We start from the raw sequence: 55796 nt of genomic DNA, 5'->3' as shown, positions 1-55796 counted from the left end.
GAAAGCAGACTGGAAATGTTCATGTTGTGGAGGACACATAAAAAACAAGGCAATATACACAATTAAAAACAATTTTTTATATTGTAAGGGATGCGCAGATGGTGTATCGTACCCAGAGAAAATAATATATCATTTATTGAAACAATTAAAAATAGACTTTAACCATGATAAACCTTTGAAGTGGTCTCAAAATAAAAGATATGATTTTTATTTGCCGAAATATAAGTTAATAATTGAAGCACATGGCTTACAACACTATCAAAGAGGTTTTAAAGATTTAGGTGGTAGAACATTAGAAGAAGAGATTGAGAATGACTTATTTAAATATGAACTAGCAATAAGTAATGGAGTTTATCATTATCTTAGATTAGACGCTAGAGTCTCTGATTTTGAGTATATTAAAAACAGTGTTGAAGAAAGTGATTTGTTTAGCATACTCGAAATAAAAAGTGTTGATTGGGAGGAGTTAAAAACAAAAGCAGAAAGAAACCTAATGAAGACTGTATGTGAAATTTGGAATGAAGGGAATACGATTACGAAAAGAATAGCTAATGAGACCAGTCTATCGCTCACTACTGTCATAAAATACTTGAAAAGGGGTAATGAAATAGGTTTATGTAAATATGATAAAACAATGACTGTAGCTAATGGAGCAAAGACAATGAGGAAAAAGGTGGTAAAGCTAACGATGGACTATGGCTTTATCTGTGTATATGAGAGTCTTGCAGAAGCATCTAAAATTGAAGGCTTATCTGATTCAACGATTTCTAGATATGTTAATGGGAAAAGAAAAACGACAGGTGGCTTCAAATGGATGTACAAAGAGGACTATGATAAATTAAAGGAGGCGAACTAATTGTCATATTTTTCTACACACAATCATTCATCTTACAGTAACGCAAAAGTTGGACTCGACTCGATAAATCGTATAGATGAAATGATTAAGTATGCTAATGAGATAAAGTTGTCAGGTCTGTGCCTGAGTGATCACGAAATCCTTAGTGGGCACGTTTCTTTCATTCAAGAATACAAAAAACTTAGAGATGCAGGAAAGCTGAATGAAGGCTTCAAGGTAGGTTTAGCCAATGAAATTTATCTCGTTTTTGAAGACTCTTTAGATGAACTAAAAGAAAATCAGTTGAACCGCAATGAGGATTCTCAATTTTTTCATTTTTTGCTTGTCTCTTTAAATCCGAATGGATACTTGCAATTAAAAAAGCTGAGCTCTCTTGCATGGGAAAACAGTTGGAAAGCAGGTCTAGTTGAACGAACTCCTACATTCAAGAAAAATCTTAAGGATATTATTGAAAAAGGAGATGTTGTAGCATCTACAGCATGTTTGGGCGGAGAAGCCAGTCAAATGCTATTGAGAATTAAACGATATACAGAAGAAGGTAACATAGAACGTGTCGAACAATATAAGAAGAGATTGGAGGATTTCATTGACTTCTGTATAGATGTATTTGGCAAAGAGCACTTCTATTTAGAAATTCAGCCATCAAGTAATGAAGAACAAGTATACGTAAATAAAGAACTAATCAAGCTAAGTAAAGAAACAGGGCTAAAATACACCATAGCCACTGATGGACACTATCTAAAGAAGGAAGACAGAGGAATCCATAAAACATACCTACAGTCTCAGAATATGGAACGAGAAGTCGATGCCTTCTATGATGCCACTTATATTATGTCTGAAGATGAAGTTAAAGAGTATTTAATTGAGTATTTAACAGAAGAAGAAATTCAAGCTGGTTTTGATGCAACTATGGAAATCTACAATAAAGTTGAAATGTATGATTTAGCTCAAGATACTGTTGTGCCTGTACCACCAATCCCTGAATTTGATTTTCAACACATTTTAGAACAAGGCTACGATACCTACGAGTATATTAAAAAGTTTGCTATGAGTGAGGATAAAATTGATAGATACTTTCTTCATTTAATCCAAGAGGGATTAGTAGAGAAAATTGTTCGTAAACGTAAAGCAGATAAAGAATATTTTCATATATGTCTAGATAGAATTAATACGGAACTAAAAGAGATTTGGCTAATTTCGGAAAAGTTGCATCAGCGCTTGTCAGCCTATTACGTTTTAGTTAGGGACGTTGTAGTCAATGTAATGTGGGAATCAGGAGATTCAATAGTAGGGGTTTCTAGGGGGTCAGGAGCTGGATTTTTTGTGAATTTTCTAATCGATATCACCCAATTGAATAGCCTTGATTACAATTTACCGCATTTCCGCCACCTAACAGCCGAGCGTCCCGAACTCCCAGATATTGACATTGATACTGAACAGTCCAAACGTGGTCAAATTTTAGAAGCCATGAAGGATAGATATGGCAAAACGCACGTACTAAATATTGCAACTTTTAGTACGGAGGGCAGTCGTTCGGCATTGCTGTCGGCAGCTAGAGGAATGGGGATAGATATAGATGAAGTTAACTATCTCACTACTTTAATCCCTGTAGAGAGAGGTTTTAACTGGAGCCTTAACAAGGTTTTTTTTGGAGGAGACGGAGAAAAACCTGTAAAAGAAATTCTGAATGCCGTTTCCAAATATCCAGGACTGCTTGAAGCCTCAGTAAAAATTGAGGGGCTAATTAAATCACGCAGCGTCCATGCGTCAGGAATTTATGTATTTTCAGGGGACGACGGATATGTTGCTCAAAATGCGATGATGAAGTCTAGTAGCGGTAAAGAAACAACGCAATTTGATATGCAATCGAGTGACTATATGGGGGCACTAAAAATTGATGCATTAACTGTTGAGGGTATGGATCGTATTAGAACTGCAATGGATTTACTAACTGAACATGGTTTTATTGAAGACAAAGGTTCATTAAGAGCTACTTATGAGGCGTATCTACATCCAGATAATCTTGTATATGAAGATGATGAAATGTGGAATAAAGTAGCTAACAATGAAATTCCAGACTTATTCCAATTTGAAACTCCCGTTGGTGGTCAATGTGTTAAAAAAAGTAAGCCTAAATCCATTCCTGAATTAAGTGCAGCTAACAGTCTTATGAGACTAATGTCAGACGGAGAAGAACAACCCATCGATAAATTTGTTCGACATAAAGAAAATATTGGCGATTGGTATAAAGAAATGGACGAATATGGTTTAACTAACGATGAAGTTAAGATTCTTGAGAAACATCTATTACCTGTATATGGTGTGTCTTCTTCACAGGAAGAGATGATGTTGCTTTTAATGGACGAAGATATTTGTGGATTCAGTATAATTGACAGTAATACAGCAAGAAAAGTAGTCGGAAAGAAACTGATGAGCGAAATTCCTAAAATTAAAGATATGGTATTTACACAAGGAGTAGCTAGTCAGAATCTTAGAAGATATGTATGGGAAACTCAAATAGTTCCGCAACTTGGTTATTCTTTCAGTAATATACATTCATCAGGCTATTCGCTTATTGCATTGCAGGAAATGAATACAGCTCATTTTTATCCTCGAATATTTTGGGATGTCTCTTGTTTAACTGTTTCAGCAGGTGCAGATGAAGACAACGAGAATAACAAATCCACGAAATATGGGAAGATAGCAGCAGGAATCGGAAAAATGAAAAGTCATAATGTACAGGTAACATTACCTTTAATAAACCATGCTGGATTCGGATTTACTCCTGATGTGGAAAACAATCGTATTGTCTTTGGATTAAAAGGTATTGTTGGGATAAACGATGAATTAGTCCATGATCTAATAGCTAACAAACCTTACCAATCGTTTGAAGATTTTTATGAGAGAATGTATCAAACTAAAAACGTTCAGAAATCACAGTTGATTCACCTAATCAAAGCTGGTGTTTTCAATGAATTTAATAGTCCACCTGAAATAATGAAACAATTCCTAATCAAAGAAGTAGACGTAAAAGAGAAATTAAATGGTCAAAACCTTCCTAGAATTATTTCATTAGGATTACTAAACACACCAGAGTTGAAACATTATCAAGATTATTATAACTTCCGTAAACATGTCATGAAATCTGTTCATAAAACAGTAGACAAGCCTAAAGATAAAATTTACATCTTAGATGTCTACTCTCAAGTGTTCTTTGAAAATAACTTCAGTTCAGATTCAATAGTAGGTGAACACAGTGGCAAGCTTTTAATTTCTGACAAACTATTCAAAAAGGAATATGATACTAAAATGTTGCCATTAACAGAACTCTATACAGACGAGACGTTTGTCAGACAATATAACGTTGCCCAATTCTACGAGCTATGGACTGCACATGCTAGTGGCACAATAGAGAGCTGGGAAATGGAATCAGTGTCCTTTTATTCTAGTAGACACGAGCTTGAAGATGTAGACTATACTCGTTATGGAATTAGCAACTTCTTTGAACTAGACGAGAATCCAATTGTAACAGAAGAATACGAGTGGCGTGGACGACCTATGAAGAACTATCAATTGTTTAATATAGTCGGGACAGTCTTAGATAAAAATAAAAACAATCATACAATAACAGTTTTGACTCCTGAAGGCGTTGTTGTGGCGAAGATGTATGGTGGATCATTCTCCCATTACGACAAGCGTATTTCAAAAGTAGACAATGGCACAAAGACGGTATTAGAATCTAGTTGGTTTACCCGTTCTAATTTGGTCATGATGACTGGATATCGACGAGACGATCAGTTTGTTCTTAAAGCACCAAAAGGACAACACACAATTAACCTTATTACTGAGGTACGAGAGGATGGAAGTTTAGGTCTACAAAGTGAACGCACTAGAGTATAACTAGTCATTGAGTTCACAATGAGCGTAGGGTTGAGCGTATATATGAATTCTAACAACAAGGATAGCAACAAGAAGAAATTAGTAATAGCAGTGTTAGTAACAATCAGTCTACTAATCTGGGCAATAACCGCCTTAAAAATAATTCAACATAAATCAATTATTATAATTGACAATGAAATTAACGAATGCTATGATAACTGTAACAACTTAGAAGATACTAGATTAGCACTAGATGATTCTTCAATAGTAACTGAAATTCAAAATAATAAACTAGCAAACTATAAAGAGAATTTAGCAGAGAGGAAGATAATAGTAGCTAATAAGCTTGCAGCCGAATTAGAAGCTAAGCGAATTGCTAAGCAGAAAGCTAAAGAAGAAGAAAAGAAGAAGCAAGTTATAGTTAGCCGAGGGAAGCAATTAAATGACAATTGGATTGCATATGAAGCAACTCACTATTCAGCATTCTGTAATACTGGATGCACAGGCACTACAGCTTATGGATACGATGTAAAAAATACGATTTATGAACAAGGATATAGAGTTATAGCCGTTGATCCTAAAAAAATTAAGTTAGGCTCATTAGTAGAGGTAAAAACATCCTACGGAACATTTAAAGCACTTGCTGGAGATACTGGAGGAAATATTAAGGGCTTCAGAATCGACATCTTAGTTGAAAGCGATAAAGTAGCCTATTCATTAGGCAGAGAAAAAGTACAAGTTAGAGTATTAAAATGAACAAAACTAAACTATAAGAATAGAGGACAAATAAAATGACGATTAAAGCACACGAATACCAATATGATATCAATATGATTCTTAACAAAGACAGTGGAAATGGGCTAATTACTAGCTTTGCATTACAATTAGACGACATCTTATCACAGACTAAATTTGAAACACCTGAACAGTTGCGCTTATTAGATGAAACATTTCGATTCTTGCATGACTTAGTACAAGACTAATATGAGAAAACACATCGTAGAGTACACAGGGAAACAATGTAAGACAACTGAAATAAAATGGAATTCATCAAAGCATTACAATATGACACATTTGTATAATACTGTTGACGAAGCATTAGATTATATTGATGATATTGAAGAGATAGTTAGTCGTTTCAATCATTTATCATAAGTAAATTATTATAAAAATAATAAAAAGTGAGGATGAATTATGAAGCATAAAATAGGGGATAAGGCAGTTACTAAAACTGGTTATCATAACTTTGAAATTGGATCAGAATTAATGTTTCAAGGAATGGACTATGATGCATACGATTTAGAGACTTACGTATTTAAAGATAGCACTGGAAGAATTGAATATCTGGTTGCAAGCGAGTTTGAGTGGAAGTAGTCAAATCAAATTCAAGTTTTATTAAGAGGAGGGTTTAGATGACATCTACTTTTAAAGTAATAGTAGCTGGTAGTAGAAACTTTAATGATTATGAATTACTTAAAGAACAGTTATTATTCTATTTACAACGGTACGATTTAACTGAAGTTGAAATTGTATCAGGAGGAGCAAGAGGTGCAGATAAATTAGGAGAACGATTTGCACATGAATTTAATTGTAAATTGTCAGTACAAAACGCTGATTGGGATTCATATGGAAAGTCAGCAGGATATAGACGTAACGCTGAAATGGCAAAGTATTCAGATGGTTGTATTGTATTTTGGGATGGGATAAGCAAAGGAACTAAGCATATGATTGATTTAGCCGAACGAGAAGGGTTAAAAACGATAGTTGTCAAATACCAATAAAACAATTCATTTATTTGAAAATGAGGAGGATAAAGATGAATAGAGAGTTTAAATTTCGCTCATGGCAAGGGAAGACAATGCACTATTTTGATTTTTACGACATTATGAACAGAGGGTTTGACCCAACAGGATATGGAGTTTTTGACGCTGTTAATATGCAATACACAGGAATAAAGGATAAATATGGTGTGGAGATTTATGAAGGTGATATTGTCGATTACGGAGCTTTCGACTTATCGGTTATTAAATACGAGGATGGTACGTATTGGGCTCGTTTAGGACAATATCCTCTAAATGTTGTTCATCGAGATATTGAAGTTAAAGGCAACATATACGAAAACCTTGAGTTATTAACACAATAAAAAGTTAGTTTTATAAGATGAGAGGAGAACTAAATGAAGATAATAATCTCATATATCACTTACTTTGTTTTAATATCAATATTTCTTGATCAGGTAGAACTAAGTGGTTGGGACATGCTTCTATTGTTCGCATCAACTCTATCAGCAGTATACTGTGGGATAACAATTGGAGAAAAGGATAAGAAAGAATCAAAATAGTTGATATAACATAAGTAAACTATTATTATAAAAGGAGATATAAAAATGCATACAATTGATTCTCAGATGTTTGAACTCCACAGTCTAACCGTTAAATCGAATTATTCAGATTGGAACAAAGCAAAGGAGCAGTTAAGTAAGCAGTATCCTTTTAATACTCCATTATATATACACGCGGAAAACCAGCAGCGCTAACGATTGAAGAAATGAAGTATTTGCGTGATTTTATAAATGAGAAAATCGAGTACTTGGAGGCTGAATAATGTATGTCTGAAGCAGTAATTGTGATTTTTATTCTAGTTATAATCTCTTGCCTGTATTTAATTAGTGGTTCTGGAGGAGGCGGTGGAGGGTGCAAAATTAAACCACCAACTACCAAGCCAAGACCTCCAGCACCACCATCACGGTATGTATCCAGAAAAGAATATAGTTGGCTTGATATGGATGCGGAATACTTTGCGTTGGAAGATTTAGATAGAACGCCTGTAAAAATTAAATGGATTAAAAATGGAATAGTTCAATTTGAAAGTGAAAATAATTCACACTGTCTTACATGTGGAGTCGACTCTTTAAGCCAATACGTAACAATTATCAAAAAATAAATACGATTCTAAGCAAGTTAGACGGACAAGTCTTCACAAGTCGAATTCTAAAATGCTTAGAATCGCAATCTCAGCATTTAGAAAATGAAGAAGGAGAAGATTAAATGGTAATTATTTATCTAATAGCAACAATGATCATCAATTACACAGAAAAGACATCACAAGTGATAGAAGGTATTAATACAATTATTCAAAACGACTTAAGTGGAACTGCAATATTTTGGTGGGGATTGTTAATAGTCTTTATTATTGATGCAGTTGTTATTAAGAATTGAAAGTAAAACAAATGCAGGAATTTATTTGGAAAGGAGATAATATTTGAATACTAAAGTTTGTAGTATTTGTAAAGTGGAGAAAGAAATCACGGAATTTTATTCGCAGAAAAAGAAAAGTGTTAAGAAAGGCGAGTATATTTATCATAACCCCTACTGTAAACAATGTACAATTCAAAAAGGAATGAAATGGGAGTCTGAAAACAAAGAAAGGACTCGTGAACGACAAAGAGAAAGAATGAAAAGAAAAGATGTTCAACCATATGTGAAAGAACAAAAGAGAAAGTACGTGGAAGCAGGAAAACATAAAATTTGGCAAAGTAAAAACAAAGATAAAATGAGTGCATACGGTAGAAAGCGGAATCAGAATAAAACTCATGAAATATCAAAAGAAGAATGGAAAAATTGTAAAGACTATTTTAACTATAAATGTGCTTACTGCGAACTTTCAGTAGATAAACACTATCGCCTATGGTATGGCGAAATGAAACAATTTGATTTGCATAGAGAGCACGTAGATCATACAGGGAGTAATAAGTTAGATAACTGTGTTCCATCATGCCATTTTTGTAATTCTAGTAAACGAGAATACAGTTTAGAAGAATGGTATAACAAAGATAACCCTAATTTTAGCCAAGAAAGATTAGACAAGATAATTAAATGGCTGAATGATGATTATAAATTATATATGAAATTATAATAAAAAATTCCTTTTATAAGGAGTAGGAAGTGGATAGTTATGAAGATTGAAAAAGCCGATGACTTTAAGAAAATGAAACCTTCAGAGTTTAGTGAGAGATATTTCAATGTTAAATTGTATCCTTATCAAAGATTTATTATTGATAATTACGATAAGATGAGCAAATTAAAGAGAAGAGTATTCAAATAAAAGCAACTATCGTTAAAAAAGGAAGAATTAATCATGAGTAAAACAATGAGTCTCAAAGGTGGACTAATTATGTACGCTGGTTTTGGTGAACGATATCAATCAGATGAATCGCAAGAAGGAAGAAAAGTAATTTATCTACAAAAGAATGGGTTCGATCATCAGGAATACGCCAATGAGTATTTTAAGAAAAATGACATACTAACTATCAAGGAAATATATGTAGGGAGAAGTAGCACTGAAGTGGAATTCGTTGAGTACCCAAATAAAAGATTTAATACTGTTATGTTTGCTGACTTAAATGCAGGCGGCTATGTAAGAAATACTGGTGAGATACTTGCTGAACTCCACAATGATTTTGTTTTACCTAAAAAGGACGCTGAAAAGTTTTTAGATACCACTAAAATAATTGAGAAACTGAATACTTTAGATAGTGCTAATTTATATAAAATCAAATGAAAGCAACCATTTATTATAATTAAATAAGAAGCGGAGGATTAGAATGAATATATTATTTTTTTGTTTCCTATTATACATGGGAACAGGATTTTGCTTCATGATGGATTTAGCTCGAAAGATCGATAGTGGAACCCATACTCATTTTATTAAGGGCGATATTGTTATGGCAACTATCTTTTTACCATTTACACTTATTCTTTTTGTTATTATGATATTTGTATTTTCATTTCAAGTCGCTATGAGACAACTAAAAACTAATAGAATAAACAATTGGTGGAATTCACCAATCAGAATTAAGAAATGAGGAAGAATATGATCAATATAGAAAAGAAACTAAAAGATTTGTACGAATCATACTACGCCGAACTCTTGTCTTGTCCATATAACGATAAAGAAAGGCTTCATTATATATGTGGAAAACAACAATCACTCGAAGAATTAGCAAATGCAACAGGAATAGAGTTAGAGCACAAAAATATCCTTACATTTACTACTGAAGTAGCTAATATTGAGGATGATCTGACTAAATTAGAAATAGAGACAGATAAGGCATGAAAAAACAATACGTATTAAACGAAGATGAGTATTTATTGGTTTGTAATAGTTTAGAGCAGCTAGATATTGAAATGGGTTCTCTTCACAATAAATTGTTTATAGATGGAAATGAAGAACTCAAAAGTCAACTATATCGAATGTCAAAAAGCATTAAAAAACTTATGTATGATTTTGAATGGATTGATTAAAGGTAAGCATGGGGCTTGTATGAGAGGGCGTGGCTGTTTGCAAGAGGAGAAACTGTTTGTAATTAAATGCGGTGGCAAATATGTAAAGTTTAATTTGGATGGTTCTATGAGAGGATCGAAAATGTACGGAGCTACTATGACAGAAAGCTATTTACGAAAGCTTCCATTCAGTGTTGAGTTAGCAGTAGCAAGTGGAATTATTACAATAGAAGAAGTGCCAGCAATTAGCTATAAATAAAATGAGGGTTTTAATGTAACTAAAAATGAGGAGGAAATTAAAATGTCACACCTACTTAAAGAAAAGAGAACAAAAGAAGAATTGAAATCATATTTAGAAGACAAGACGGATGACTACATTTTAGAACAATATGCACTATCTCGAAATGCTTTTGAGGAGGACGTTAAGAAAGGTCGGTATAGTGAACACGCTGAAAATGTAAGAGCTACGCTCAAACTCATAATTCTAAGACGTATGGCGAGGTGAAAAAATGAGTTTATATCCAGTGCGATCAATTCAAACTTGTTCAAATTGTAAGGAACATTTCCTATATGTAGGTAATACACTTGATGTTCCTGTTGATGTAAAATGTGATGCCTGCAATAATCCATTCTTTAAAGGCTATAAGTATAAACAATGGTTCAATACTGAAAAGGATCAGGACGAATGAAACAACTATTAAAGAAGCTATTGATTGCAGTGGTAATCTTTATTATTGCAACAGTTTTATTTCTTGCTGCGATAGTGAAATTGCCTCACATGAGTAATGCACAGATGTATATCTTGATTGGTATTTATTTGGTAATATCACAAATTGGCTTTGCTTTTGATAGAGACATCAAATAAAACGAAGTTTTCGTTCGATGTGGAGGTGAGGAAATGGGAAAGAATAATATAGAAATATTAGAAGAATACGCAGTAATGACCATAGTATCTGAAACTCATGGCACATTCAAAATTAAAGTAGACTTGGAAGACGTTGAAAAAATCCAACAAGTAAAATGGAGTGTAAACCATTTAAACAAAAAGAAGTATTATGTTGTAACAGGAAAGGGAATACTGTTGCACAGGTTAATTATGGATGCCCCTAAAGGAAAAGACATTGATCATATTTATGGCGACACAATGGACAATAGAAAGTCACAGTTAAGAATATGCGACAGGAAACAAAACATGAGCAACTCTAAACATTACGCTAATAATACAAGCGGTCATAGAGGAGTCACATGGAATAAAACAGTAGGAAAATGGATGGCTTATATCATGGTGAATTATAAGCATAAGAACTTAGGCTATTATGTAAACAAAGAAGATGCTATCAATGCCAGAAAACAGGCAGATGAAAAGTATTTAGATTATAAGAATAGCTTACCTGAAGAGAATGTAAATTAATAACATGAATAAACTATTAATTATTAAGGGGTGTTGGTATGAAGGACTTTCATTTTAAGAATATCGGAATAGGATTGAATTATGGTACAACCGATACTGATGAAGAAGATGTTATTTATATAGAAACAGACGGAAAATATTCTGGTGATGGGAACATTATAGCTGTAACAATAGAAGAAGCTGAAATGATTTCAAACGAGCTAATGAAATTTGTGAATTTGTTTAAACAATAATCAAACGAAATTTCCATTTTATACAGAGTGAGGTGATACTAACTTGACTAAGAAGCTTATCATTAAGGAATTATGGTTGTTAGATAAAAACGGTAATAGGAAAATAAAACTGACTCCTTTAAGTGAAGGTGAAATACCTAGTCTCGTTATCAAAGAAGATATTAGAGGTGGTTACGGAAATATTAAAGAAAATAGATAAAATGCGAGTATTACACTTATGAGGTGATAACATGGCGAAGCAAGATTTGTTTAATTGCGAATATATTTTCACTATGAAATGCATTGATCAAGAAAATAAAGATTGTGACAAATGCCCATTAAAGTCATGTAACAATTGCGATAATAATTGGAGTAGTCATGTATGTAATCAATGTAGATTTAACAAAGATTGATGAAACTTTTATTTCAACTGGCTATAAATAAATTATTAAAAGGAGGAAAATAAATGATAAAAGAAAACTATTTCCCTAAAGACTGGGACGATTTCACAAATTATCTGACAGAACTAGAAGAGCAAACTCATGGTTACAATTCAATAGCAGATGCTTTAACATTAAGCACAGTTGCATTCTTTAATTATTTTGCAAGCAAACATGGTATGACAGGATTTCAAGCATCGTGGTCAGGATTGCAATTTATTAAAACTACAAGAAACATAGATGCTCCATTCATGATTGTGGATTCATCCAAGCTACTGTATCCACAATATGATTTAGAAAAAGACGTTCATGAGTTTTTAGAGAATAGTAAAAAAGAATTGGCTGCTAAGGCTAGAGAGAACTTGAAAGACGTGGATAAACATACAAACTCAAAAGTAATTGAGAGATGGAAAGAAATAGCTGAGTACAACGAAGAGTCATAATTTAAAATAACGTATCTATATCAGGGGGCAAAAAATGGATAATAGAAGAACAGAAGTCTATATAAATGGAGAATGGAAAGAGATTAACTTCCAAGAGTTAAAAAAGGGAGATAATTTTAGAATGTTCGAATCTACTGGGGAAGAAGTTTTAGATTTAAGTGGCTCTACTGTCTTTCACGCAACTAGTGACTCTTATTTAAATGAAGACAAGGTATGGCAAATAAACAAAGCTTGAAGATGAAGTTAAAACACTATATATAGTAATAGTATTTTACTGTAACACTATATATAGGAATGAAAAGTGAATAAAATAACACTTTTATTGGAGGAATTTAAGATGAATAAATTTGCTAGTGACAATCCCTGGATGGTATTCTGGTTAATCGTAATTGCACTTTTTATGGCAGACAGTATCATTGAGCACATTGCTAGAATATTTTACTAAACAAATAGAATAAGGAGGTGGCTACAATCTTAAAGCCTCATACAGTTGTAAGAATAATAGGAATACCAAGATTGATTGAATTCACGCTAGATCATGCTACAATTGTTTATTGGAGCGTTCCTGTTATAATGGAAAGCCATAAGAGCAAGCTTTATGAATCAACAGTCACATTTGAAACACTTGAAAAAGCAGAAAAACTAAAAGTTGGAGATGAATTTCTTCGATGAAAGCAGGTAATTAAGTGTACGGAGAAGATATGGAATTAGAAAATGTAGAACGAATTGAGCGCCAATTAATACAAAAGCATGGTCAATTATCGGCTTCACTAACAAACAGCTTTACTTCTATTAAGGAGAATTTACGGTTGTACTTAATTGATGATGTATTACTGAATCGTATAAATGAAGAGATGTATGCAGCAAGTCTTCTTGAAGACATAAAAGAAGTGGAAATAAAGGTAAAACAATTATCTAGTACATTTTGGGATTAGAAGAAACATATTCATTGACATGAATAAATTATTATAATAAACTACTAGTATAACAATTGAAAAAGGAGAATGACACATGCAAAATTTAGTTGAAGTGTATCAAAAAGCAACACAACAATTACAACAAGTTGTTTCTCAAACTCCAGAGCGAATTAAAGTGCTGAATGAAATTATCAGTCGTGCAGACTTAGAAGTACAAGATTTATTACACCTAGCAGAATTAGATACATTCAATGCAGCAGAGGGCTATCATATCGCAAATCAAATTAAGAAAGCCAGAGTTAAACGCAGACAAGCAAAAGATGAAATGGATATGCTTTCTTCTATTAAAGCAATAATAAATCAGAATTCCAAACTTGAACCACATGTTCAAGGAATACAGAAAAGTATTAGCACACACGTTGGTCAAAAATCAAGACGAACCTATACTGCTAGAGTACGCACAGATCTGATGGTGCGTTTCAATAAATGCAACATAACTAAATTATAAAAATGAGGTGTTAAAATGAATCTAGCGTTTATATCAGAAGCTGGAGGAGGAAAGGACTTTTTAGCTGAATATGCTATTAAGAAATATGGATTCACACGATATGCATTTGCAGACCACGTTAAGAATGTAGCTAAAGTTTGGTTCCCTCATCTATATGGAGATGGCACGTCAAAGAATAGGCAGCTACTTCAAGCAATTGGAACGAAGTTTAGAGAAATTGATGCAGAAGTTTGGATTAAGAAGATGTTTCAAGACATCGACGCAGAAGCTGACATGAGAAGAAAATTAAAGTACAGTAAAGAATTCATCGTTGTAACTGATTGTCGTATGCCAAATGAGTATCAAGCATTGAAGGATAAAGGATTCACATTCATTCGTGTTCAAACAGATGAAGCTGTCAGACAAGCTAGAATGATAGGAAGAGGTGACACATTTTCTAATAAGGACATGAAGCATCATACTGAAACCTTCTATGATCAATTTAAATGTGATTATACCATAAGCAACAATGGAACAGTAGAAGAAGCATATGAATCATTAGATAGAATAATTGATGAGCTTTTAGATAAGAAGGTGACAGCATGAGTCAATTACTCGCTACATTCCTAACTCTAACTATTTTCAACTTTGTTATCGCAGGGGCTTATCGGTTGCGATACGAAAGAGAAATAAAGAAGAAAACTGTAACATCTAATCAGCTTGATAGATTGGTAACATTAGAGCAAATTTACACATTCTTTGGGATTGTTTGTTTAGTTGTAACGCTGATTATGTATAGCACGAGCCATGTATAAAGGAGGATAAGATGGAAAATATTTATGAGAAGATGTGGAAAGATAATAAGAAATGGTTTGATAGCTCTTTAATCTATTATACCAATTTACTTCAAAGCTACAGCCCAGATGTTAATCCAGACTTTCATAGGGTAGCCAATCTGCAAGGAATGTTTCAATTTCTAGTGGATAAATTGAACCGTGATGAAAAGATAAATGCTGAGAAGATAGAAGAGTATGAGAATAGGAGTGATTAAGTGGAATACCATAGTCAACAAGATAGAGCTAATCGAATGGTAGAACGGACAATGGAATTGGTATTAATTCAAGTTGATAGCGCAAAGGACGAACTAGAACATTTAGCTATGCTTATTGGGGAAATTGAAAATGAAAAATTGCGAGATAAGATGGACAAGTATGTAGATAAAGCGATGAGGTATTTGGATCAGATTTGATTTAATTCAAGCTGATTAATATAAATCGAACATAAGTAAATTATTATAATGAATAACTGGTGGTGAGTGTTATGTAATGGGAAGTGGCATTAGACGAGTCCAAATTAATGAAAACAAATGCAGAAGGGAAATGATTAAGTGGCAACAGTAGTAACTAAAAACAAGGGTACACGCAAATTAGAATACAACGAAACGAGATTAATGAATTACATTGATAATGTGTTAAATGAATTTGAAAGCATTCCGCAAGTTGAAAAGGAAAAATATAAAACAAAGATAAATAATTCGATTAAAAAACTCGATGAAATCCGAGCGGCAGAAATCACGAATCGATTAATACTAGATGCTCTAGATAACATGTCAAGAGAATCTACAGCTTGGACTTTCGTAGCAAGTCGTTTCTATTTGATTAAATTATACAAAGAAGCTTCTTATAATCGCTCATATGATTCAAGTGAGAAATATGGCAGTTTAATTGGACTACTAAAAACACTAGGCGAGATGAATATTTACTCTGAAGATATTCTTAAGTATTACTCTAAAGAGGAAATAAAGTTAGCACAGAGCTGGATTGATCCTACAAAAGACCATCTATTCAATTATATTGGACTTAAAACTCTATCAGATAGATATTTGGCAACTGACCATAATAAACGTACATTTGAGCTTCCACAAGAACGCTATATGATTATTGCTTTAGCTTTGATGTGCTTAGAGCCAAAAGAAATACGCATGGAAAAAGTAAAAGAATCCTATTGGGCTACATCAAATCACTATATGACAGTAGCTACACCAACATGGGCTAACGCTGGCAAATCACATGGGCAGCTATCATCATGCTTCATCGATACAGTGGAGGACAGTCTGCAAGGTATTTACGACAGCAATACTGACGTAGCTAACATTTCCAAGTTTGGTGGCGGAATTGGCGTATATATGGGAAAAGTACGTGCTAAGTCATCAAGCATAAGAGGGTTTAAAAATGCTTCAAGTGGTGTTATTCCTTGGATGAAACAATTGAATAACACAGGGGTATCAGTCGATCAACTCGGTGTTAGAAGTGGGGCTATTAATGTAACTTTAGATGTATTCCATAAAGACATCTATTCATTCCTTGAAGCTAAATTAAATAACGGAGATGAACGACTGCGTACTCACGATTTATTCTTATCAGCAAGTCTTCCCGACTTATTCATGGAGGCAGTGGATAAGCGAACAGATTGGTATTTATTCGATCCTCATGAAGTCAAAGAAGTTATGGGTTACTCATTAGAGGACTCATACGATGAAGAAAAAGGCAAGGGTTCATTCCGTGACAAGTATGATGAGTGCGTTCGCAACAATGATTTATCTAAAGTAAAAGTTCCTGCGATTGATGTTATGAAGAAAATCATGAAAGCTCAACTGGAAACAGGAGCAATGTTTATTTTCTTCCGTGATACAGTTAATCGTATGAATCCAAATAAACATGCTGGAATGATATATTCTTCCAATTTATGCCAAGAAATCGTTCAAAATCAGACTCCTACTTCTGTAGTTGAAGAGGCTTTAACTGAAGACGGTTTGATTATTATTACTAAAAAAGCAGGGGATTTTGTAGTTTGTAACCTTTCGTCTATCCACTTAGGAAATGTTTATAAAGATGATGTATTGGAACGACTTATTCCTATTCAAGTTAGAATGCTAGATAACGTAATTGATATGAACAAGTTACCTGTTAAACAAGCAGAGTGGACGAATAAACGATATCGTTCAATTGGTTTAGGTGGTTTTTCATTCCATCATTGGTTGGCTTTAAGAGGATTACATTGGGCGACACCAGAAGCAATTGAAGCTACTGACCATTTGTATGAAAAGATTAACTATTTAACTATTAAAGCATCAAACGATTTAGCTAAAGAAAAGGGCTCATATCCTCTGTTTGAAGGCTCGGATTGGAACACTGGAGAATACTTTGAACTTCGTGGATATGGAAAAGAAGAAGATGATAACAATCGTTTAGTTAGCAATGAGCAATGGAACGAACTACGACTAGATGTTGCTACAAACGGTATACGTAATGCATATTTACTTGCTACAGCACCAAACGGTTCGACAGCAATCTTAACTAATGGAACGCCAACAATTGATCCTATTTATAACCAATTCTACTATGAAGAAAAGAAAGACTATAAGATTCCAGTAGTTGTTCCAGACTTAACTCCTGCAACAAACTTCTATTACAACAGTGCATTTAGCTTGAATCAGCATGGCTCAATTAAACAAGCAGCAGCAAGACAAAGACACATTGACCAGTCACAATCATTTAACTTATATGTAAGAAACGACATTAAAGCCAAAGAGCTTCTATCCTTGCTTTTTGAATCATGGGAATACGAACTGAAAACGTTGTATTATGTGCGTTCAACAACTACAAATATTGAAGAATGTGAATTCTGTGGTTCATGATTAAGGTTGCAATTGTGTATTTAACTTTCAGTGGCAACACTAGAGACTTAGCTACACTAATTAAGGGTTATATAGAGGAAGGTGGACATCAAGTTCACCTATTCTCCCATAAGGATGATTTTGACTTAAGCGAATATGACTATGTATTATTTGGAAGTTTGACTTGGGAAATTAAGAGACAGCAAGGAAAGTTACCGATTCCCATGAGAAAGATGTTTAAAAAAATTCTTATTGAAGAGCCACAAAAAATAAAGCGCTGTTCATTATTTGGAACAGGTGAAACCCAATGGGGTGAAGAGTATTACTGTAGAGCTGTAGATGAAATGGAATACCATCTACAAAAGCATGGAATTATTGTTGATTGTAAATTAAAAATTGAACAGAATCCAAAAGGAAAAGAAAACAAAGTCAAAGAATATACAAATGAAATCTTGGAGGTAATTAAGTGAAAGTAAATCGTGTAAAACTATTTGATCCATCAAAAGAAAACCAATCAAAAGCAGTCATTAATGAGCAAGCAAGTGGTATTTTGAACTGGGAAGATATTAAGTATCCACAGTTTTACAGTATCTATAAGGCACTATTAGGGAATTTCTGGACTCCATTTGAAATTAATATGACGTCTGACACTAAGCAGTATAACTCAGTACTAACTGAAACTGAGCGTGAAGCTTTCCGTAATATTATCGGACTGCTTGCTATACTTGATTCTGTTCAACCGAAGTTCTTTGGTTCTGTACAAAATTATTTGTCAGATGATTCAATACGAAGCTGTCTAATCGTAGCAGCTCAGCAAGAAGTAGTACACAATCACTCATACTCTTATGTTCTCTCATCTGTAGAGCATGAAAAGAATCAAGACATCGCATTTCAAACTGCCCGAAAGAAGGAGGTATATGAGCGAAACGCATTAATTATTGAACACTATGAAAACTTCCTGAATGACAGCACAATTGAAAACCTTCTAAAAGGTCTAATTGCATCAATTATTTTAGAGGGAATTAATTTCTATTCAGCGTTTGCTTTCTTTTATAACTTAGCTCGTCATCAAAAAATGGTAGGGACTTCTACTATGATTTCCTATATTCAAAGAGATGAAAATCCACACCAATTTTTAACAGCTCAAATAATTAAACTGTTAATCGAAGAGAATAAGGATGAAATCGGGTTTGATGTAGAAAGTTTTGCACAATCGCTATTTAAAGAGGCAGCAGAAAAAGAAAATGAATGGTCAAGATTCATTTTAGCTGATATTCCTGAGATTGATTTAGATGAAATGGAAGGGTACATTCAATATCGTGCTAATAAATGTTTGTCTATGATTAATGTAGCACCAATTTATGAAGGCGTGAATGAGAACTCTATGAAATGGATTCGAGCATATGTAAGCGAAGGCGATGATCAAGACTTAACTAAAACTGATTTTTTCGAGCAAAAGTCGAGGCAGTATGCAAAAGTTACAGACGATAATGGTTTTGACGACCTATAAAATGGAGGAAATTAGATGACTAAATTAATTAAAATTTATAAGCAAAATTGCAATCCTTGCACGATGGTAAGTGGATTTTTAGATTCTAATAGCGTTGTATATGATGAATTTGACATCATGGAGAATACAGAATTAGCTGTAAAGTATGGTATTATGTCAGTGCCAGTAACGATTCTACTAGACAATGATGGAAATGAAATAGCTCGTTCTAATGGATTTAATCCACCTGAATTAGAACGACTTATTTCACAGCTTTAATACCATGACACAAGGAATTTATGAACTAGTCATCAATGATGTTAAATATATTGGTAAAGATTCAAACATAGATAGTTCTACAAGATACAGACACCATCTATGGCAACTAAAGAACAATGTTCATTTTAACAAACATTTGCAGAGAGCTTTTAATAAGTATGGGAAGCTGGAATACAATGTGTTGGTAGAGTTTAGTTGCATTGATGAAGAAACATTAAATAAAGCTGAGATGTTTTATATCGATTTGTTTGACACATTAACTGATGGGTTCAATCAAACCATAGGTGGCGACGGTGTTAGAGGAAGAAGATTAACGCAGGAAGAAATAGAAAGAATACGTGATACTAAATTAAAAGGATTCAGTAACGGTCTTTATAAAAGAACTACTGGAGAAACAAACGGGATGAATAAATTATCTGAAAATCAGGTCAGAGATATCGTTTCGCAGTTTTACAAAGCTGACAAAACACACGTAGAACTTTCCCACGAATACAATGTGGACAGAGCAACGATTGGATCTATTTATACTGGAGCTAGGTGGTCTTACTTGAAAGAGGTCGAGGAATGGTTGCTATTCAAAAATGAAAATAGTCATAAGCTAAGGAAACAGGGTACAAATACTCTTTTGCCTTCTGATGTTTATGAGATAAAGCATTTATTGAGAGCTGGATTTGGAAAGAGCGAATTGGTTAGTTTATATGATTCTTCAACAATGACTATATATAGAATAAGTAAGAATATAGCATATACAGAAATAGACATAAGCAAGCCACATTCTTACTACAAACTTTAAACATAAGTAAATTATAAAAATAAGTGAACAAAAGGGGAAATAAAACAATGACATTCGTAAAAATCCAATTAGGTGATTTAGTATTCGACAAGCAATTAAAAGAAAACGGTAAAGTTACATTTATCAATAATCAAACTAACACTGCAAAAGTAGAAGTAATTACAGCACAAAACAAAGAAACAGGAGAACGTACTACAAAATTAGTGGAATGTCGTTTGTTTAATCTGACTGTGATTGAGGCTAAGAAACAAGCAAAAAAGTCTAAGGCTCCTCTAAAAATCAAGGTTAAGTATTTCAATAAAGACATCACAAAGTTAGAGAAAATCACTAAAGGGGATTGGATTGATCTACGAGTAGCTGAAACGGTTGAATTAAAAGCTGGAGAATCAGCAGTAATTAAGCTAGGTGTAGGAATGAAGTTGCCAGAAGGCTTTGAAGCAAATGTAGTACCACGCTCAAGCACATTTAAGAATTACGGTATCATCCAAACTAATCACTATGGAGTAATTGATAATTCTTATTCAGGTAATGAGGATGAATGGAGATTCCCTGTTTATGCAACAAGAGATACAGTTATCAACTTTGATGATCGAGTTTGTCAATTCCGCATTCAACGTAAAATGCCTGAAGTTGAAATTGAAGAAGTAGAAGAATTAGATGTAATTAGCCGCGGGGGATTCGGAAGTACGGGAATTAAATAATCAATTATTCTAAAGGGAGGGAATCAATCCCTTCCTTCTTTTTATATCCAAATACAAAACATCCAACAGGGGGAATCACTTTGCAGACAAAGACACAAGCAGACAAATTATATAGAGAGAACGAAAAATACATTGGGCAAACAATAAGACGACAATTTCCATTACATGAACAATTCGCAGCTACGCATGGTTTAGACACAGATGACTTAATTCAGTATGGTAGAATCGGTCTTTACAGAGCTTGTAGGACATTTGATCCGAAAAAAGGTAAGACGATGAGAAATCACGCCATACAGAACATCATATGGTCTATACAGGACGAGTTACCGAAGGATAGTCTAAATAATGTGGACAATAAAAGTCTAGTTTTATTGGATAAAAATAGCCTAGATGTAGCGTTTTCATCCAAAGAAAATGAAGATTTACTACTACATGATGTGGTTGGAGAAGAAGATAGAGGATATGGAGAGAAAGAAGTCAGAACAATCCTTGAAAATCTGAAGGGTAAATTTGCTGACAAGTTAATTAGGATTGTTGAATTGCGTTATTTAGAATACACATTTGATGAAATAGGGCAAGTGCTAGATTGCTCTCCTCAGTATTGTAGTCAGTTACTAAAAACGAATAAAGAAAAACTAAAGCGAGTATTGTTTGCATAATTAACATAAGTGAGTTATTATAATATTATCAAATTAATAGAGGGGAAGATTGAATGTTAAATAAAGCTGAAACGTACTTTATCCAAAACATGCTTGACATTATTGAAAATGGAACGACTGATGAAAATCCAAGACCAAGATATGAGAGTGATGGACAACCTGCACACACACAATTTATTACACAGGTATTTGAAAAGTATGACATTGCTAAAGGTGAAATACCTATTACAGTATTAAGACCTATTTCAATAAAGAATGGAATCAATGAAGTAAGGTGGATTTATCAAGATCAAACTTCTGAGCTGTCTGTATTAAAAGAGAAGCACAATATACATTGGTGGGATAGTTGGAACATAGGAGACGGAACAATTGGTCAACGTTACGGAGCGACAGTTAAACGTTACGACCTGATGAATAAGCTATTAGATGGTCTTATAAATGACCCATTCGGAAGGCGACATATTATCAATCTATGGCAAGAAAAAGATTTTGCTGAAACAGAAGGCTTGAAACCTTGTGCGTTTGAGATAGAAATAAGCGTAGTCAAGAGAAAAGGCTCTGATAGTAAGTATATTGATTTAACTTTAACGCAGCGTTCATCGGATTATTTAGTCGCTGGGCATATAAATAAAATGCAATATTTAGCATTACAGATGATGATAGCGAAACATTGCAGCTATAAAGTAGGAAACTTTGCTCACTTTGTTCAGAATTTACATCTGTATGACCGTCAAATAGAACAAGCTAAAGAACTTTTGAAGAGGGCTTTAACATTTGAGGGAGTAGACAGAGGCGGTAGAAAGCCAATTTTCACATTAAATGTCCCAGACGGTACTAACTTCTATGATATTACAGACAGGGATTTTAAATTAATTGGTTATAATCCCATTAAGCCTAATATGAAATTTGATTTAGGAATATAAGGAGACAATTGAATGAATGAGCCTAAACTAAGACGTAATAGAGTCAGATGCAAGCATTGTGATGACATAATTGAATCATATGACCGACACGATTTTAAATTTTGTAAGTGTGGAAAAGTGGCTGTAGATGGTGGACTAGCTTATGCAAAATGCTCATTTCCTGACTTTCCATTGGAAGACCACATTGAAGACTTATCGGAGTATGAATAAAAGTATAAACAAAAAGTAGATTTTAATTAGACATGATAAGCACATATAGTGAAGGGGAAGAAAAGATGATTTGTAGAGAGTGTGGAAACGAAACAGAAGAGAACAAAATGTTTTGCAGTGAAAAGTGTAGAGAATCTTACATGGATTATCTAAATGATAAGTAGAAGCTTGTAAATCAACAAAGGGGTGAATTAGATGGGATCATTTATTGCGAAACAGCCAAATGGGTTGTATTGTAGATTTTCAACAATTGTTGACTGTCCGACACATTGGAACATGACTAGAGAAGAATATTTAAACAATGTAACTGGAACTGTAGCTAATAGAGAAGAAGGTGAATCAATACTAAAGCATTATATTAAACCATTTGACAATGTTATTAATTATTTTGTGCCAAATAATATGAGTCAAGAAGAATTTGATGTTCTGGTAAAAGAAATGAGTTCTTGATGCACAGTTCGTTACACAATAAAAGAGACTTTTCATAAGAAGGAGAAGGAAGATGCAAACAGAGCAAATGGCTAGAATTAGGTTAAATATGCAAAAAGATCAATTAGAAGCTCTCGAAAAGGATTTTTGGCGAGGTAAATATGATGGGAAATGGCTTGAGTACAGCAGTTTGAAAAGTATGTTAATAAGTAAGATAGAAACTTTAGATTGGGTTTTAAGTGGATAAAGCGTTCAAAATGCTTATTTTAAAGGAGGAAAGTAGATGTCTTATGGAATATTCCGAAATGAAGAGCACATTTACACGCTTGACAATGAATTGGCGGCAAATGATTTATCAAGAAGACTTGGAGTAGAATACTACATCAGAGAATTAACTCATGAAGAATATTGGAATCGCATGAAAGAAATTTATGTAGAGGGTAAATACAAATAGATTAATATTCTCGTTTTATAAGAAAAATGGAGGTGACTTAGAAGATGGAAAACAAAGCAATCTTAGAATATCTGAAGCTTGAAAGAGAAAACCTTCTGTTAATCATAGGTGACAATATGAGCGAATTTAATAAGGGTCGTATTTATGCTATGGATAAAATGATTGAAGCTGTTGATGGCATCTTCTTTTATGAAGAGAAGTAAAAATCATGTTTTATTATATTTAACATAAGTAAATTATAAAAATATAACTAGAATAAAAGAGGTATTTCATGAGTATAAAAATGATTGCGGCAGTAGGCAAGAATAATGAAATAGGATACAAGAATGACTTATTATTTCGTATTCCAGAAGATATGAAACACTTTAAAGAATTGACTACTGGAACAGTAGAGGGCGGTCATTTCTGTGTGATGGGAAAACGTACATTTCAATCGTTACCTAAGCCATTAGCTGGTCGTGTAAATGTAGTGTTAACTAGAGATAGTAATTTTCCTCATCCTCCTGAAGTTTTTGTAATGAACTCGGTTGAGCAAATAATAAACCATTACCAGAGTGGGAATCAAACCAAAGATATATGGATTTGCGGTGGATCAGAGGTATATAAGCTTTTCCTTCCATACGCAGATGAAGTTCATTTAACTCATATTGACAAAGAAGCAAAGAAAGCTGACACGTATTTCCCTAAAGATATTCTGAAAGAGTATTTTAATGTAGATAAGTATTCAGAATGGCATTTCAGTGAAGAAGAGGATTGTAGTTATTGCTTTGTAACTTATCTACATAAGTAAATTATTATAATATTAATAAGAAGGAGAATGTTCATTGAAAAGTGGAATGGATAAGATATTAGATAAGTATCGACAAGAAGGCAGAGAGATTGAAATAATTACTTTATCCACAGGACAGGAAGTAACTATCGTTGGTAAATTGGATGTCAAAAGACTCGTTAAGAAGGCACTGGCTGAATTAAGCTAGTGTTTTTTCTTTTGCCTAAAACACTTACAAGATTCATTACGACGGATACATAGGGTGTATCTCATGTCTTGCGCATTTCATCTCTTCTACTACTTGTTTATGGATATGCTCTAAATAGGGCAATGTCTTTTTATTCAGCATAGTCTCAGCTGATACCATAACACCCGCTTCGGAAAGCATCCTGCTATTATCGATCATGCGTTGAAACAAACTTGCTCGTTGCTCATAGGTCGGTTTTCTTTCCATCATCGCAAAACCTGTTTCAACAAATTCATCAATTGTTCCCCAGTTATGAGAAATATGTAAGACATCTAAATAAGGGGCAATAAGTAAGTATCTGTCAGGATCAAGAGTAAGGTTTGAATTTATTTGAGTACGAACTCCGCGTTGATTCGCATATTTTAAAAGCGGTAGCACATAATTCATCACTGATTTTTTTGACAGCATCGGTTCGCCACCTGTAATGCTAACCGTTTTTAGATGTGGTATTTCTTCCAGTCTTTGAATGATCAACTCGATTGGAAGTGCTTTCGGATCTTTCGATTGTAATGTATAGCCGACTGCACAATGTGCACATCGCATATTACAAAGATTAGTTGTCGTGAATTCAATATTGGATAATGTAAGTTTCCCGTATGATTCGATATCACGATAGGCCTCCCACGGGTCATTCAATGGTGTCATACTATTTGTTGCTATCATATAAAACTTCCTTTCCAGCATTATATTGTCTCATATTCTAGTGAAAATGAAAATATAGCGTGACGGAAAGATTGCATAGGCAAGGTATAGGGTATAACATATATAATCAGTTATGAGTGGAGGAATAATATGTTTATCGAAAAAAATAATGAAATAAGAGCTGCCTTGTTTCAACAGGTAGATACACTAACAGAATTAGAATTTAACAAAAAACCAGACGCCGAAACTTGGTCTCCAAAAGAAATTATTGAACATTTAGTAAAGATGGAAAAAACGATTACGAAAGGTATTAAAGCACAACTGGCTGATCCAAATAGTCCTAAAGCAAAGAAAAAGCCAATACAAATTTCGACGTTGCGGTTTGTAAAAGTTAAGGCACCAAGCCATACAGTCCCAACTTCTGACTACCAAACAAAAGATGAAATGAAAGCATTGCTCCACGAAGCGAGAATGGAGTTGCTCTCTGTTTATACCTCTAGCAATCTGATTGACCTAAGATCTAAATCTTTAAAACACCCCGTTTTTGGAAAAGTACCACTTATTCAGTGGTTTCCTTTCGTAGGTCTGCATGAAAAGAGACATTTAAAGCAATTAGAAAAAACAATTGAGAAGATAAAAGGTCATAAGAAATAATTATCACTTATTATAATATTAATGTAATTTACTTATAGACTTTATTCGAGTATGATTGAATTTGGAGAGAAGTCACTAGAATAGAGTCTTTTCAATAGACATTAGGAGGAAAAGAAATGGCAAAAAGTAATTTACACAACAGCCGTACTTCTTTTTCTGTAAATGGTAAAGAGTATAACTACTACCGTTTAGCAGCATTAGAAGAAGCGGGAATCGCAAATGTATCACGCCTTCCTTATTCAATTAAAGTATTATTAGAATCCGTTTTACGTCAATATGACGGCTATGTAATCAAAGATGATCATGTAAACCAATTAGCAAAATGGGGGAAAGACGCTGATACAGAAGCGGAAGTACCTTTTAAACCTTCACGCGTAGTACTACAAGATTTCACTGGTGTACCAGTAGTAGTGGACTTAGCTTCTTTGCGTTCTGCAATGAAAGAAATGGGTGGTAATCCTGATAAGATCAATCCTGCTATCCCAGTAGACCTTGTAATTGACCACTCTGTACAAGTAGACAAATATGGTACTGCAACTGCCCTAAAAGCAAACATGGATCTTGAGTTCGAGCGTAACGCAGAGCGTTATAAATTCTTAAAATGGGCTCAAACATCATACAATAATTTCCGTGCTGTTCCACCAGCAACAGGTATTGTTCACCAAGTAAACTTAGAATACTTGGCTCCAATCGTGCATGTAAATGAAGATGCTGATGGCATATTAGAAACTTTCCCAGATTCAGTAGTAGGTACTGACTCACATACAACAATGATCAATGGTCTTGGTGTTTTAGGTTGGGGTGTAGGTGGTATCGAAGCGGAAGCTGGAATGCTTGGCCAACCTTCATACTTCCCAATTCCTGAAGTAATTGGGGTTAAGTTAACTGGGGACCTTCCAAACGGCACGACTGCTACTGACTTAGCACTTAAAGTTACACAAGTATTGCGTCAACGTGGTGTAGTTGGTAAATTTGTAGAATTCTTTGGTCCTGGGGTATCTAAATTACCACTTGCTGACCGTGCAACAATTGCAAACATGGCTCCAGAATATGGGGCAACTTGTGGTTACTTCGCAATCGACGAAGAATCACTTAATTACTTACGTTTAACTGGTCGCGACGAGGAGCACATCGCTGTAGTAGAAGCTTACTTAAAAGCAAATGATATGTTCTTTGATCCAACATTAGAACCGGTTTACACAGATGTAATTGAAATTGACTTGACACAAATCGAAGCAAACCTTTCTGGACCAAAACGTCCACAAGATTTAATTCCTCTTTCTGATATGAAAGCTCGTTACCATGAAGCAGTTGTTGCTCCTCAAGGTACACAAGGTTTCGGTTTAACAGAAAAAGAATTCGATAAAACAGCAACTGCTAAATTTGCAGATGGCGATGTAGAAATACCGACTGGTGCTGTAGCAATCGCTGCAATCACTTCTTGTACAAATACATCTAACCCATATGTAATGCTAGCTGCTGGTTTAGTTGCGAAAAAAGCAGTTGAAAAAGGATTAACGGTACCTGCTTATGTTAAAACATCATTAGCACCAGGTTCAAAAGTTGTTACTGGTTATCTAGAAGATTCAGGATTAAACGAATATCTAGATAAAATTGGCTTCAATACTGTTGGTTACGGATGTACTACATGTATCGGTAACTCTGGTCCCTTACTTCCAGAAATTGAAAAAGCAATCATTGATGAAGATTTGTTCGTAACATCTGTTCTTTCTGGTAACCGTAACTTTGAAGGTCGTGTACATCCACTAGTAAAAGCGAACTACTTGGCTTCACCACCATTAGTTGTTGCTTATGCACTTGCTGGAACAGTAGATATCGACTTACAAAAAGATTCATTCGGTAAAGACAAAGATGGCAATGACGTGTTCTTTGCTGATATTTGGCCTTCAACTGAAGAAGTAAATGCTGTGCTTAATAAAGTGGTTACACGTGAATTATTCCAAAAAGAATATGCACGTGTGTTTGACGAGAACGAAGCATGGAATGCGATTGAAACTTCAACTGAATCATTATATACATTCGATAACACATCAACGTATATTCAAAATCCACCATTCTTCCAAGGACTATCGAAAAAGCCAGGTGATATCCAAACACTTGCTGGCCTTCGTGTAGTTGCGAAATTTGGGGATTCAATTACGACTGACCATATTTCACCAGCTGGTGCGATTGGTAAAGATACGCCGGCAGGTAAATACTTGCGCGAAAATGGGGTAGAAGTACGTGACTTCAACTCATACGGTTCACGCCGTGGTAACCATGAAGTTATGATGCGTGGTACGTTTGCAAATATTCGTATCCGTAACCAAGTAGCTCCTGGTACAGAAGGTGGATACACAACTTACTGGCCAACAGGAGAAATTATGCCAATATATGATGCTGCAATGAAATATCAAGAAGCGGGTACTGGTTTAGTAGTACTTGGTGGAAAAGATTACGGAATGGGATCATCTCGTGACTGGGCAGCAAAAGGAACTAATCTTTTAGGTATCAAAGCAGTAATTACTGAAAGCTTTGAACGTATTCACCGTTCAAATCTTGTAATGATGGGTGTTTTACCACTTAATTTCTTACCTGGTGAAAATGCTGAAACTTTAGGTTTAACTGGTAAAGAAGAAATTAGTATCAATATTGCAGAAGGTGTAAAACCTCGTGATATTCTACAAGTAACAGCAAAAGCTGAAGACGGTACTGAAAAAGTCTTCAATGTACTTGCTCGTTTCGACTCAGAAGTAGAAGTAGATTACTACCGTCATGGTGGTATCCTACAAATGGTTCTACGTAATAAAGTATTAGAAGGATAATAAACGTTAAAAGGCCTAATTCGTATGAATTAGGCCTTTTTGTTATTTCGAATAGCTTCTACCGATAAATCATATGATTATTCTAAAAAGAGTAGGAGTGAATGAGACGAAAAGAAGAAAAAAGAATTTACTAATAGGTTTTTTCTTGATCCTTCTCTCTATCGCTTTAATCGTATATACACCAACATCTAAAAAGATTGTAGATATTTGCTCGCCGTTATTTCAACTAGGCTCAGTCGAAACTCAAATTTTGCAAATTACGCTAATGGAACAAGGCGGGCTGTATGAACAAGTTGGTGATCGATTAAAAGAAAAAGGATATGAACACCATATTCTCGTAGGAATAAATGCAAAGGATCAAATATTAGTGAAAGTAGTATTAGCAAATAGAGAAGCAAATGAACATAAACAGAAAGAGATAATAGCCATTTTTAATGACTATATCATCAAAAATAGCTTAGATCCTCAAATATTTCAAGTAAAAGTTAGTAATGACGAGAGTATCAATTGGTAAGACAACTATGTTAAAAGGATTTTCTCCACTCAGGCTGTATTAAAGAAAATACAAAAGTATCATTTGATTGCTCATTTTGATAAATATATCCCCTTAATAATCCTTCCTTCTGAAAACCTAATTTCAGTAAAAGCTTATAGGAGGATTCGTTTTCTGTGAAAGTAACAGCAGCAATGCGAAAAAGAGCTAATTCGTTAAAGCAATAGCGAATCACAGTTTCAACCGCTTCGCTAACAATGCCTCTTCTCCAATATTCAGGGAGCAGATCATACCCTATTTCAGTACGTTTCTGTGCTCGGACTAGATTGTTTAAGCCAACTGTTCCAATTACTTCTTCAGTTTCTTTTAGGACAATGCCCCATCTAATTGAACGATTTTCCTTAAAACCTTTTGAAAAAGAGTTAATCAGATTATTTGCCTCATCTACCTGAGTAAAAGGTGCCATACCATAAAACTTTATTACTTCTGAATTTGAAAAAATACGATATATGCTATCTGTGTGTTCTTCTTTTATTTCAACCAGTTTTAAATGCTCTGATTCTAAAACGGGAAATTCCATTATTTTGCCCCCTTATTTGTATGGCATTTTATCCTATTTTTATATTCCTAACTATACCATAATTATCGTTCAATTATGAATATTAATATGATAGGATAAGTTTAATAGATTAAGTTATTTGATGGGAGCGTTAAGAATGATACAACCAACGATAATTATGTCTAAACTAACCCCACCTATAGCCTCTTCTTTCTATATGAGAAGATCGTCCCTTATTAAAAAGCTAAAAACAAGTTCCCGAAACAAACTTTCCCTCTTACATAGTGGTGCAGGATTTGGAAAAAGTTCTGCTCTGGCACAATATTATTCTGACTCAAGAGAAAAATTTTCTTGGTATACGATAACAGAAGAAGACGACGATATTCTTCCATTTTTAAACTATTTAGTTCAAAGCATAAAAAAAGTAATACCTACTTTTGGTAAAAGCTTAATGGATAGTGATTTGCTATCTATGTATCCAAAAGAAGCAGAACTAACGCATTGGTACTCCTTATTTAGTAATGAGCTCTCTATTCTAGAAGAGCCTTTCTGTATTGTGCTAGATGACTATCATTTAGTGGACCATGTATTTTCTATCAATTATATAGTAGAGAAAATAATCGAGTTTCTACCTCCAAAGGTTCACTTGATCGTAGCCTCGCGCATACGCCCAAAGTGGTCTATTTTACTGAAAATGAAATTAAATGGGCAATTAACAGAAATAATTGAAGCTGACTTTATGTTTTCAGAAGAAGAAATTCAAGTTTTTTTTGAGGATTATTTCGACAAGATCATCTCCTTGGAAGAAGCATCAGAAATCATGAGACTGACAGAAGGATGGGCAATCGCTATCCATCTACTTGCTATGCAGGTGGCAGAGACAAATAAGCAAATCACACAATTTTTCGATCCTGCATTAAAAGATTTGTTCTCTTATTTGTCTGAGGAAGTTTTCTCGTTCATGTCACCCGAAGACCAGCAATCGTTATTGAACTTTAGTATTTTCCAATTGTTCAATGTAAAAGAAATACAAGATTTTTTTGGAAAAGTAGAAGCCGAAAAGCTAGACAGACTGTCAACGAGTAATGCATTCATTCAGCGATTAAGCGAGACAAACGCATACCGCTTTCATGCTCTATTCCAGCAATTTCTAGAAGACAAGTGGATACAAAAGGACATAAGCGTTTACTATGATAACCATAAAAAAGCAGCAAATTATTTTAAAGAAAAAAATAATATTGTACAGGCGATACACCATGCTGTTAAAACAAAAGATGAAATCTTCTTGGGAGAAATAGTCATCTCGTTTGCAGGAAATATGATCAAAGCTGGTCAATTTGACTGGTTACTGGACTTGCTGAAAGATCATTTTTCAATAGAAGCTAGAAAACAGTTTTATGAGCTTTATTATTTTGAAGGTGAATGTCATCGCTACCGAGCATTTTACGAAAAGGCAAGAAGGTCATATAAGGCATGTTTGAAGAGAGCAACAGAAAACCAAGATATTCAATTTGTTAGTCGGTCTAATGCTGGGATAGCACATATTTATTTAGACACGATACAGCCTGCCCTTGCAAAAGGTTATTTGGAAGAGGCAGTGAAATGGGCAGATAAAAGTGAGGAAATCCATCAATCAGAACGACTATTTTTAAAACGATTACTTGTTGAAAATTTAGTGAACCTGGGAAGAGCAAATGATGCGAGGAAATTGGTTACGCAAGAGCAGCTGGAGGCCGCTGTTATAAAAGAAGGAAACTTAGATGCTCGTATTTTACTGCGGACAGTCCAATTGAATGAGGCGCAACACGTTTTAGAAAATCGAATGAAAGATGAAAAAGGTTTACCTGACTCCCATAGAGAAACAGAAGTATTATTATCCTTCATTTATTCCCTATCTGGACAGATGGAGAAAGCAATACATTCTGCAAATAAAGGAATTGAAATGGGGATACGAGAAAAATCTGGATTTGTTGAAGCGGTAGGTTGGATCAGGAAAGGACATGCAGAATTTTTAGCCAATCCCCTGGATTTGGAATGCCCCGAAACCTACTATATGAAAGCAATTCAAAGGATGGATGAATTGAGCGTATCTAGGGCAAAAGCGGAACCATACATGGGCTTAGCCATGATTAAGTCCAGACAAGGAAGGCTTCAAGAAGCAATTTCCTACGGAAAAAAAGGATTGCAAGAAACGAATACAGGAAATGATTATTGGCTGTCTGCGTATATTTTACTTTGTTTAACTATCGTATATTTTGAACATGAACAGTTTGAACAGGCTATACAAGTTGGATCCGAAGCAATTGGGCACTTTATAAGTGGAGGGGATGTCTACGGAGAAATGATTGCCAACTATTGGTTGATGTGTATATGTAGCCGTTTAGGAATAGAGGAAGACCAGATCCGGCATGCACAAAGATTTGCTGACATATGTGTCCAACATAACTTTCACTTTTTTGTTCAGAGTAGAACGATATTTGGACCGGCAGATTTACAGATGAACTTACCACTTATCCAAAAGATATGCTTCAAGCAGTCAAATGATATCCATTTACACCAGATTGCGACGACGTTGTCAATTGATACAAGTATCACTTATCCTGGATACCAACTCAATCTGCGGCTACTAGGATCATTTGTTTTGTTTATGGGAAGAAAAGAAGTTGACGAACGGAAATGGCAAAGGGATAAATCTAAAGAACTGTTGACCTATCTATATTTGCAGAAAAATCGTTTTGTTCCAAAAGAAGAATTAATGCGTGCATTATGGGGAGAAAATGACGAAAAAACAATGGATCGTGATTTTAAAGTGACGTTAAATTCTTTACTGAAAGTAATCGAACCAAATAGGGTAGCAAGGGAGGACTCGTATTTTGTTATCCGCAAACAATCGATGTACCGTTTAAACCCTAAAGCAGTCATAGAAAGTGACTTAGAAACATTTATGAAATTAGCTGAAAAAGGGAGAGATGAACATAATCCGACTTTATGTAAAGATCTATTATTGAAAGCTGTAAAATTATATGAAGGAGAATTGCTGGAAAATAAAACAACTATCGATTGGATTTTACATGAGCGTGAAAAGGCACGGCAGCAATATGTTCTTGTACTAGAGCGACTGGCACAGACATCTACACGATTAAAAGAATTTGATCGAACGATTTATTGGGCGGAACAACTACTAAAAAAAGATCCTACCTGGGAAGAAGCTTACCGATTGTTGATGTTCGCGTTTTATCAGAAACAGAACAGAAGCCAGGCTGTAAAATGGTATGAAAGGTGTGTGGCAGTACTCGAAGATGAGCTAAATATTGAGCCGATGAATACAACCATTCAAATGTATGAAATGATTATAAGCCATGGATGAGCTTTGTACTTACGCTAAAAAATCGTTTGCTTAATGCAAACGGTTTTTTTGTAACTTTTTTGTAACTCCTGTTATGTAAGATAAAACAGAAGCATGAGAACGCTTACAAATGGATTAAAGTGGGATTTACATGCCAAAAAAATGGGTCTTAATGTTGATGTTTGTATTCGTCCTAATTTTCAGTGCTGCTTGTAGCGATAAAACAAATACCACGCAAGTAGATGAAAATAAAGATGAAGGAACAACTCCAGTAACAGGGGAAGTGAAGGAAAATGCCGGGACGATAAAAATTGGAGTCCTTGCATCTATAACTGGAGCACTAGAGTCTTATGGAAAGCAAACAAAAAATGGGTTTGAATTGGGTCTGGAATATGCGACAGGTGGAACGATGGAAGTCGCGGGTAAGAAAATTGAAGTCATTTTCGAAGACACTGAAACGAAGCCCGAAGTCGCTGTACAAAAGGCTACTAAGCTACTAGAAGAAGATGAAGTAGATTTTCTTGTTGGCTCCTCTAGTTCGGGGGACACATTAGCAGTTCTTCCGCTAGCAGAAGAATACGAGAAAATCATGATTGTTGAACCTGCTGTAGCAGATAGTATTACGGGTTCAGAGTTTAACCCATATATTTTCCGAACAGCCCGTAATTCTTCACAAGATGCAGTAGCAGGTGCAGCAGCAATTGCAGGTCCAGGTGTTAAAATCGCCACTTTTGCACCAGACTATTCATTCGGTTGGGATGGTATAGCGGCATTTAAAGCAGCAGCTGAAAAGCTTGGTGCTGAAATTGTACTGGAAGAATATGCAGATCCAGCTGCTACCGACTTTACATCCAATTTACAAAAAATTATTCAACAAAAACCAGATTATCTCTTTGTTGTATGGGCAGGTGCGAACTCACCGTGGAACCAAATTGCTGATTTAAAATTGCAAGAAAAAGGCATCAAAATTTCTACAGGAGCCCCGGATATTCCTGCGCTATCAATTATGGAACCTTTAGTTGGGATGGAAGGATTCTCGGTTTATTATCATACGCTACCTGATAACCCAATAAATGATTGGTTAGTTGAAGAGCATAAAAAACGCTTTAACCGGCAAGTGCCTGATTTGTTCACTCCTGGCGGCATGTCTGCAGCTATATCCATCGTAGAAGCATTGAAAAAATCAGAAGGAGATGCAGATGGAACTAAACTGATCAAACTAATGGAGGGAATGTCATTTGAAACACCTAAAGGTACTATGACATTCCGTCCGGAGGATCATCAAGCATTACAACCTCTTTACTCTATTAAACTAGAAAAACAAGAGGGGGTAGACTATCCGGTACCGGTACTAATAAGAGAATTATCACCAGAAGAAACCGAGCCACCAATATTAAACACTAAATAACATGAAGAAGTGACGACCTGAAATTCAGGTCTGTCGCTCTCCATAGGGTGGACAATATCCTACCTATGGAGAGCGACAGAAGAAGGGGGAATACGAAGTTGGAACCAATACTGAAAACAGAGAATTTAACGATAAAGTTTGGCGGACAGACTGCTGTTGATAAAGTGAATTTTGTGATGCCTGAAAAACATTTTAAATCGATTATCGGCCCTAACGGCGCTGGAAAGACGACTTTTTTCAACTTGATAAGCGGAGAGCTGAAGCCTACCGAAGGAGATGTTTTTTTTAGAGGGGAATCTATGGCGAATTATTCTTCCGTTGAACGGACACGAAAGGGACTCGGACGGTCCTTTCAGATTACAAATGTGTTTCCGAATCTTACCGTTATCGAAAATGTAAGGTTAGCGGTCCAATCTAAAGAAAATATTCGATATCAAATGTTTCGACATTTCAAAGCATATAAAGAACTCCATATACAGGCGGCAAGATTGCTAGAAACCGTGCTACTTTCGAAAAAAGCTAATGCTTTTGCTAACCAACTGTCCCATGGGGAAAAACGAAAACTAGAAATTGCGATGCTACTTGCACTTGATACTGAGGTATTGCTGTTAGATGAACCAACTGCCGGCATGTCTTTAGAAGAGGTCCCGGCAATCCTAGACGTGATTAAACAAATTAAACAAACTGGTGAAAAAACGATCTTATTGATTGAACACAAGATGGATATGATTATGGATCTATCTGATTCTATTATGGTGCTGTTTAATGGAAGATTACTAGCGGACGGAACGCCTGCTGACATCATGGAAAACGAAACAGTGCAACAGGCTTATTTAGGAGGGTTATACGATGAGCATCTTGCTTAAAGTAGAAAACGTTCAGACATTTATAGGTCAGTATCATATTTTACAAGGTGTTTCTTTTGAAGCAAAAGAAGGTGAAGTGAGTGTACTGTTGGGCAGAAACGGAGCTGGTAAGACTACTACTCTGAAAACAATTATGGGGTTGACCCCTGCAACATCCGGAGCAATCCATTTTCAAGATAAGCTCATTACGAAACTAGCCACTCATCAAATTGCATCTAACGGTATTGGTTATGTACCAGAGGATCAAGGGATTTTTGGCGCACTCACAGTAGAAGAAAACCTAAAAGTTGCGATGAGAAAAGAAGATGATGCAGCTTTAAAAAGGCAAGAATATGTTTTGGAGCTTTTCCCGGATTTAAAGAAATATTGGAAAAAGGATGGGGGCCATTTATCAGGGGGGCAAAAGCAAATGCTGTCAATGGCTCGTGCTTTTATTAATGACAGCAAACTATTGTTGATCGATGAGCCATCAAAAGGTCTTGCACCGGTTGTTATCGAAAAAGTGATGGAAGCAATAGCAGAAATGAAAAAACAAACGACCATTATTCTCGTAGAACAAAATTTTATGATGGCAAGTAAAATTGGAGATACATACACACTAATCGATGACGGTGCAACCGTTCAATCAGGGAGTATGAACGAATTAATACAAAATGAACATTTGAAACGCCAGTATTTAGGAATCGGGTAAGGAGGATCTAAGAATGGAGTTAATTATCAATTTATTGGTTAATGGTCTAGCAACTGGCATGCTCATCTTTTTGCTGGCAGCTGGTCTGACCTTAATCTTCGGTTTAATGGATGTATTGAACTTTGCACATGGAGGCTTATTTGCATGGGGCGCTTTTTCAGGGGTCTGGTTTTATGGACTTACGAATAGTTTTACCTTGGCCATCCTTGGGGCCATTTTAACAGGAGCAGCGCTTGGCTTTATAACAGAAAAGTTAATTATTAAACCTGTTTACGGTAATCATATACAACAAATTCTCATAACACTCGGTTTTATGATTGTTTTGTCTGAGATGTTAAAAGTAGTTTTTGGACCAAACCAACTGGCCGCAAAAACGCCTCCTTTATTGTCCAGAAGTTGGGAAATAGGCGATGTCATTATTATAAAGTATCGATTGTTCATCATTGTTGTAGGAATTTTAGTATTTGGAATCTTCCAGTTCATCCTCAAGCGTACGAAAATTGGGCTGATTGTTAGAGCGGGAGTGATGAACAAAGAAATGGTGCAGGCACTTGGTATTAATATTAAACAAGTATTTTTGTATGTATTTATGGTAGGAGCAGCTCTTGCAGCATTAGGAGGAGTCCTTATGGCCCCTTATTCTGGAGTGGTTTATGCGGAAATGGGAATGGAATTTGCGATTTTAGCATTTATCGTAGTTGTTATCGGGGGCATGGGTAGTTTTTCCGGATCTCTTCTTGCTGCCATTCTAGTTGGGCTTGCAGGTAGCTTTATGGCATACTATGTGCCTGCTCTATCACTTGCGGTTAATATGATGCTTATGGCAATTGTATTAATCTTCCGTCCGCAAGGATTATTTACCGCGAAAGGATGATGGAAGATGAAAACTAAATTCCAAGTTAATAACTGGATCTTACTTGTTCTAGTGGCAGCATTCGTCGTCTTCCCGTTTGTATCTGATTCGCGAACATGGACCATCTTACTCACACAAATATTCATTTTTTCTATATTGGCCATGAGCTATGATATTTTACTAGGCTATACGGGAATCGTTTCTTTTGGCCACGCCATGTTTTTTGGAATGGGTGCTTATACTACCGCTATTATGTTAAACAAACTGGATCCCACTTTAGTAACTTTTTTCTTATAAATAGCAGTCGGTATGCTTATTGCAGGTATCATCAGTTTCCTAGTAGGGCTCCTCACATTGAGGTTAAAGAGTCATTTCTTTGCGATGTTGACTTTAGCCGTTTCTGGATTATTTTTGGTATTGGCAGAGAAATGGAGAACACTCACACACGGAAATGACGGTTTCACATTTCGAGCTCCCGAGTTTTTTAAAGATCGCATGATGTTTTATCTGTTAGTTCTTGCTTGCCTCGTATTAGTTTATTTGTTTTTACGCAGATTCGTACATTCACCCCTAGGAAGAGTACTAATAGCTGTACGTGAAAATGAGCAGAGGACGAAATCGCTAGGCTTTCAAACGCTGCATTATAAAGTGATCGCATCTGTCGTAGCAGGTTTTGTAGCGAGTTTGGCAGGCTCCTTATATGCTGTTTCATTACGTTTTGTGAATACAAGTGTGCTGACGATGGATATCACACTAGATGCTCTCCTCATGACGATTATAGGAGGAGTTGGTACACTAATCGGTCCAATTATAGGAGCAGGAGTAATTGAACTTGCACAACATTATTTATCTGGACTTGCAAAGGAATATCCTATTTTTGAAAGATGGATCATCTTTTTCGGAATCATTTATATATTGGCAGTTATCTTCTTCCCTAGAGGGATTGTCGGTACCCTTCGCCACGCTTTTATGAAACATAAAAAAAAGGTACCAAAAGTGGAAGTAGCTGCTCCTGCTAGAAAGGGGCTAACAAAATGAATATAGGTATTGTAAGTACAGGGGTATATATACCAGACAACATAATGTCGGCTGAAGAAATTGCTACACTGTCAGGCTTACCTCTAGAAGTAGTGAAAAACAAAATGGGGATTATACAAAAGCCAATCCCAGGACCAGATGATCACACAGTAAGAATGGGAATTAAAGCAGCTGAAAAAGCATTGCAAAAGGGGAATATTGATCCTAAAACAATCGACTTGGTCATTTATATAGGAGAGGAACATAAGGAATATCCTTTATGGACTGCTGCAATTAAGCTCCAGGATGAAATAGGGGCATATCATGCTTGGGGTTTTGATGTCGCACTTCGATGCGGAACGACCATTATGGCGATCAAGGTAGCTAAAAGTTTAATGCAGACGGATTCCACGATCAATACTGTTTTGCTCGCTGGCGGTTACCGTAATAGTGACTTTATCGATTATACAAATGAGCGGACTCGTTTTATGTTTAACCTTGGAGCCGGTGGAGCAGCAATAATCTTGAAAAAGGACCATTTAGAAAACCTTATTTTAGAATCAGATATTATGACTGATGGATCCTTCTCCGAAGATGTTGTCATACCTGTAGGAGGAACGAAAGAACCCCTGACTGTGGAGCACTTGCAAAAAGGATTATACCGCTTAGATGTAATAGACCCGGAAGGAATGAAAACACGACTCGAGCAGAAATCGATGCAAAACTTTTTAAAAGTTATTCGACATGCGTTATTGAAAAGTGGTTATTCGGAAAATGATATTGATTATTTAGCCATACTTCATATGAAAAAATCAGCACATGATTTTATGTTACAGGAACTCGGCTTAACTAGTGAGCAGTCTACCTACTTAAGTAATTATGGTCATATCGGCCAGCTGGATCAAATCCTATCATTAGAACTTGCTCAAGAATCAGGGAAATTGCAAGATGGAGATTTGGCAGTACTAGTTAGTGCAGGTATCGGCTACGCATGGGGAGCCGTAGCAGTAAAATGGGGAAAACAAGAAGGGAGAACTACAAAATGAGCTTACAAACCGTACAATTGACTAATGGGGAGACTATCGCTTATCGACTGCGCCATGGGGGACAAAAAGTACTTTTCTTGGTACATGGAAATATGACGTCCTCTAAGCATTGGGATGTATTAATCGATAAACTAGATTCAGTTTATACGATATATGCAATTGACTTAAGGGGATTTGGTGAGTCAACTTACCAAAATCGTGTGCAAAGTATAAAAGACTTTTCTGATGATTTAAAAGGCTTTATAGATGCATTAAATTTAAATCGTTTCGACTTGATTGGCTGGTCGACTGGAGGGGCTATCTGTATGCAGTTTGTCGCCGATTACCCAGGTTATTGTGAAAAGCTTGTTCTACTTGCTTCTGCTTCCACTAGAGGATATCCATTCTTTGGAACAAATGCAGATGGCTCACAAAACTTTGCCCACCGACTACAAACTATTGAAGAGGTGGAAACAGACACTTCCAAAACCATCCCGATGCAAGCGCTTTATGATACAGAAAACAGAGAAGGATTAAAGGCAGTTTGGAATGCCGCAATCTATACACATTGCAAGCCATGTGAAGAACATTACGATGCTTATGTGGATGATATGTTAACCCAGCGAAATTTAGCGGATGTGTATCATGCATTAAACACCTTTAATATTAGTTCTCAACCAAACGGAACAAATCAAGCAAAAGATATTACAATGCCTGTACTTATTTTACGAGGAGATCGTGATTATGTTGTTACGGAAGAAATGACACAGGAAATCGTTGCTGATTTGGGAGATAATGCAGTGTATATACCATTAGTCAATTGTGGGCATTCTCCATTAATCGATGATTTGGAGCAGTTAACAAATCAAATCGAATCGTTTTTAAAAGCGGAGGTAAAACTATGAGATTACAGGATAAAGTAGCTATTATAACAGGGGCTGCAAATGGTATTGGTTTGGCAGCAGCTCAACGCTTTGCAGAAGAAGGGGCAAAAGTTGTTCTAGCCGATTATGATGTGGAAAAAGGGGCAGAACAAGAGAAAGCATTGTCAGAACAAGGCTACACAGTAAAATTTGTTCAAGTAGATGTAGCAAATCGAGAAAGTGTAGATTTTTTAGTAAAGCAGACAATAGACCATTTTGGAGAAATTCATATATTAGTCAATAATGCAGGAATCACCCGTGATGCGATGCTGACGAAAATGACGACTGACGACTTCGCCCGTGTGTTAGACGTAAATCTTACAGGTGTTTTTAATTGCACTCAAGCAGTTGTACCTTATTTAATTGAACAAGGATATGGAAAAATCATTAATACCTCTTCGGTGAGTGGTGTTTATGGTAATGTCGGTCAAACGAATTATGCCGCCTCCAAAGCAGCAGTGATCGGAATGACCAAAACATGGGCAAAAGAGCTCGGGAGAAAGGGGATCAATGTAAACGCAGTTGCACCAGGGTTTACCCACACCTCAATGGTAGCCAAAATGCCAGATAAGATTATCGATCAAATGAAATCCATTGTTTCCTTACAACGACTCGGTGTGCCTAGGGATATTGCCAATGCTTATTTATATTTGGCTTCGGATGAGTCTAGTTATGTACATGGTCATGTATTACAAGTCGATGGCGGGATTATGATGTGAAAAGAGGAGCGGTGCAATGTGTATACAGAACAAGCTTGGATTTATAAACGTGCAGCACTGTCTCCAACAAAAATTGCGTTAATTGATAGTGATACGAACGAGCAATGGAGTTATCAAACGTTAACAGCCCATATAACGAAATGGCTAAATTATTTTCACGAGCAAAATTTTGTAAAAGGGGACCGAATCGTTATCATATCTCAAAATCGAATAGAATTATTTGCGATTTTGTTTGCATGTGGCATTAAGGGACTTTTTTATGTTCCCCTCAACTTCCGTCTAAGTCGAATGGAACTTGCCTATATTTTAGAAGATTGTAAGCCTGTTCTGATAATTCATGATGAAACACATCATTCGATTTGTGAATCTTTTAAAACAGTAAAGCGGCTATTAATTACTAATAGATTAGGAGAACAACATGTTTTTAAGCCCGAAGAAAACAATTGGAACCCTACAGAAACATGGATTATCATCTACACTGGAGGAACAACAGGGAAACCAAAGGGAGTGGAGCTATCATTTGATGCAGTTAACTGGAATGCTATCAATACCATTATTAGTTGGGGACTAAATGATTCAGACACAACGTTGAACTATATGCCAATGTTCCATACAGGTGGAATAAATGCTCTCTGTATACCAATATTAATGGCTGGAGGGACGGTTGTGACAGGCAGTCGTTTCGATGCGGAAACAGCGCTAAAAGCATTAAATACATATAAAACAACGATGTCTTTATTTGTTCCCACTATGTATCAAGCAATGCTAGAAACAGCCTATATCCAAACTGCAACTTTTCCGACAGTGAAAGTATTTCTATCCGGAGGTGCACCATGTCCTCATACAATTTATCAAAAGTTTGAAGAGAAAGGGATTTTCTTTAAAGAAGGGTACGGACTGACAGAGGCGGGACCCAACAACTTTTTTATAGAACCATATGATGCTCTAATGAAAAGAGGATCCGTAGGAAAATGCATGCAGTTTAACGAAGTAAAAATAACGAATGATCGCGGGGAGCTATGTCGTGTAAACGAGGTAGGAGAGCTCTCCATTTCTGGCAAGCATGTTTTTACGAGATATTGGAACAATGATGAAGAAACAAACAAAGCATTTAAAGACGGCTGGTTAAAAACCGGAGATTTAGCAAAAGTCGATGAAGATGGCTTCTATTTTATCGTTGGTAGAAAGAAAGAAATTATTATTTCTGGAGGGGAGAATGTGTATCCCCAAGAAGTGGAGCAGTGTCTGATCCTACACCCCAATGTCCGTGAAGCAGCGGTAATCGGTGTAGCTGACGAGAAATGGGGAGAATGTGTTACTGCTTTTGTTACGTGTAACGCAGTAACTGAATCTATTGAATCCGATTTAGTAAACTATTGTAAGCAAACACTAGGTGGCTATAAAGTTCCGAAAATGGTATTTGTTTTGGCTGAACTACCAAGAACAGACGTTGGTAAAATTGATAAAAAGAAATTGCAACAGTTAGCTGTAAAGTAAGAATTTACAGCTTTTTTGTTGCTATATTGCCTAACTAAGATTTAGTTTTTTTAAAAACAGGTTTAAAAAGACTTGAACGCTGAAAAACAAAAGAGCTGAAAATGCCCCTACAGCTGTGAATAATATAATTCCTTCACTTAATATATGAGAATATGCTTGCATACTCACCATGAATATATAATAAAGAAACCCAATGATCCCACCACCAATTACATAGCTTAAAATGGTTCCCAGTTTACTTTTCATTTTTAAATCAACAAACATCGAAAATAATATTCCTACTGTTAAAAATATCGGCAGTGCAAATATAAAATATAAAACAAATAAATCTATAAACGTCATATAGGAAGAGGCTGATTCTTGTTCACCTTTAGGTGTGTAGCCTATAAAGCTTAATACTAAACACAAAATTAGCGTAGACAATATTGCGGAAAACAATTTTTTCAGTATCCTACTAACCATTCAATAATCCTCCTTAATTATTAAATTTTTCTCGTCATCAAACTAATTATATAAATTTTTTTAAATACCTTTAAACTTATCATAGTCTTCTTTTCAGTAATTTACCTCTTTTTTTTGTATAATAAGTACAGAGGTGACATGTATATGTTTATTAGTGAAAAAGAAATTGAAGTACGTTATGCAGAAACGGATCAAATGGGTGTTGTATACCATGCCAATTATGTAATATGGCTAGAAATAGGTCGCACCCAGCTTATTAAAGACTTAGGGTTCTCTTATGCAGGACTTGAAAAGGATGGTTATTTATCGCCTGTGACGAATGTGAATATAAATTATAAATCATCTGTGAAATATGGAGAAACCGTGGTCGTAAAAACTTGGATTGAAAATCACGGTAAGCTGCGTACTACATATGGTTATGAAATTGTTCATGCGGATGGCTCTATTGCTTCGACAGCCACGTCGGATCATGTCGTCGTGAAAAAGGATAATTTTCGACCGATTTCACTAAAAAAAGTTCATCCTGAGTGGGATGCGAAATATGTTGAAATTGCAAAGGTGACTGAATAATGGCTTTCGGCATAACTCGACATGAACTAAATGAATGGAAAAGTAACGTGCAAAATGGCAAAATAGCTTTTCTTACACATTATTGGATAGATAAACGTTTTCCTGGGTGCAATACGGTTACAAAAGTAGGTTGCAGTAATCTGCCTACTTTAATCGAGTGGGGAAAACAATACGGTTTGAAAGAAGAATGGATTGACCATAAGGAAGCATATCCTCATTTTGATCTGTTTGGAAAGCATGAATATGATATCCTGGTAAAAGAAGGTTTGCTCGATCAGCTGAAGCGGTTTAAATAGACGAGATATTATGTACAAAAAAAGCGTGATAAGCAATCACGCTTTTTTATACGTATAGGCAAGTTCCTCTAGCTTGGGATCAACGTCAACATACAGATCGTGGCCATCAAAATACCATTCATCTCGTTCTTCAATAAAAAACAACATATCTGCAATTTTTATCGTTACAGAAGGCTCAAAAGGTTTATCTTTCGTTACGCCTAGTGAAAATCCATCCTGTACAGCACTCGATCCACCATAACGGGCGTAAAAACGAATTGTATCGCCGGCTTCCGCTTCCATCTCATTTTGAAACCAAATTTCTGCCTCTGGAGATATAAAGATTTTCATACAAATCACCTTTCTTTAAATCCATTTTACTTTTGGCTCTGTACCATTTTTTATACGTGTAATATTTGCACGGTGTCGATAAAAAATAAAAACAGCAATCAAGCATACAAATACAATTAAAGGCCAATCCCTCTCAATCGTAAAATAATAAACAACTGAATAAATAAGTGCTATGATAGCAAGACACATAGATGTAAGGGATACCATTTTAGTGATCTTTAAAATGATAAAAAATCCAACGATTAAAAGAACAAAGATTGGCCAGTTATATCCAAGTAGAATACCACCGGATGTCGCAACTGCTTTGCCTCCTTTAAATTTAGCAAAAATCGGAAACATATGACCGATTACTGCAATTATCCCCAGAATGAGAGGATGCACATTGACAGATTGGAATATTGCTAGGGAACCTAATAGAGTCGCTGCAGTTCCTTTTAGAATATCCATAATCGTCACAATCATTCCAGCTTTTTTACCAAGTGTTCGAAACGTATTTGTTCCGCCTAAATTTCCACTTCCATGCTCGCGAATATCCGTATTATAAAATAACTTTCCAATCCATAAACCTGAAGGGATGGACCCGATTACATAGGCAAGTAAAAGTAAAATGATAATAGTCATAGTGTGCTCCTTTGATTATGAAACTAATATTATATTGAACTAATTCAGTTTACCATGTACGCTTAGTTTTGTTCAATGTAAAGAAGGAATAATCTATCCTCACAGAGAATGCTACAGTTGAGTAGATTGCATTCTAAATGATAATTACTTACAATTAAGTTCTGGCCTTTGCTCCAGAACACTATTGACATTATGATAATCTGTTTGTACGCTAAATAGAGAATAAAGAACAGATGTTTTGTTTTTTTGGAGGGAACGTATTTGAGTAAAAATAAAGAACTAACGAGTTATGGTGACGACGATATCCAGGTATTAGAAGGACTAGAAGCAGTTCGAAAGAGACCTGGTATGTATATAGGTTCTACCGATGCGCGTGGTTTACATCATCTTGTTTACGAAATAGTAGATAATGCAGTCGATGAAAGCTTAGCCGGTTTCGGGAACCATATTAAAGTGACGATTCACGAAGATCAAAGTATTACAGTACGTGACTACGGTCGAGGTATGCCAACAGGAACACATAAAATGGGAATACCGACAGCAGAAGTTATTTTTACTGTATTACATGCAGGTGGTAAGTTCGGTCAAGGAGGTTACAAAACAAGTGGTGGACTCCATGGAGTTGGTGCCTCTGTAGTAAATGCATTATCTTCGTTTGTAGAAGTAATCATTCACCGTGATGGTAAGAAATTCATCCAGCGTTTTGAAAACGGGGGAAAAATAGTACAGACGTTAAAAGAAATTGGTACCACAAAAGAAACAGGTACTTCTGTTCATTTCTTACCAGACAACACAATTTTCTCTACGGTCAAATATAATTACGAAACTTTATGCGAAAGACTAAGAGAATCTGCATTTCTTTTAAAAGGACTTAAAATCGAGCTGCTTGACGAGCGTACGGGTGCTCATGATGTTTTTTTCTATGAAACGGGCATTCAAGCTTTCGTTTCTTATTTGAATGAGGAAAAAGATGTGCTCCATCCTGTTTTCTACATGGAAGGTGCGCAGGAAGAGATCGAAGTAGAATTCGCATTCCAATTTAATGATGGTTACTCAGAAACCATTTTATCGTTTGTCAATAATGTACGTACTAGAGACGGCGGGACACATGAAACAGGTGCTAAGGCTGCTTTAACAAGAGTATTTAATGAATATGCACGTAAAACAAGCTTATTAAAAGAAAAAGATAAAAATTTAGATGGCTCGGATATTCGAGAAGGAATTTCAGCGATCGTTTCCGTTCGAATTCCAGAAAACATTTTGCAATTTGAAGGCCAAACAAAAGGAAAATTAGGAACTAGTGAAGCAAGAAGCGCTGTAGATGCGGTTATTTCCGAAAAACTACAATATATTTTAGAAGAAAACGCCGAGTTAACTGCTACTTTAATTCGAAAAGCGATTCGTGCACAACAAGCTAGAGAAGCTGCTCGGAAAGCTAGAGAAGATGCACGCAACGGGAAAAAGCGCAAACGTTCCGATACTTTATTGTCTGGTAAGTTAACACCCGCCCAGTCAAGAAATGCGGCTAAAAATGAGTTATATCTTGTCGAAGGGGACTCCGCGGGAGGTTCAGCAAAACAAGGTCGTGACCGTACATTCCAAGCAATCCTGCCATTACGAGGAAAAGTTATTAATACAGAAAAAGCAAAACTTGCAGACATTATGAAAAATGAGGAAATCTCCACGATCATCCATGCAATTGGTGGAGGGGTCGGAGCGGACTTTCAAATAGCTGATATCGCGTATGATAAAGTCGTTATTATGACCGATGCCGATACTGACGGGGCACATATTCAAGTGCTTTTGCTGACCTTTTTCTACCGCTATATGAAACCGTTGATCGAACACGGCAAAATTTATATTGCATTGCCCCCTCTTTATAAGGTATATAAAGGGCTAGGCAAAAAAGAAGTGTTTCAATATGCATGGACGGAAAAAGAACTGGATGCCGCTTCAAAAAAAATCGGTAAAGGCTTTATGCTCCAACGTTATAAAGGACTTGGAGAGATGAATGCTGACCAATTATGGGATACAACGATGAATCCAGAGACTCGAACACTAATAAGAGTAACGATTGAAGACGGTGCAAGGGCGGAAAGACATGTCACGACATTAATGGGTGATAAAGTAGAGCCACGTCGAAAATGGATTGAATCGAATGTTAACTTTAGTTTAGAAGATGATTCGAATATTTTAGAAAATGAAAGAATACACACGGAGGATGAGTTAGTATGACACAAACCGAACGTTATCAAGATTTACCACTGGAAGAAGTGATAGGTGATCGGTTTGGACGTTATAGTAAATACATCATTCAAGACCGAGCTCTACCTGATGCGAGGGACGGATTAAAACCCGTTCAGCGTCGAATATTATTTGCTATGTTCCATGAAGGTAATACAAATGATAAGCCTTTCCGTAAATCTGCTAAAACAGTCGGAAATGTAATCGGTAACTACCATCCACATGGTGATAGTTCCGTTTATGAAGCAATGGTGCGTATGAGTCAAGACTGGAAACTACGTCATATGCTTGTGGAAATGCATGGAAACAATGGTTCGGTTGATGGTGATCCACCAGCTGCAATGCGTTATACAGAAGCAAGACTTTCTGCTATTTCTCATGAATTATTACGTGATATTAATAAAAATACAGTAGACTATATACCAAACTTTGACGATTCGGATTCAGAGCCAGTCGTCTTACCTGCGCGTTTTCCGAACCTGCTTGTAAACGGTTCTACAGGTATATCAGCAGGCTATGCTACAGATATCCCCCCACATGCACTACACGAAGCACTTGATGCCGTATTAATGCGTATGGAAAACCCTGCTGCAACTGTAGACGAGCTTATGACTGTCATTAAAGGTCCTGATTTTCCAACTGGAGGAATCATTCAAGGTGTAGATGGCATTAAAAAAGCATACGAAACTGGAAAAGGTAAAATTGTTGTACGCTCTAAAACGGAAATCGAAACGATTAAAGGCGGCAAGGAACAAATTGTTATAACGGAAATACCTTTTGAAGTAAATAAAGCGAACTTGGTAAAAAAAATTGATGAACAACGTCATGATAAGCGTTTAGACGGCATTGCTGATGTTCGAGATGAGTCAGATAGAACCGGCTTGCGAATTGTCATTGAGATGAAAAAAGAAGTAGATGCTTATGGTATCTTACAGTTTCTTTTTAAGAATACAGACTTGCAAGTAACGTACAACTTTAATATGATTGCCATTCATAATCGGAGACCAACTATGATGACACTACCGTTATTATTAGATTCTTACATTGGTCACCAAAAAGAAGTAGTTACACGAAGAACAGCATTTGATCTTGGCAAAGCGAAAGAACGTCTGCATATTGTAGCCGGCCTCATGAAAGCTCTATCTATTTTAGACGAGGTTATTCGAACAATCCGCGCATCCAAAGATAAAAGAGATGCTAAAAATAACTTAATTACTACTTTTGATTTTTCAGAGGCTCAATCTGAAGCTATCGTTTCTTTACAGTTATATCGATTAACAAACACGGATATTACGGAACTTCAAAAGGAAGAAGAAACTCTAAATGCACTAGTAAAAGAACTAGAGAATATTCTTGCAAAAGAATCCGTGCTCATGAAAGTGATAAAAAAAGAATTATTAGTTGTTCGTAAACAATTTGCTGAACCACGCAAATCAATTATAGAAGACGAAATTGAAGAGATAAAATTGACATTAGATGTCCTTATTCCAAGTGAAGAGGTTATTGTCACAATAACAAAAGATGGGTACATTAAACGGACGAGCTTAAGATCGTTTACCGCATCGAATGGGCAAGATTTTGCGATTAAGGACTCGGATTATTTATTATATCAAGATTCAATCAATACGCAGCACCATCTACTCTTATTCACATCAAAAGGAAATTATATATACCAGCCAGTGCATGAGTTGCCGGATATTCGCTGGAAGGACTTGGGCCAGCATATTTCAAGTATTGTGCCTTTGGATACTAATGAAACGTTAATAAATGTCATTGGGATCGATTCATTCGAGCAAGATCTATGTGTATTAACCGCTACAAAAGAAGGACAAATTAAACGATCATTATTATCAGATTACGTTGTACAACGATATACTCGACCGATTAAAACAATAAACTTGAAAAAGAATGATGAATTGATACTTGCTCAACTTGTAGCACCATCCGATGAAGTCTTATTTACGACGCATTTCAGTTACTCTGTTCGTTTCTCATTAGATGAAGTGCCAATTACGGGAGTGAAAACAGGCGGCGTAAAAGGGGTTAGTTTAAAAGAGGATGACTATGTGGTTAGTGTAAATGTCGTTCCAATGAATAGTCAGGATGATATTACATTAGTTACACATCGTGGTGCAGTAAAGAAAATGGCACTGAAGGAAATTGAACCAGGCGTACGCGCCAAACGAGGCGTCGTAACTCTTCGAGAGTTAAAAACAAATCCTCATAAAGTGTTTGAGGTTCTATTAACAAATAAAGAAGACGAACTAGTTTTAGAAACAGAAAAAGGGTTACAAGAAACAATTCAAATGAACACACTTCGCTCTACTGATCGTTATTCAAATGGATCGTTTGTGTTAGATACAGAAAAAGATGGTCAACTGACAAGAGTTTGGAAACAAACAAAAGATCAAAATGAATAAAAAATAATAAAAAGCATTTCCATAAGGTAGTCTTACCTTCTGCGAAATGCTTTTCTTATTTTGTCCGTCTAAGACAAACTTCATTCTTTCTTCATAACTATATGGTATAAATATATAGGCAGAAAGCTAATAAATATACACATATGGAGGAAAAAAATGAAAAAGATTATATTCATGACAATCGCATGCCTACTTTTATTTAGTACGCAAGCCTTTGCACACACAGGATTAGAAAACTCAAACCCTGCACAAGATAGTACGGTAACTGAGGCGTTGAATGAAATAACGTTAACTTATGCAACAAACATTGAAGAAACTAGCTCTTTTAAATTAGTAAATGACGCAAATGAATCAATGGAAATAGAAAATTTAGCTGTAAACGACAATGTGATGTCTGGTACTGTTAAAGAAAAAAATCTTGAAAATGGTCCATACAAAATTGTTTGGAAAATAGTTGGTATCGACGGACATCCAATTGAAGGAGAAGTAGACTTTGTATTAAATGCTCCGATCAAAGAAGAGGCTGTGGAGGATACTGCAACAGAAACGGTGGAACAAACGGAAATTGCAAAACCGGAAGTAACGGAAGAAGAACCAGCTGAAACAACATCAACTGCTGGAGAAACGGAAGAAAATAAAAACGGTAAGACAGGGCTAATTATAGGAATAATTGTTGTTCTTGCTGCGGCTATTTGGTTTGTAACACGGAGAAAAAAATAAATGATTTTTTTTCTGACAACAATTAGCGAAGCACTTTTATATATGTGCTTCGCTTTGTTAATGGGGAGCTATATTTTCACATTATTTCCGGCAGATTTAAAACCAAAGATAGTTGTTCCGAAAACAGCAAAAATATGGGCTGTGGCGGGTATCATACTTTTTTCTTTTATGCCACTCCTCGATTTAGTAATTTTTTTATATGACGATTACGGTCTATTTCAATCATTGAAATCGATTATTTTCACATTTGAAGTCGGAAAATCGTGGTTATTCATGGCTATTATTACTCTTATTCTAGGCTTATATATTTACTTTTTTGATAGAAAAACAGCTGCAATCTATTCGATCGTCGGAATCATACTGCTATTTGTCTTAATTGGCGGAGTAGGGTGGTCAAGTCATGCAAGCTCTATTTATCCTGTTAGAGGGTTTCTAACCCATTTTACTCATTTTGCTTCCGTCGTCATTTGGGTAGGTGTTTTAATGGTAATCAGTTGGTTTTCCACAAATACAGAGAATTGGCTTCGTTTTTTAAAATGGTTTCATATAGTTGCGTTATATTGTTTTAGCATTGTCATTATTACAGGTCTTTCTTTAATGACTTTTTCAATGGAATGGAGTGCTTATCCAGATTCTTGGATGCTTTCGTACGGACAAAGTTTATTGATTAAGCATCTGCTTATTATCCCGTTAATCGGATATGCATTTATTAATGGTATTGTAATGAAGAAAAAACTTCAAAAAGACGCGGATTTTGACCCAAGACCATGGACAAGAATAGAATTTTTTATTATTTTACTAATTTTCACAGCTACTGCTGCATTAAGCCAGCAATCCCCACCTAGTAATTTAGCTCACATATTGAGTTCTGAGGGTATTTCCCCTTTATTTGCATTATTCTACGATGGGGCTGTTCAACCTAGTTTAAACGTTCAATTTACCCCTGAATTTGATGGTGTATTGCTAGGGTTTGTAGCTTTTTTGTTTTTAATCGTAAGTATTCTATCTTTTTTCAAAAAAATGCCTCCTATATTTTCATTTATAATGAGCATTTTAGTCGTAATTTCTGCTTATTTAGCAATATTATTAAGCGTTCACGTAGTGTAAAAAGTTTTAAATTATTTAAGCAATATAAAAAGCATTTCCATCGGGGTATACACCTTGTAGGAAATGCTTTTTATGTTTGTTATTAAGCTGTTGCAATTTTTCTTTTTTCGTTTTCGTCGTTCTTACATGCATACTAAAGTCTATTTCATTTCGAAGCTCCGTCACATCTTTTCCCGTATTGCGTAACTGATGTGCTCTTTTTCGTTTGGCAGCTGATTTCGCCATGTAACTCACTCCTTGTTCATTTATTATTTCAAGAAATAGAATAAACTACTTAATGCCGAAAAACAAGCCAATAGAATAGGAAATACTGATGAAATTAAATGCGGCAACTAGACTCTGGTGGGGAGGGCTTCGTAGAAAATTTAATTGTGTTTAGTGAACTTCCATAGCATCTTATCTAATAAAGCAGCACCTATAATTCCTACCGTATATCGAATCAGATCCACAACGAGAAAACCTTTTCCTAAGACTAATGCTCCTAGCGTTGTATGTCGAATCTTATTGATCCAGTCCTCTTGATATAGCTGACTGAATTCAATGCCATAGCAAAAAGCAAAGCTGAGCAAAATGGCTATATTAATGCTTTTATGTATAAGTAAAAATCGGAACCCCAAATATACCATTGTAGCCCACAATATATCACCAGCATTCTGAGCAATAAAGAAAGGGAAGAGATGACTATATTTTCTGGAAATTAAACCCAATATAATTACCACAACAATAGCTATTATATAAATGACCCTAAACTGACGATAACGGGAAGGAAGAAGTGTATAGTTAGTTATCAAAGCAATCACTCTTTTCACAGTATTATTTTTCACAAAATACTTATTTATATTTCTGAATATATAAGTACTTAGCATTTAAAACAAGACTTTATTAATAAAAAACAGCTAAAAGGTAATGGAAAAACTTTTTAAATACAACTAGAGTAATTACGCAGAAAATTTGAGCAAGGTATAACAGAAAATCTCGATGCAATTATTGCAAAGTTTAAATTGCCTTAATTCTAGAACGACGTAAATAAAACATACATAATATAATTCAGAAAAGATTGTATTTTTTTCTAATATCTCACTATTTCAAGTATACTTATTCAATGAAACGCAGCTCAATATAATTTATATTATGACCACGGCGTTTCTTGGAATGTTAAAATTATTCACCCTCTCTCTCTATTCTATAACGATGATTAGATTTTTTACTATCTGTAATTTGGATAAATTGAACGCTATATTCGATTACATCATTTATATATAAATGATGTTTCTTTGCAAACTTTTTCACTTCTTCAAGCAACTCACAATCATAAGTTGTTTTATATTGTATACGATCTTTTGGTCTATATTCTTTTTTAAAATCAATCATGTCATTAATTAATACCTGTTTTAAACCACTTTCCAACAAATAATTTTGATGTGTGTTATGCTCCTCAGCTAGCTTTTTTAAAGTGTTTAATATAGATTTACTTATATTCGTTCGAAATTCTATTCTTGATTCATCTTTCGACTGTATTAATCTTCCATTAACTACTTTCCACATTATATATCGTCTCCTTTTCTTTTAACCTTTGTGTTAGTCTTTCCCTTTTAACATAATTGTAATTGTCTGTAGAATGCTCGTAAATTATTTTCGCAAGTTTTGGAAGATCATTTTTACCTTTAACCCACACTCGGTATATGATTCTGTTAGTCAGACTAAGTTCTTCTGTAATTTCTGTTCTTAAATCCCACGATTGGAATACGGATTTAAGACCTTCAGCAAAGTTTATACTTCCAGTAGTTACATTCATTACGTACCCTCTATCTTGTACCCATCCATCCCCATCAATCACTCCTCTAACAAATGAAGACAAATATTCATTTGGTACTTTAGGAAAAGGAATGGTTAGCGATTTATTAGCAACGATACCTAATAAAGCAAGATCCTCTTTCATAATCTTTGAATTGATAATTAGTGTGGGAGTTGTTTTAGTTTTTCCATAAGGAGCTAACACATAGTCAGCCTCCATGTATTTTGCTATTAGCCTCAGTATTCTTTCATCCTTTTGTGAAAAATATATACTATGGTATTTCTTATTCACATGACCATCTGTCACTAACATTCCCAAAACCCAAGCCATTTCATGCGACCATAATTTGAAGTAGTTTTCATTGACTGTGTGCTTGCGAGGTCTTCCAGCATGTTGTTTTCTATTTAATGGGATCTGATGTTTTCGTATCACATTCAAAACCGCACCCGGTGTTAACCCAATAATTGGCTCCATCTCTTTATGGGTCATACCACTTTTATACATTTCAATAATTTGTCGGTCTGTTATACCCCTTTTTCTAGGCAAATTCCATCCCTCCAGATTAGCTTTATTATCATTATACAAACAAATGTTCCTTAAATCAAAAAAAGTGCTATTTATTCTGGGACCAGCAGACCCTTTAATAACATCTTACAGTGTTCTTAAACTAGTAACTTGATAAATGAACAATTTAAACGTATAATTAAGGAAATATCTGAGTAAAATAAAACAGACCGCTTGGTGTTGTAGCACCAAACGGTCAAATATAACAGTAGGTCCCCTCAAAGGGATTGGCTGAATAAGGTAGAAATAACTCATCCGGGCGCTAACTCAAGGATGGGTTATTTTTTATGGTTAAATGAAAGAACTGACACGATCAATGCTGCAAATGCTACTGCGAACATCAATGTTTCAAATACTGTCACCGGCACCACCCCCTTTCGAACGGGAGTGAGCCAACCACCCTTGAGTTACCTATCTATTATTTTCATATTATACCATACAAACGTTCGAGTGCCATGTCGTTTTCGTACGATATCATGAATTATCGCCTATGACTATACGTCGAGCCTCTCTACTTAACTTTATATACTGTATCCCTTTGCAATTAGAATACGACATTCATGGTATTCTCAACACGCTAATCAACCCGTTTTTCACTCATCAAATCGCTCACGGTCCCCAGCTTAAACTTCTTTGCTTTAATAGCCGCTATCATAGAATCCAGCCCTTCGGCAACAGGTTGTGTGGGATGCATAAGGATCATTGAACCATTTTCTACTTTCGAGACGACACGAGTTACCATTTCAGAAGGGGAAGGTTTCTTCCAATCAACCGTATCAACTGTCCATAGTATTGTTTTCATATTCAGCTCGTGCGCGACATTAATCGTTTCCTGATTAAAACTTCCACTTGGTGGTGCGAACCATAAAGGTTTTATACCGAGCGTCGCCTGGATTACGTCATTCGTTTTTTTTATTTCTTCCATTGTCTCGTCTTTGGAACGCTTTTGAAGATCCGGATGGCTGTATGCGTGGTTGCCAATTTCATGACCCTCTTTATAAATCAGTTCAGCAAGATCTGGGTTATTCTTTACCCAACTGCCGTCAAAGAAAAATGTCGCCTTGACTTCCTGATTTTCTAATGTTTTAAGAATTGGTGGGATATACTCATTACCCCAGGCAACATTAATTAGCAAGGTTACCATCGTTTTATGGGGATTTCCTCTGTAAATCGGTTGGGGTTCTAAATCGTCCAAATGGATTTTCGGCGGTATTTCTTTATATACGATTTTACTTATATCAAATATATTATCTTTTTTCATTTTTTTATAACTCGCTTTGATATTTACAGTTAAACCATTATAACCTGGTATTGCTTTCCACACTTTATCTACCTTAGCATCTACCGGCTCTACTGTATGTTGCTCGCTGTAGGTTTCAATTTTTTTATAAAGATCATCCTTATTAGGCTTGGCAAAAGTAATAATTACGAAACTCCCCAATGTTATAAATACCATACTAACTATTATAAAAAGAAAATGTTTTGTCCGCCTATGCAAAATCATAGTTGCCCTCCATTCAAAATGTCAATGTTGTTAAGTTTCCCTTATATTTGATAACTATACTTTTTCGTTTTTCAGTATGTATCAAAAAAGATATTTATTTGGGATGATTTAATGAAAAATACTCACTCTATAAAAAAGGAGCTGAGTTTCATGAAAAAGACATTTATTTCACTAGGACTTCTATTTATAGTCAGTATAATATACCCGCTTTCTTCCACTCATAATTTCGCACAACTAGAAGAACCTTCCTACGCTAAATGGGGGAAAATTGCTATTAAAGAAACACAATTAAAGTATCCCAATGCCAAAATTATTGACTATCTCCATGAAGAAAGCGAATCAAAAGAAGGCTCGACTGTGGAAAAGTTTAAGCTATGGTTAAAAGATAGCAACCATGAATTCGGTGTATTAGTCAGAATTACGTATACTACTGATACAGAAAAAATGGTTAATATTGAATTTCATGAAACAACTAGCTAATCATTTTACCTTTTTCCCGTACCATTACAAACTGGACACTTTATTTCCATTGGTAAGGGCAGGAATATTTTAATCTTTCCTGTCCCCATACATCTTTTGCATATCATTTGTTGCACCTCCCATTGTACTATTTGGTAATTCTTCGTTTTGAGATGCTCCTTTTTGCTTGTAACGAATTCTAATAGATGCTATAAGATGCTCTAGCTCCTCTTCATCCAGAGTATCGATCTTCGCTAATCGTCGAGTAATATAAGGGGTGAAATCATCTTCATCCACTTCCATTGGCATGTCGTCCTTCTCCACTGTACGTTCCAAATTTGAAAAATACATTGCCATACTCCCTGTAATCGAGCCGATTAATCCAATTCCAACTAACATAAGTATCCCTGCTATAATTCTTCCTCCCATTGTCACGGGAGATATATCTCCGTATCCTACTGTTGAAACTGTTACCACTGCCCACCAAATTGAATCTAGGAAACTATTAATATTCGGATTATGCCCTTTTTCTAATATAAAATTACTTGCAGCTCCCCAGGTCAAAACTAGAAAAGTAAAAAGAAAGATATAGTTTAACCCACCAGATTTGAAAATTCCTTGTACTGTTTT

74 protein-coding genes and 2 pseudogenes (2 of these 76 running past the window's edge) are annotated in these 55796 nt (G+C 35.4%); 65 read left to right on the top strand and 11 right to left on the bottom strand.

Features of this window, described 5'->3' with window-relative positions:
* The 45 genes from FS486_RS03430 to FS486_RS19925 form a co-directional block, all read left to right on the top strand.
* Window positions 1–856, top strand: the 3' portion of a protein-coding gene (locus tag FS486_RS03430) for a zinc-ribbon domain-containing protein (protein WP_144509862.1). Its footprint begins 590 nt before the window's first position; only the last 856 of its 1446 coding nucleotides appear in the window; its start codon lies beyond the left edge, outside the window; it ends in the stop codon at window positions 854–856.
* Window positions 857–4756, top strand: a complete 3900-nt coding sequence (locus FS486_RS03425; RefSeq protein ID WP_144509861.1) for a PHP domain-containing protein — start codon at window positions 857–859, stop codon at window positions 4754–4756.
* A 42-nt stretch (window positions 4757–4798) separates the two neighbouring features.
* Window positions 4799–5491: a 3D domain-containing protein gene (locus tag FS486_RS03420; RefSeq protein ID WP_186321329.1), complete on the top strand. Its 693-nt coding sequence runs from the start codon at window positions 4799–4801 to the stop codon at window positions 5489–5491.
* Between the two features lie 35 nt (window positions 5492–5526).
* Complete coding sequence (locus FS486_RS03415; protein ID WP_144509859.1) at window positions 5527–5718, top strand: hypothetical protein; 192 nt, start codon at window positions 5527–5529, stop codon at window positions 5716–5718.
* Window position 5719: 1 nt separating this feature from the next.
* Window positions 5720–5890 (top strand): hypothetical protein, encoded by a 171-nt coding sequence (locus tag FS486_RS19975; protein WP_186321328.1) that lies wholly within the window; start codon window positions 5720–5722, stop codon window positions 5888–5890.
* A 39-nt stretch (window positions 5891–5929) separates the two neighbouring features.
* Window positions 5930–6109, top strand: coding sequence for a hypothetical protein (locus FS486_RS03410; RefSeq protein ID WP_144509858.1), 180 nt, complete (start codon window positions 5930–5932; stop codon window positions 6107–6109).
* A gap of 38 nt (window positions 6110–6147) precedes the next feature.
* Window positions 6148–6516 (top strand): DUF2493 domain-containing protein, encoded by a 369-nt coding sequence (locus FS486_RS03405; protein WP_144509857.1) that lies wholly within the window; start codon window positions 6148–6150, stop codon window positions 6514–6516.
* A 35-nt stretch (window positions 6517–6551) separates the two neighbouring features.
* Entirely contained in the window at window positions 6552–6878 is a 327-nt protein-coding gene (locus FS486_RS03400; protein WP_186321327.1) for a YopX family protein, read from the top strand.
* A 243-nt stretch (window positions 6879–7121) separates the two neighbouring features.
* Window positions 7122–7271, top strand: a complete 150-nt coding sequence (locus tag FS486_RS19970; protein ID WP_186321326.1) for a hypothetical protein — start codon at window positions 7122–7124, stop codon at window positions 7269–7271.
* 71 nt (window positions 7272–7342) lie between these two features.
* Window positions 7343–7678 carry a hypothetical protein gene (locus FS486_RS03395; RefSeq protein ID WP_144509855.1) on the top strand — a complete coding sequence of 112 codons (336 nt, stop codon included), beginning with the start codon at window positions 7343–7345 and terminating at the stop codon, window positions 7676–7678.
* 104 nt (window positions 7679–7782) lie between these two features.
* Window positions 7783–7953, top strand: a complete 171-nt coding sequence (locus FS486_RS19965) for a hypothetical protein (RefSeq protein WP_186321325.1) — start codon at window positions 7783–7785, stop codon at window positions 7951–7953.
* A 43-nt stretch (window positions 7954–7996) separates the two neighbouring features.
* On the top strand, window positions 7997–8650 hold the full coding sequence (locus FS486_RS03390) for an HNH endonuclease (protein WP_144509854.1): 654 nt from the start codon (window positions 7997–7999) through the stop codon (window positions 8648–8650).
* Window positions 8651–8689: 39 nt separating this feature from the next.
* The gene (locus FS486_RS19960; RefSeq protein WP_186321324.1) at window positions 8690–8839 is read left to right on the top strand and encodes a hypothetical protein; all 150 of its coding nucleotides are present in this window, start codon (window positions 8690–8692) and stop codon (window positions 8837–8839) included.
* A 33-nt stretch (window positions 8840–8872) separates the two neighbouring features.
* Window positions 8873–9295, top strand: a complete 423-nt coding sequence (locus tag FS486_RS19955) for a hypothetical protein (protein ID WP_186321323.1) — start codon at window positions 8873–8875, stop codon at window positions 9293–9295.
* A gap of 312 nt (window positions 9296–9607) precedes the next feature.
* Window positions 9608–9850, top strand: a complete 243-nt coding sequence (locus tag FS486_RS03380; RefSeq protein ID WP_144509853.1) for a hypothetical protein — start codon at window positions 9608–9610, stop codon at window positions 9848–9850.
* Entirely contained in the window at window positions 9847–10038 is a 192-nt protein-coding gene (locus FS486_RS03375; RefSeq protein WP_144509852.1) for a hypothetical protein, read from the top strand. The genes FS486_RS03380 and FS486_RS03375 overlap by 4 nt, the downstream gene beginning before the upstream one ends.
* 280 nt (window positions 10039–10318) lie before the next feature.
* Complete coding sequence (locus tag FS486_RS03370) at window positions 10319–10522, top strand: hypothetical protein (RefSeq protein ID WP_144509851.1); 204 nt, start codon at window positions 10319–10321, stop codon at window positions 10520–10522.
* A gap of 180 nt (window positions 10523–10702) precedes the next feature.
* On the top strand, window positions 10703–10882 hold the full coding sequence (locus FS486_RS03365; protein ID WP_144509850.1) for a hypothetical protein: 180 nt from the start codon (window positions 10703–10705) through the stop codon (window positions 10880–10882).
* Between the two features lie 33 nt (window positions 10883–10915).
* A complete protein-coding gene (locus FS486_RS03360; RefSeq protein WP_144509849.1) occupies window positions 10916–11428 on the top strand; it encodes an AP2 domain-containing protein in 513 nt (170 codons plus the stop codon).
* Between the two features lie 38 nt (window positions 11429–11466).
* The gene (locus FS486_RS03355) at window positions 11467–11661 is read left to right on the top strand and encodes a hypothetical protein (protein WP_144509848.1); all 195 of its coding nucleotides are present in this window, start codon (window positions 11467–11469) and stop codon (window positions 11659–11661) included.
* A 43-nt stretch (window positions 11662–11704) separates the two neighbouring features.
* Window positions 11705–11860 carry a hypothetical protein gene (locus FS486_RS19950; RefSeq protein WP_186321322.1) on the top strand — a complete coding sequence of 52 codons (156 nt, stop codon included), beginning with the start codon at window positions 11705–11707 and terminating at the stop codon, window positions 11858–11860.
* Between the two features lie 246 nt (window positions 11861–12106).
* Window positions 12107–12523: a hypothetical protein gene (locus FS486_RS03350; protein ID WP_144509847.1), complete on the top strand. Its 417-nt coding sequence runs from the start codon at window positions 12107–12109 to the stop codon at window positions 12521–12523.
* Window positions 12524–12557: 34 nt separating this feature from the next.
* A complete protein-coding gene (locus FS486_RS03345; protein ID WP_144509846.1) occupies window positions 12558–12758 on the top strand; it encodes a hypothetical protein in 201 nt (66 codons plus the stop codon).
* A 281-nt stretch (window positions 12759–13039) separates the two neighbouring features.
* A complete protein-coding gene (locus FS486_RS19945) occupies window positions 13040–13195 on the top strand; it encodes a hypothetical protein (protein WP_186321321.1) in 156 nt (51 codons plus the stop codon).
* A gap of 14 nt (window positions 13196–13209) precedes the next feature.
* The gene (locus tag FS486_RS03340) at window positions 13210–13458 is read left to right on the top strand and encodes a hypothetical protein (protein WP_144509845.1); all 249 of its coding nucleotides are present in this window, start codon (window positions 13210–13212) and stop codon (window positions 13456–13458) included.
* Between the two features lie 76 nt (window positions 13459–13534).
* On the top strand, window positions 13535–13948 hold the full coding sequence (locus FS486_RS03335; RefSeq protein ID WP_144509844.1) for a hypothetical protein: 414 nt from the start codon (window positions 13535–13537) through the stop codon (window positions 13946–13948).
* Between the two features lie 15 nt (window positions 13949–13963).
* Window positions 13964–14533 (top strand): deoxynucleotide monophosphate kinase family protein, encoded by a 570-nt coding sequence (locus tag FS486_RS03330; RefSeq protein WP_144509843.1) that lies wholly within the window; start codon window positions 13964–13966, stop codon window positions 14531–14533.
* Entirely contained in the window at window positions 14530–14742 is a 213-nt protein-coding gene (locus tag FS486_RS03325) for a hypothetical protein (protein ID WP_144509842.1), read from the top strand. Before FS486_RS03330 ends, FS486_RS03325 begins: the two co-directional genes overlap by 4 nt.
* Window positions 14743–14753: 11 nt before the next feature.
* Window positions 14754–14978: a hypothetical protein gene (locus FS486_RS03320; protein WP_144509841.1), complete on the top strand. Its 225-nt coding sequence runs from the start codon at window positions 14754–14756 to the stop codon at window positions 14976–14978.
* Complete coding sequence (locus tag FS486_RS03315; protein ID WP_144509840.1) at window positions 14979–15176, top strand: hypothetical protein; 198 nt, start codon at window positions 14979–14981, stop codon at window positions 15174–15176.
* Window positions 15177–15377: 201 nt separating this feature from the next.
* Window positions 15378–17624, top strand: coding sequence for a ribonucleoside-diphosphate reductase subunit alpha (locus tag FS486_RS03310; protein ID WP_260858020.1), 2247 nt, complete (start codon window positions 15378–15380; stop codon window positions 17622–17624).
* The gene (locus tag FS486_RS03305) at window positions 17621–18073 is read left to right on the top strand and encodes a flavodoxin domain-containing protein (RefSeq protein WP_144509838.1); all 453 of its coding nucleotides are present in this window, start codon (window positions 17621–17623) and stop codon (window positions 18071–18073) included. The genes FS486_RS03310 and FS486_RS03305 overlap by 4 nt, the downstream gene beginning before the upstream one ends.
* Complete coding sequence (locus tag FS486_RS03300; protein ID WP_144509837.1) at window positions 18070–19113, top strand: ribonucleotide-diphosphate reductase subunit beta; 1044 nt, start codon at window positions 18070–18072, stop codon at window positions 19111–19113. Before FS486_RS03305 ends, FS486_RS03300 begins: the two co-directional genes overlap by 4 nt.
* A gap of 15 nt (window positions 19114–19128) precedes the next feature.
* Window positions 19129–19371: a glutaredoxin family protein gene (locus tag FS486_RS03295; protein ID WP_144509836.1), complete on the top strand. Its 243-nt coding sequence runs from the start codon at window positions 19129–19131 to the stop codon at window positions 19369–19371.
* Between the two features lie 181 nt (window positions 19372–19552).
* Entirely contained in the window at window positions 19553–20164 is a 612-nt protein-coding gene (locus tag FS486_RS03290; protein ID WP_144509835.1) for a hypothetical protein, read from the top strand.
* Between the two features lie 233 nt (window positions 20165–20397).
* Entirely contained in the window at window positions 20398–20865 is a 468-nt protein-coding gene (locus FS486_RS03285; protein ID WP_260858019.1) for a dUTP diphosphatase, read from the top strand.
* A gap of 80 nt (window positions 20866–20945) precedes the next feature.
* On the top strand, window positions 20946–21524 hold the full coding sequence (locus FS486_RS03280; RefSeq protein ID WP_186321320.1) for a sigma-70 family RNA polymerase sigma factor: 579 nt from the start codon (window positions 20946–20948) through the stop codon (window positions 21522–21524).
* 53 nt (window positions 21525–21577) lie between these two features.
* Entirely contained in the window at window positions 21578–22447 is an 870-nt protein-coding gene (locus FS486_RS03275) for a thymidylate synthase (protein WP_144509832.1), read from the top strand.
* A 12-nt stretch (window positions 22448–22459) separates the two neighbouring features.
* The gene (locus tag FS486_RS03270; protein ID WP_144509831.1) at window positions 22460–22657 is read left to right on the top strand and encodes a DUF7695 domain-containing protein; all 198 of its coding nucleotides are present in this window, start codon (window positions 22460–22462) and stop codon (window positions 22655–22657) included.
* A gap of 195 nt (window positions 22658–22852) precedes the next feature.
* On the top strand, window positions 22853–23107 hold the full coding sequence (locus tag FS486_RS03260; RefSeq protein ID WP_144509829.1) for a hypothetical protein: 255 nt from the start codon (window positions 22853–22855) through the stop codon (window positions 23105–23107).
* A gap of 52 nt (window positions 23108–23159) precedes the next feature.
* Entirely contained in the window at window positions 23160–23333 is a 174-nt protein-coding gene (locus FS486_RS19940; RefSeq protein ID WP_186321318.1) for a hypothetical protein, read from the top strand.
* Between the two features lie 36 nt (window positions 23334–23369).
* Window positions 23370–23540, top strand: coding sequence for a hypothetical protein (locus tag FS486_RS19935; RefSeq protein ID WP_186321317.1), 171 nt, complete (start codon window positions 23370–23372; stop codon window positions 23538–23540).
* A 44-nt stretch (window positions 23541–23584) separates the two neighbouring features.
* Window positions 23585–23743: a hypothetical protein gene (locus FS486_RS19930; protein WP_186321316.1), complete on the top strand. Its 159-nt coding sequence runs from the start codon at window positions 23585–23587 to the stop codon at window positions 23741–23743.
* A gap of 68 nt (window positions 23744–23811) precedes the next feature.
* Window positions 23812–24330, top strand: a complete 519-nt coding sequence (locus tag FS486_RS03255; protein WP_144509828.1) for a dihydrofolate reductase — start codon at window positions 23812–23814, stop codon at window positions 24328–24330.
* A 34-nt stretch (window positions 24331–24364) separates the two neighbouring features.
* Window positions 24365–24517: a hypothetical protein gene (locus tag FS486_RS19925; protein ID WP_186321315.1), complete on the top strand. Its 153-nt coding sequence runs from the start codon at window positions 24365–24367 to the stop codon at window positions 24515–24517.
* A gap of 39 nt (window positions 24518–24556) precedes the next feature.
* Here FS486_RS19925 and yfkAB read toward each other — a convergent pair.
* A pseudogene (gene yfkAB, locus FS486_RS03250) lies at window positions 24557–25219 on the bottom strand (radical SAM/CxCxxxxC motif protein YfkAB); the annotation flags it as partial.
* Window positions 25220–25348: 129 nt separating this feature from the next.
* On the opposite strand from yfkAB, the gene FS486_RS03245 reads away from it, so the two are divergent.
* The 3 genes from FS486_RS03245 (at window position 25349) to FS486_RS03235 (ending at window position 29191) form a co-directional block, all read left to right on the top strand.
* Window positions 25349–25852: a DinB family protein gene (locus tag FS486_RS03245; RefSeq protein WP_144509827.1), complete on the top strand. Its 504-nt coding sequence runs from the start codon at window positions 25349–25351 to the stop codon at window positions 25850–25852.
* A gap of 116 nt (window positions 25853–25968) precedes the next feature.
* Entirely contained in the window at window positions 25969–28677 is a 2709-nt protein-coding gene (gene acnA / locus FS486_RS03240) for an aconitate hydratase AcnA (RefSeq protein ID WP_144509826.1), read from the top strand.
* Between the two features lie 97 nt (window positions 28678–28774).
* A complete protein-coding gene (locus tag FS486_RS03235; protein WP_144509825.1) occupies window positions 28775–29191 on the top strand; it encodes a hypothetical protein in 417 nt (138 codons plus the stop codon).
* A gap of 10 nt (window positions 29192–29201) precedes the next feature.
* Here the strand turns inward: FS486_RS03235 and FS486_RS03230 are convergent, their stop codons facing one another.
* The gene (locus tag FS486_RS03230) at window positions 29202–29750 is read right to left on the bottom strand and encodes a GNAT family N-acetyltransferase (RefSeq protein WP_144509824.1); all 549 of its coding nucleotides are present in this window, start codon (window positions 29748–29750) and stop codon (window positions 29202–29204) included.
* Between the two features lie 136 nt (window positions 29751–29886).
* Here FS486_RS03230 and FS486_RS03225 point away from each other — a divergent pair, with 136 nt between their 5' ends.
* The 10 genes and pseudogenes from FS486_RS03225 to FS486_RS03180 all read left to right on the top strand — a co-directional run bounded on the left by FS486_RS03225 (window position 29887) and on the right by FS486_RS03180 (window position 42074).
* Window positions 29887–33096 (top strand): AfsR/SARP family transcriptional regulator, encoded by a 3210-nt coding sequence (locus FS486_RS03225; RefSeq protein ID WP_186321314.1) that lies wholly within the window; start codon window positions 29887–29889, stop codon window positions 33094–33096.
* Window positions 33097–33226: 130 nt separating this feature from the next.
* Entirely contained in the window at window positions 33227–34483 is a 1257-nt protein-coding gene (locus tag FS486_RS03220; RefSeq protein ID WP_144509822.1) for a substrate-binding domain-containing protein, read from the top strand.
* A 98-nt stretch (window positions 34484–34581) separates the two neighbouring features.
* Entirely contained in the window at window positions 34582–35349 is a 768-nt protein-coding gene (locus FS486_RS03215) for an ABC transporter ATP-binding protein (RefSeq protein WP_144509821.1), read from the top strand.
* Window positions 35333–36040, top strand: a complete 708-nt coding sequence (locus tag FS486_RS03210; protein ID WP_144509820.1) for an ABC transporter ATP-binding protein — start codon at window positions 35333–35335, stop codon at window positions 36038–36040. The genes FS486_RS03215 and FS486_RS03210 overlap by 17 nt, the downstream gene beginning before the upstream one ends.
* A gap of 13 nt (window positions 36041–36053) precedes the next feature.
* Window positions 36054–36914: a branched-chain amino acid ABC transporter permease gene (locus tag FS486_RS03205; RefSeq protein ID WP_144509819.1), complete on the top strand. Its 861-nt coding sequence runs from the start codon at window positions 36054–36056 to the stop codon at window positions 36912–36914.
* 6 nt (window positions 36915–36920) lie between these two features.
* Window positions 36921–37931, top strand: a pseudogene (locus tag FS486_RS03200) (branched-chain amino acid ABC transporter permease).
* Window positions 37928–38956, top strand: a complete 1029-nt coding sequence (locus tag FS486_RS03195; protein ID WP_144509818.1) for a 3-oxoacyl-ACP synthase — start codon at window positions 37928–37930, stop codon at window positions 38954–38956. Before FS486_RS03200 ends, FS486_RS03195 begins: the two are co-directional and overlap by 4 nt.
* The gene (gene phaZ, locus FS486_RS03190) at window positions 38953–39840 is read left to right on the top strand and encodes an intracellular short-chain-length polyhydroxyalkanoate depolymerase (protein ID WP_144509817.1); all 888 of its coding nucleotides are present in this window, start codon (window positions 38953–38955) and stop codon (window positions 39838–39840) included. Before FS486_RS03195 ends, phaZ begins: the two co-directional genes overlap by 4 nt.
* Window positions 39837–40577, top strand: coding sequence for a 3-oxoacyl-ACP reductase FabG (gene fabG, locus FS486_RS03185; protein ID WP_144509816.1), 741 nt, complete (start codon window positions 39837–39839; stop codon window positions 40575–40577). Before phaZ ends, fabG begins: the two co-directional genes overlap by 4 nt.
* 18 nt (window positions 40578–40595) lie before the next feature.
* Window positions 40596–42074 carry a class I adenylate-forming enzyme family protein gene (locus tag FS486_RS03180; protein WP_144509815.1) on the top strand — a complete coding sequence of 493 codons (1479 nt, stop codon included), beginning with the start codon at window positions 40596–40598 and terminating at the stop codon, window positions 42072–42074.
* A gap of 30 nt (window positions 42075–42104) precedes the next feature.
* Here the strand turns inward: FS486_RS03180 and FS486_RS03175 are convergent, their stop codons facing one another.
* A complete protein-coding gene (locus FS486_RS03175) occupies window positions 42105–42536 on the bottom strand; it encodes a hypothetical protein (RefSeq protein WP_144509814.1) in 432 nt (143 codons plus the stop codon).
* A gap of 144 nt (window positions 42537–42680) precedes the next feature.
* Between FS486_RS03175 and FS486_RS03170 the strand changes: the two genes are divergently transcribed.
* Together FS486_RS03170 and FS486_RS03165 are read left to right on the top strand one after the other, a co-directional pair.
* Entirely contained in the window at window positions 42681–43106 is a 426-nt protein-coding gene (locus FS486_RS03170; RefSeq protein ID WP_144509813.1) for an acyl-CoA thioesterase, read from the top strand.
* The gene (locus FS486_RS03165) at window positions 43106–43402 is read left to right on the top strand and encodes a hypothetical protein (protein WP_144509812.1); all 297 of its coding nucleotides are present in this window, start codon (window positions 43106–43108) and stop codon (window positions 43400–43402) included. Before FS486_RS03170 ends, FS486_RS03165 begins: the two co-directional genes overlap by 1 nt.
* A 36-nt stretch (window positions 43403–43438) precedes the next feature.
* On the opposite strand, the gene FS486_RS03160 is transcribed toward FS486_RS03165, so the two are convergent.
* Together FS486_RS03160 and plsY are read right to left on the bottom strand one after the other, a co-directional pair.
* A complete protein-coding gene (locus FS486_RS03160; protein ID WP_144509811.1) occupies window positions 43439–43732 on the bottom strand; it encodes a HesB/YadR/YfhF family protein in 294 nt (97 codons plus the stop codon).
* 15 nt (window positions 43733–43747) lie between these two features.
* Complete coding sequence (gene plsY / locus FS486_RS03155) at window positions 43748–44353, bottom strand: glycerol-3-phosphate 1-O-acyltransferase PlsY (protein WP_144509810.1); 606 nt, start codon at window positions 44351–44353, stop codon at window positions 43748–43750.
* A 261-nt stretch (window positions 44354–44614) separates the two neighbouring features.
* On the opposite strand from plsY, the gene parE reads away from it, so the two are divergent.
* The 4 genes from parE to FS486_RS03135 all read left to right on the top strand — a co-directional run bounded on the left by parE (window position 44615) and on the right by FS486_RS03135 (window position 50844).
* Window positions 44615–46588 (top strand): DNA topoisomerase IV subunit B, encoded by a 1974-nt coding sequence (parE, locus tag FS486_RS03150; protein ID WP_144509809.1) that lies wholly within the window; start codon window positions 44615–44617, stop codon window positions 46586–46588.
* Window positions 46585–49017, top strand: a complete 2433-nt coding sequence (gene parC, locus FS486_RS03145; RefSeq protein WP_144509808.1) for a DNA topoisomerase IV subunit A — start codon at window positions 46585–46587, stop codon at window positions 49015–49017. The genes parE and parC overlap by 4 nt, the downstream gene beginning before the upstream one ends.
* A 156-nt stretch (window positions 49018–49173) precedes the next feature.
* Entirely contained in the window at window positions 49174–49737 is a 564-nt protein-coding gene (locus tag FS486_RS03140) for a copper resistance CopC family protein (protein ID WP_144509807.1), read from the top strand.
* On the top strand, window positions 49738–50844 hold the full coding sequence (locus FS486_RS03135; protein ID WP_144509806.1) for a copper resistance D family protein: 1107 nt from the start codon (window positions 49738–49740) through the stop codon (window positions 50842–50844).
* A 15-nt stretch (window positions 50845–50859) separates the two neighbouring features.
* On the opposite strand, the gene FS486_RS03130 is transcribed toward FS486_RS03135, so the two are convergent.
* The 5 genes from FS486_RS03130 to FS486_RS03110 form a co-directional block, all read right to left on the bottom strand.
* Window positions 50860–51069 carry a hypothetical protein gene (locus FS486_RS03130; protein ID WP_144509805.1) on the bottom strand — a complete coding sequence of 70 codons (210 nt, stop codon included), beginning with the start codon at window positions 51067–51069 and terminating at the stop codon, window positions 50860–50862.
* A gap of 140 nt (window positions 51070–51209) precedes the next feature.
* The gene (locus FS486_RS03125) at window positions 51210–51644 is read right to left on the bottom strand and encodes a ribosomal maturation YjgA family protein (protein ID WP_395940831.1); all 435 of its coding nucleotides are present in this window, start codon (window positions 51642–51644) and stop codon (window positions 51210–51212) included.
* Between the two features lie 361 nt (window positions 51645–52005).
* A complete protein-coding gene (locus FS486_RS03120) occupies window positions 52006–52389 on the bottom strand; it encodes an rRNA methyltransferase (RefSeq protein WP_144509803.1) in 384 nt (127 codons plus the stop codon).
* Window positions 52373–53185: an LAGLIDADG family homing endonuclease gene (locus tag FS486_RS03115; protein ID WP_144509802.1), complete on the bottom strand. Its 813-nt coding sequence runs from the start codon at window positions 53183–53185 to the stop codon at window positions 52373–52375. The genes FS486_RS03120 and FS486_RS03115 overlap by 17 nt, the downstream gene beginning before the upstream one ends.
* 595 nt (window positions 53186–53780) lie before the next feature.
* Window positions 53781–54707: a polysaccharide deacetylase family protein gene (locus FS486_RS03110; protein WP_144509801.1), complete on the bottom strand. Its 927-nt coding sequence runs from the start codon at window positions 54705–54707 to the stop codon at window positions 53781–53783.
* A 150-nt stretch (window positions 54708–54857) separates the two neighbouring features.
* Between FS486_RS03110 and FS486_RS03105 the strand changes: the two genes are divergently transcribed.
* Window positions 54858–55187 carry a DUF3889 domain-containing protein gene (locus tag FS486_RS03105; protein WP_144509800.1) on the top strand — a complete coding sequence of 110 codons (330 nt, stop codon included), beginning with the start codon at window positions 54858–54860 and terminating at the stop codon, window positions 55185–55187.
* Window positions 55188–55256: 69 nt separating this feature from the next.
* On the opposite strand, the gene FS486_RS03100 is transcribed toward FS486_RS03105, so the two are convergent.
* A protein-coding gene (locus FS486_RS03100) for a potassium channel family protein (protein ID WP_144509799.1) crosses the window boundary here: on the bottom strand, window positions 55257–55796 show its 3' portion. The gene runs 312 nt beyond the window's last position; 540 of the gene's 852 nt are visible here — the last part of the coding sequence; its start codon lies off the right edge, out of view; the stop codon is at window positions 55257–55259.

The organism is Bacillus sp. FJAT-22090 (genome assembly GCF_007676755.1).
Lineage (GTDB): Bacteria > Bacillota > Bacilli > Bacillales_A > Planococcaceae > Psychrobacillus.
The sequence above is the reverse complement of the archived record's forward strand: the minus strand, read 5'-3'. Positions and strand labels throughout refer to the sequence as shown.

What these genes read in the sequence shown, in the direction of transcription:
- FS486_RS03170 (WP_144509813.1), top strand. Translation starts at nt 42,681, where the DNA reads ATGTTTATTAGTGAAAAAGAAATTGAAGTACGTTATGCAGAAACGGAT.
- FS486_RS03205 (WP_144509819.1), top strand. Translation starts at nt 36,054, where the DNA reads ATGGAGTTAATTATCAATTTATTGGTTAATGGTCTAGCAACTGGCATG.
- FS486_RS03195 (WP_144509818.1), top strand. Translation starts at nt 37,928, where the DNA reads ATGAATATAGGTATTGTAAGTACAGGGGTATATATACCAGACAACATA.
- FS486_RS03400 (WP_186321327.1), top strand. Translation starts at nt 6,552, where the DNA reads ATGAATAGAGAGTTTAAATTTCGCTCATGGCAAGGGAAGACAATGCAC.
- FS486_RS03330 (WP_144509843.1), top strand. Translation starts at nt 13,964, where the DNA reads ATGAATCTAGCGTTTATATCAGAAGCTGGAGGAGGAAAGGACTTTTTA.
- FS486_RS03160 (WP_144509811.1), bottom strand. Translation starts at nt 43,732, where the DNA reads ATGAAAATCTTTATATCTCCAGAGGCAGAAATTTGGTTTCAAAATGAG.
- FS486_RS03105 (WP_144509800.1), top strand. Translation starts at nt 54,858, where the DNA reads ATGAAAAAGACATTTATTTCACTAGGACTTCTATTTATAGTCAGTATA.
- FS486_RS03355 (WP_144509848.1), top strand. Translation starts at nt 11,467, where the DNA reads ATGAAGGACTTTCATTTTAAGAATATCGGAATAGGATTGAATTATGGT.
- FS486_RS03335 (WP_144509844.1), top strand. Translation starts at nt 13,535, where the DNA reads ATGCAAAATTTAGTTGAAGTGTATCAAAAAGCAACACAACAATTACAA.
- acnA (WP_144509826.1), top strand. Translation starts at nt 25,969, where the DNA reads ATGGCAAAAAGTAATTTACACAACAGCCGTACTTCTTTTTCTGTAAAT.
- FS486_RS19935 (WP_186321317.1), top strand. Translation starts at nt 23,370, where the DNA reads ATGTCTTATGGAATATTCCGAAATGAAGAGCACATTTACACGCTTGAC.
- FS486_RS03405 (WP_144509857.1), top strand. Translation starts at nt 6,148, where the DNA reads ATGACATCTACTTTTAAAGTAATAGTAGCTGGTAGTAGAAACTTTAAT.
- FS486_RS03255 (WP_144509828.1), top strand. Translation starts at nt 23,812, where the DNA reads ATGAGTATAAAAATGATTGCGGCAGTAGGCAAGAATAATGAAATAGGA.
- FS486_RS03380 (WP_144509853.1), top strand. Translation starts at nt 9,608, where the DNA reads ATGATCAATATAGAAAAGAAACTAAAAGATTTGTACGAATCATACTAC.
- FS486_RS03230 (WP_144509824.1), bottom strand. Translation starts at nt 29,750, where the DNA reads ATGGAATTTCCCGTTTTAGAATCAGAGCATTTAAAACTGGTTGAAATA.
- FS486_RS03245 (WP_144509827.1), top strand. Translation starts at nt 25,349, where the DNA reads ATGTTTATCGAAAAAAATAATGAAATAAGAGCTGCCTTGTTTCAACAG.
- FS486_RS19975 (WP_186321328.1), top strand. Translation starts at nt 5,720, where the DNA reads ATGAGAAAACACATCGTAGAGTACACAGGGAAACAATGTAAGACAACT.
- FS486_RS03320 (WP_144509841.1), top strand. Translation starts at nt 14,754, where the DNA reads ATGGAAAATATTTATGAGAAGATGTGGAAAGATAATAAGAAATGGTTT.
- FS486_RS03210 (WP_144509820.1), top strand. Translation starts at nt 35,333, where the DNA reads ATGAGCATCTTGCTTAAAGTAGAAAACGTTCAGACATTTATAGGTCAG.
- FS486_RS03325 (WP_144509842.1), top strand. Translation starts at nt 14,530, where the DNA reads ATGAGTCAATTACTCGCTACATTCCTAACTCTAACTATTTTCAACTTT.
- FS486_RS19955 (WP_186321323.1), top strand. Translation starts at nt 8,873, where the DNA reads ATGAGTAAAACAATGAGTCTCAAAGGTGGACTAATTATGTACGCTGGT.
- FS486_RS03360 (WP_144509849.1), top strand. Translation starts at nt 10,916, where the DNA reads ATGGGAAAGAATAATATAGAAATATTAGAAGAATACGCAGTAATGACC.
- FS486_RS19940 (WP_186321318.1), top strand. Translation starts at nt 23,160, where the DNA reads ATGCAAACAGAGCAAATGGCTAGAATTAGGTTAAATATGCAAAAAGAT.
- FS486_RS03295 (WP_144509836.1), top strand. Translation starts at nt 19,129, where the DNA reads ATGACTAAATTAATTAAAATTTATAAGCAAAATTGCAATCCTTGCACG.
- FS486_RS19965 (WP_186321325.1), top strand. Translation starts at nt 7,783, where the DNA reads ATGGTAATTATTTATCTAATAGCAACAATGATCATCAATTACACAGAA.
- fabG (WP_144509816.1), top strand. Translation starts at nt 39,837, where the DNA reads ATGAGATTACAGGATAAAGTAGCTATTATAACAGGGGCTGCAAATGGT.
- FS486_RS03130 (WP_144509805.1), bottom strand. Translation starts at nt 51,069, where the DNA reads ATGGCGAAATCAGCTGCCAAACGAAAAAGAGCACATCAGTTACGCAAT.
- FS486_RS03410 (WP_144509858.1), top strand. Translation starts at nt 5,930, where the DNA reads ATGAAGCATAAAATAGGGGATAAGGCAGTTACTAAAACTGGTTATCAT.
- FS486_RS03305 (WP_144509838.1), top strand. Translation starts at nt 17,621, where the DNA reads ATGATTAAGGTTGCAATTGTGTATTTAACTTTCAGTGGCAACACTAGA.
- FS486_RS03110 (WP_144509801.1), bottom strand. Translation starts at nt 54,707, where the DNA reads ATGATTTTGCATAGGCGGACAAAACATTTTCTTTTTATAATAGTTAGT.
- FS486_RS03310 (WP_260858020.1), top strand. Translation starts at nt 15,378, where the DNA reads ATGAATTACATTGATAATGTGTTAAATGAATTTGAAAGCATTCCGCAA.
- FS486_RS03365 (WP_144509850.1), top strand. Translation starts at nt 10,703, where the DNA reads ATGAAACAACTATTAAAGAAGCTATTGATTGCAGTGGTAATCTTTATT.
- FS486_RS03135 (WP_144509806.1), top strand. Translation starts at nt 49,738, where the DNA reads ATGATTTTTTTTCTGACAACAATTAGCGAAGCACTTTTATATATGTGC.
- FS486_RS03420 (WP_186321329.1), top strand. Translation starts at nt 4,799, where the DNA reads ATGAATTCTAACAACAAGGATAGCAACAAGAAGAAATTAGTAATAGCA.
- FS486_RS03165 (WP_144509812.1), top strand. Translation starts at nt 43,106, where the DNA reads ATGGCTTTCGGCATAACTCGACATGAACTAAATGAATGGAAAAGTAAC.
- FS486_RS03375 (WP_144509852.1), top strand. Translation starts at nt 9,847, where the DNA reads ATGAAAAAACAATACGTATTAAACGAAGATGAGTATTTATTGGTTTGT.
- FS486_RS03275 (WP_144509832.1), top strand. Translation starts at nt 21,578, where the DNA reads ATGTTAAATAAAGCTGAAACGTACTTTATCCAAAACATGCTTGACATT.
- FS486_RS19930 (WP_186321316.1), top strand. Translation starts at nt 23,585, where the DNA reads ATGGAAAACAAAGCAATCTTAGAATATCTGAAGCTTGAAAGAGAAAAC.
- FS486_RS03120 (WP_144509803.1), bottom strand. Translation starts at nt 52,389, where the DNA reads ATGTGGAAAGTAGTTAATGGAAGATTAATACAGTCGAAAGATGAATCA.
- FS486_RS03370 (WP_144509851.1), top strand. Translation starts at nt 10,319, where the DNA reads ATGTCACACCTACTTAAAGAAAAGAGAACAAAAGAAGAATTGAAATCA.
- FS486_RS03345 (WP_144509846.1), top strand. Translation starts at nt 12,558, where the DNA reads ATGGATAATAGAAGAACAGAAGTCTATATAAATGGAGAATGGAAAGAG.
- plsY (WP_144509810.1), bottom strand. Translation starts at nt 44,353, where the DNA reads ATGACTATTATCATTTTACTTTTACTTGCCTATGTAATCGGGTCCATC.
- FS486_RS03260 (WP_144509829.1), top strand. Translation starts at nt 22,853, where the DNA reads ATGGGATCATTTATTGCGAAACAGCCAAATGGGTTGTATTGTAGATTT.
- FS486_RS03140 (WP_144509807.1), top strand. Translation starts at nt 49,174, where the DNA reads ATGAAAAAGATTATATTCATGACAATCGCATGCCTACTTTTATTTAGT.
- FS486_RS03175 (WP_144509814.1), bottom strand. Translation starts at nt 42,536, where the DNA reads ATGGTTAGTAGGATACTGAAAAAATTGTTTTCCGCAATATTGTCTACG.
- parC (WP_144509808.1), top strand. Translation starts at nt 46,585, where the DNA reads ATGACACAAACCGAACGTTATCAAGATTTACCACTGGAAGAAGTGATA.
- FS486_RS19970 (WP_186321326.1), top strand. Translation starts at nt 7,122, where the DNA reads ATGCATACAATTGATTCTCAGATGTTTGAACTCCACAGTCTAACCGTT.
- FS486_RS03270 (WP_144509831.1), top strand. Translation starts at nt 22,460, where the DNA reads ATGAATGAGCCTAAACTAAGACGTAATAGAGTCAGATGCAAGCATTGT.
- FS486_RS03395 (WP_144509855.1), top strand. Translation starts at nt 7,343, where the DNA reads ATGTCTGAAGCAGTAATTGTGATTTTTATTCTAGTTATAATCTCTTGC.
- FS486_RS03220 (WP_144509822.1), top strand. Translation starts at nt 33,227, where the DNA reads ATGCCAAAAAAATGGGTCTTAATGTTGATGTTTGTATTCGTCCTAATT.
- FS486_RS03225 (WP_186321314.1), top strand. Translation starts at nt 29,887, where the DNA reads ATGATACAACCAACGATAATTATGTCTAAACTAACCCCACCTATAGCC.
- FS486_RS03350 (WP_144509847.1), top strand. Translation starts at nt 12,107, where the DNA reads ATGATAAAAGAAAACTATTTCCCTAAAGACTGGGACGATTTCACAAAT.
- phaZ (WP_144509817.1), top strand. Translation starts at nt 38,953, where the DNA reads ATGAGCTTACAAACCGTACAATTGACTAATGGGGAGACTATCGCTTAT.
- FS486_RS03415 (WP_144509859.1), top strand. Translation starts at nt 5,527, where the DNA reads ATGACGATTAAAGCACACGAATACCAATATGATATCAATATGATTCTT.
- FS486_RS19960 (WP_186321324.1), top strand. Translation starts at nt 8,690, where the DNA reads ATGAAGATTGAAAAAGCCGATGACTTTAAGAAAATGAAACCTTCAGAG.